54 protein-coding genes and 1 other RNA gene (2 of these 55 only partly in view) are annotated in these 55,000 nt (G+C 67.0%); 22 read left to right on the top strand and 33 right to left on the bottom strand.

Going from position 1 to position 55,000, the window contains the following annotated elements; translation table 11 throughout:
• The 8 genes in view from murD to mraZ are tightly spaced (at most 22 nt apart) and all read right to left on the bottom strand, a layout consistent with a single transcriptional unit that may run on beyond the window.
• Positions 1-1,468 carry the 5' portion of a UDP-N-acetylmuramoyl-L-alanine--D-glutamate ligase gene (murD, locus tag AC1DOQ_RS00815; RefSeq protein WP_477359156.1) on the bottom strand. It extends 29 nt beyond the left edge of the window, so only the first 1,468 of its 1,497 coding nucleotides appear in the window; its start codon is at positions 1,466-1,468; its stop codon lies beyond the left edge, outside the window.
• Between the two features lie 22 nt (positions 1,469-1,490).
• Entirely contained in the window at positions 1,491-2,660 is a 1,170-nt protein-coding gene (mraY, locus tag AC1DOQ_RS00810) for a phospho-N-acetylmuramoyl-pentapeptide-transferase (RefSeq protein ID WP_477359153.1), read from the bottom strand.
• Positions 2,661-4,136 carry a UDP-N-acetylmuramoyl-tripeptide--D-alanyl-D-alanine ligase gene (locus AC1DOQ_RS00805; protein ID WP_477359150.1) on the bottom strand — a complete coding sequence of 492 codons (1,476 nt, stop codon included), beginning with the start codon at positions 4,134-4,136 and terminating at the stop codon, positions 2,661-2,663.
• Positions 4,137-5,696: a UDP-N-acetylmuramoyl-L-alanyl-D-glutamate--2,6-diaminopimelate ligase gene (locus AC1DOQ_RS00800; RefSeq protein ID WP_477359147.1), complete on the bottom strand. Its 1,560-nt coding sequence runs from the start codon at positions 5,694-5,696 to the stop codon at positions 4,137-4,139.
• Positions 5,696-7,483 (bottom strand): peptidoglycan D,D-transpeptidase FtsI family protein, encoded by a 1,788-nt coding sequence (locus AC1DOQ_RS00795; RefSeq protein ID WP_477359144.1) that lies wholly within the window; start codon positions 7,481-7,483, stop codon positions 5,696-5,698. The genes AC1DOQ_RS00800 and AC1DOQ_RS00795 overlap by 1 nt, the downstream gene beginning before the upstream one ends.
• A complete protein-coding gene (gene ftsL, locus AC1DOQ_RS00790; protein WP_442122209.1) occupies positions 7,480-7,752 on the bottom strand; it encodes a cell division protein FtsL in 273 nt (90 codons plus the stop codon). Before ftsL ends, AC1DOQ_RS00795 begins: the two co-directional genes overlap by 4 nt.
• The gene (gene rsmH, locus AC1DOQ_RS00785; RefSeq protein WP_477359141.1) at positions 7,749-8,705 is read right to left on the bottom strand and encodes a 16S rRNA (cytosine(1402)-N(4))-methyltransferase RsmH; all 957 of its coding nucleotides are present in this window, start codon (positions 8,703-8,705) and stop codon (positions 7,749-7,751) included. Before rsmH ends, ftsL begins: the two co-directional genes overlap by 4 nt.
• 9 nt (positions 8,706-8,714) lie before the next feature.
• Positions 8,715-9,143, bottom strand: coding sequence for a division/cell wall cluster transcriptional repressor MraZ (mraZ, locus tag AC1DOQ_RS00780; RefSeq protein WP_477359138.1), 429 nt, complete (start codon positions 9,141-9,143; stop codon positions 8,715-8,717).
• 479 nt (positions 9,144-9,622) lie between these two features.
• On the opposite strand from mraZ, the gene AC1DOQ_RS00775 reads away from it, so the two are divergent.
• Both AC1DOQ_RS00775 and AC1DOQ_RS00770 read left to right on the top strand, forming a co-directional pair.
• Complete coding sequence (locus tag AC1DOQ_RS00775) at positions 9,623-10,573, top strand: AAA family ATPase (RefSeq protein ID WP_477359135.1); 951 nt, start codon at positions 9,623-9,625, stop codon at positions 10,571-10,573.
• An 81-nt stretch (positions 10,574-10,654) separates the two neighbouring features.
• The gene (locus tag AC1DOQ_RS00770; protein ID WP_477359132.1) at positions 10,655-11,308 is read left to right on the top strand and encodes a YcxB family protein; all 654 of its coding nucleotides are present in this window, start codon (positions 10,655-10,657) and stop codon (positions 11,306-11,308) included.
• 6 nt (positions 11,309-11,314) lie between these two features.
• On the opposite strand, the gene AC1DOQ_RS00765 is transcribed toward AC1DOQ_RS00770, so the two are convergent.
• Together AC1DOQ_RS00765 and AC1DOQ_RS00760 are read right to left on the bottom strand one after the other, a co-directional pair.
• A complete protein-coding gene (locus AC1DOQ_RS00765) occupies positions 11,315-11,677 on the bottom strand; it encodes a hypothetical protein (RefSeq protein ID WP_477359129.1) in 363 nt (120 codons plus the stop codon).
• A gap of 31 nt (positions 11,678-11,708) precedes the next feature.
• Positions 11,709-12,176 (bottom strand): hypothetical protein, encoded by a 468-nt coding sequence (locus AC1DOQ_RS00760; RefSeq protein WP_477359818.1) that lies wholly within the window; start codon positions 12,174-12,176, stop codon positions 11,709-11,711.
• A 156-nt stretch (positions 12,177-12,332) separates the two neighbouring features.
• On the opposite strand from AC1DOQ_RS00760, the gene AC1DOQ_RS00755 reads away from it, so the two are divergent.
• Positions 12,333-12,872: a GNAT family N-acetyltransferase gene (locus AC1DOQ_RS00755; RefSeq protein ID WP_477359126.1), complete on the top strand. Its 540-nt coding sequence runs from the start codon at positions 12,333-12,335 to the stop codon at positions 12,870-12,872.
• Here AC1DOQ_RS00755 and glpK read toward each other — a convergent pair.
• Together glpK and rnpB are read right to left on the bottom strand one after the other, a co-directional pair.
• Positions 12,869-14,362, bottom strand: a complete 1,494-nt coding sequence (gene glpK, locus AC1DOQ_RS00750) for a glycerol kinase GlpK (RefSeq protein WP_477359123.1) — start codon at positions 14,360-14,362, stop codon at positions 12,869-12,871. The two genes, AC1DOQ_RS00755 and glpK, sit on opposite strands and share 4 nt — an antisense overlap.
• Positions 14,363-14,379: 17 nt before the next feature.
• Positions 14,380-14,724, bottom strand: an RNA gene (rnpB, locus tag AC1DOQ_RS00745) — RNase P RNA component class A.
• 142 nt (positions 14,725-14,866) lie between these two features.
• Here rnpB and AC1DOQ_RS00740 point away from each other — a divergent pair.
• Positions 14,867-16,564, top strand: a complete 1,698-nt coding sequence (locus AC1DOQ_RS00740) for a thiamine pyrophosphate-binding protein (RefSeq protein ID WP_477359120.1) — start codon at positions 14,867-14,869, stop codon at positions 16,562-16,564.
• 167 nt (positions 16,565-16,731) lie between these two features.
• Here the strand turns inward: AC1DOQ_RS00740 and AC1DOQ_RS00735 are convergent, their stop codons facing one another.
• Positions 16,732-16,938, bottom strand: a complete 207-nt coding sequence (locus AC1DOQ_RS00735; protein ID WP_477359117.1) for a hypothetical protein — start codon at positions 16,936-16,938, stop codon at positions 16,732-16,734.
• Between the two features lie 272 nt (positions 16,939-17,210).
• Between AC1DOQ_RS00735 and ftsY the strand changes: the two genes are divergently transcribed.
• The 4 genes from ftsY to rpoH all read left to right on the top strand — a co-directional run bounded on the left by ftsY (position 17,211) and on the right by rpoH (position 21,357).
• The gene (ftsY, locus tag AC1DOQ_RS00730; RefSeq protein WP_477359114.1) at positions 17,211-18,443 is read left to right on the top strand and encodes a signal recognition particle-docking protein FtsY; all 1,233 of its coding nucleotides are present in this window, start codon (positions 17,211-17,213) and stop codon (positions 18,441-18,443) included.
• Positions 18,444-18,449: 6 nt separating this feature from the next.
• Positions 18,450-19,109: a cell division ATP-binding protein FtsE gene (locus AC1DOQ_RS00725; protein ID WP_477359111.1), complete on the top strand. Its 660-nt coding sequence runs from the start codon at positions 18,450-18,452 to the stop codon at positions 19,107-19,109.
• Entirely contained in the window at positions 19,106-20,026 is a 921-nt protein-coding gene (gene ftsX, locus AC1DOQ_RS00720; protein WP_477359108.1) for a permease-like cell division protein FtsX, read from the top strand. Before AC1DOQ_RS00725 ends, ftsX begins: the two co-directional genes overlap by 4 nt.
• A 440-nt stretch (positions 20,027-20,466) precedes the next feature.
• Positions 20,467-21,357 (top strand): RNA polymerase sigma factor RpoH, encoded by an 891-nt coding sequence (gene rpoH / locus AC1DOQ_RS00715; RefSeq protein WP_442122194.1) that lies wholly within the window; start codon positions 20,467-20,469, stop codon positions 21,355-21,357.
• A 186-nt stretch (positions 21,358-21,543) separates the two neighbouring features.
• Here rpoH and AC1DOQ_RS00710 read toward each other — a convergent pair whose 3' ends face one another.
• Positions 21,544-22,428, bottom strand: coding sequence for a dienelactone hydrolase family protein (locus AC1DOQ_RS00710; protein WP_477359105.1), 885 nt, complete (start codon positions 22,426-22,428; stop codon positions 21,544-21,546).
• Positions 22,429-22,496: 68 nt separating this feature from the next.
• On the opposite strand from AC1DOQ_RS00710, the gene AC1DOQ_RS00705 reads away from it, so the two are divergent.
• Positions 22,497-23,156: a glutathione S-transferase family protein gene (locus AC1DOQ_RS00705; protein ID WP_477359102.1), complete on the top strand. Its 660-nt coding sequence runs from the start codon at positions 22,497-22,499 to the stop codon at positions 23,154-23,156.
• A gap of 81 nt (positions 23,157-23,237) precedes the next feature.
• Positions 23,238-25,157, top strand: coding sequence for a DUF4214 domain-containing protein (locus AC1DOQ_RS00700; protein ID WP_477359099.1), 1,920 nt, complete (start codon positions 23,238-23,240; stop codon positions 25,155-25,157).
• 32 nt (positions 25,158-25,189) lie between these two features.
• Here the strand turns inward: AC1DOQ_RS00700 and AC1DOQ_RS00695 are convergent, their stop codons facing one another.
• Positions 25,190-25,657 carry an MgtC/SapB family protein gene (locus AC1DOQ_RS00695; RefSeq protein WP_477359096.1) on the bottom strand — a complete coding sequence of 156 codons (468 nt, stop codon included), beginning with the start codon at positions 25,655-25,657 and terminating at the stop codon, positions 25,190-25,192.
• A 63-nt stretch (positions 25,658-25,720) separates the two neighbouring features.
• Complete coding sequence (locus AC1DOQ_RS00690; protein ID WP_477359093.1) at positions 25,721-26,476, bottom strand: SDR family NAD(P)-dependent oxidoreductase; 756 nt, start codon at positions 26,474-26,476, stop codon at positions 25,721-25,723.
• 120 nt (positions 26,477-26,596) lie between these two features.
• On the opposite strand from AC1DOQ_RS00690, the gene AC1DOQ_RS00685 reads away from it, so the two are divergent.
• Positions 26,597-27,517: a LysR family transcriptional regulator gene (locus AC1DOQ_RS00685; RefSeq protein ID WP_477359090.1), complete on the top strand. Its 921-nt coding sequence runs from the start codon at positions 26,597-26,599 to the stop codon at positions 27,515-27,517.
• Positions 27,518-27,523: 6 nt separating this feature from the next.
• On the opposite strand, the gene AC1DOQ_RS00680 is transcribed toward AC1DOQ_RS00685, so the two are convergent.
• On the bottom strand, positions 27,524-28,084 hold the full coding sequence (locus AC1DOQ_RS00680; RefSeq protein WP_477359088.1) for a hypothetical protein: 561 nt from the start codon (positions 28,082-28,084) through the stop codon (positions 27,524-27,526).
• A 71-nt stretch (positions 28,085-28,155) separates the two neighbouring features.
• Positions 28,156-28,572: a DUF2141 domain-containing protein gene (locus AC1DOQ_RS00675; protein WP_477359085.1), complete on the bottom strand. Its 417-nt coding sequence runs from the start codon at positions 28,570-28,572 to the stop codon at positions 28,156-28,158.
• 33 nt (positions 28,573-28,605) lie between these two features.
• Here AC1DOQ_RS00675 and AC1DOQ_RS00670 point away from each other — a divergent pair, with 33 nt between their 5' ends.
• Positions 28,606-29,154, top strand: coding sequence for a sterol desaturase family protein (locus AC1DOQ_RS00670; protein ID WP_477359082.1), 549 nt, complete (start codon positions 28,606-28,608; stop codon positions 29,152-29,154).
• Here the strand turns inward: AC1DOQ_RS00670 and crtB are convergent.
• The 5 genes from crtB to AC1DOQ_RS00645 are packed head-to-tail and all read right to left on the bottom strand — an operon-like array spanning position 29,039 to position 35,020.
• Positions 29,039-30,019: a 15-cis-phytoene synthase CrtB gene (gene crtB / locus AC1DOQ_RS00665; RefSeq protein ID WP_477359079.1), complete on the bottom strand. Its 981-nt coding sequence runs from the start codon at positions 30,017-30,019 to the stop codon at positions 29,039-29,041. The two genes, AC1DOQ_RS00670 and crtB, sit on opposite strands and share 116 nt — an antisense overlap.
• The gene (locus AC1DOQ_RS00660) at positions 30,016-31,530 is read right to left on the bottom strand and encodes a phytoene desaturase (RefSeq protein ID WP_477359076.1); all 1,515 of its coding nucleotides are present in this window, start codon (positions 31,528-31,530) and stop codon (positions 30,016-30,018) included. The genes crtB and AC1DOQ_RS00660 overlap by 4 nt, the downstream gene beginning before the upstream one ends.
• The gene (gene crtY, locus AC1DOQ_RS00655) at positions 31,527-32,702 is read right to left on the bottom strand and encodes a lycopene beta-cyclase CrtY (RefSeq protein ID WP_477359073.1); all 1,176 of its coding nucleotides are present in this window, start codon (positions 32,700-32,702) and stop codon (positions 31,527-31,529) included. The genes AC1DOQ_RS00660 and crtY overlap by 4 nt, the downstream gene beginning before the upstream one ends.
• Positions 32,699-34,006, bottom strand: a complete 1,308-nt coding sequence (locus AC1DOQ_RS00650; RefSeq protein WP_477359070.1) for a glycosyltransferase — start codon at positions 34,004-34,006, stop codon at positions 32,699-32,701. The genes crtY and AC1DOQ_RS00650 overlap by 4 nt, the downstream gene beginning before the upstream one ends.
• Before the next feature lie 18 nt (positions 34,007-34,024).
• Complete coding sequence (locus tag AC1DOQ_RS00645) at positions 34,025-35,020, bottom strand: polyprenyl synthetase family protein (RefSeq protein ID WP_477359067.1); 996 nt, start codon at positions 35,018-35,020, stop codon at positions 34,025-34,027.
• A 170-nt stretch (positions 35,021-35,190) separates the two neighbouring features.
• Between AC1DOQ_RS00645 and AC1DOQ_RS00640 the strand changes: the two genes are divergently transcribed.
• The 3 genes from AC1DOQ_RS00640 to AC1DOQ_RS00630 are packed head-to-tail and all read left to right on the top strand — an operon-like array spanning position 35,191 to position 38,941.
• Entirely contained in the window at positions 35,191-35,595 is a 405-nt protein-coding gene (locus AC1DOQ_RS00640; protein WP_477359064.1) for a hypothetical protein, read from the top strand.
• Entirely contained in the window at positions 35,592-37,349 is a 1,758-nt protein-coding gene (gene ggt, locus AC1DOQ_RS00635; protein WP_477359061.1) for a gamma-glutamyltransferase, read from the top strand. The genes AC1DOQ_RS00640 and ggt overlap by 4 nt, the downstream gene beginning before the upstream one ends.
• An 11-nt stretch (positions 37,350-37,360) precedes the next feature.
• Positions 37,361-38,941 carry a DUF4139 domain-containing protein gene (locus tag AC1DOQ_RS00630; protein ID WP_477359058.1) on the top strand — a complete coding sequence of 527 codons (1,581 nt, stop codon included), beginning with the start codon at positions 37,361-37,363 and terminating at the stop codon, positions 38,939-38,941.
• Positions 38,942-38,951: 10 nt separating this feature from the next.
• Here AC1DOQ_RS00630 and AC1DOQ_RS00625 read toward each other — a convergent pair whose 3' ends face one another.
• The 8 genes from AC1DOQ_RS00625 to AC1DOQ_RS00590 all read right to left on the bottom strand — a co-directional run bounded on the left by AC1DOQ_RS00625 (position 38,952) and on the right by AC1DOQ_RS00590 (position 46,159).
• Positions 38,952-40,391 carry a hypothetical protein gene (locus AC1DOQ_RS00625; RefSeq protein ID WP_477359055.1) on the bottom strand — a complete coding sequence of 480 codons (1,440 nt, stop codon included), beginning with the start codon at positions 40,389-40,391 and terminating at the stop codon, positions 38,952-38,954.
• A gap of 2 nt (positions 40,392-40,393) precedes the next feature.
• Positions 40,394-41,272: an ABC transporter ATP-binding protein gene (locus AC1DOQ_RS00620; protein ID WP_477359052.1), complete on the bottom strand. Its 879-nt coding sequence runs from the start codon at positions 41,270-41,272 to the stop codon at positions 40,394-40,396.
• A complete protein-coding gene (locus AC1DOQ_RS00615) occupies positions 41,269-41,661 on the bottom strand; it encodes a GntR family transcriptional regulator (protein ID WP_477359049.1) in 393 nt (130 codons plus the stop codon). The genes AC1DOQ_RS00620 and AC1DOQ_RS00615 overlap by 4 nt, the downstream gene beginning before the upstream one ends.
• Before the next feature lie 192 nt (positions 41,662-41,853).
• Positions 41,854-42,807 carry an IS1595 family transposase gene (locus tag AC1DOQ_RS00610; RefSeq protein ID WP_477359046.1) on the bottom strand — a complete coding sequence of 318 codons (954 nt, stop codon included), beginning with the start codon at positions 42,805-42,807 and terminating at the stop codon, positions 41,854-41,856.
• Between the two features lie 195 nt (positions 42,808-43,002).
• On the bottom strand, positions 43,003-43,587 hold the full coding sequence (locus AC1DOQ_RS00605; protein ID WP_477359043.1) for a TerD family protein: 585 nt from the start codon (positions 43,585-43,587) through the stop codon (positions 43,003-43,005).
• 34 nt (positions 43,588-43,621) lie between these two features.
• A complete protein-coding gene (locus tag AC1DOQ_RS00600) occupies positions 43,622-44,320 on the bottom strand; it encodes a TIGR00266 family protein (RefSeq protein ID WP_477359040.1) in 699 nt (232 codons plus the stop codon).
• A 72-nt stretch (positions 44,321-44,392) separates the two neighbouring features.
• Positions 44,393-44,968, bottom strand: coding sequence for a TerD family protein (locus tag AC1DOQ_RS00595; protein ID WP_477359037.1), 576 nt, complete (start codon positions 44,966-44,968; stop codon positions 44,393-44,395).
• Positions 44,969-45,088: 120 nt separating this feature from the next.
• Positions 45,089-46,159: a DUF475 domain-containing protein gene (locus tag AC1DOQ_RS00590; protein WP_477359034.1), complete on the bottom strand. Its 1,071-nt coding sequence runs from the start codon at positions 46,157-46,159 to the stop codon at positions 45,089-45,091.
• Between the two features lie 123 nt (positions 46,160-46,282).
• Here AC1DOQ_RS00590 and nhaR point away from each other — a divergent pair, with 123 nt between their 5' ends.
• The 7 genes from nhaR (at position 46,283) to AC1DOQ_RS00555 (ending at position 53,691) form a co-directional block, all read left to right on the top strand.
• Positions 46,283-47,188, top strand: coding sequence for a transcriptional activator NhaR (nhaR, locus tag AC1DOQ_RS00585; RefSeq protein ID WP_477359031.1), 906 nt, complete (start codon positions 46,283-46,285; stop codon positions 47,186-47,188).
• A 56-nt stretch (positions 47,189-47,244) separates the two neighbouring features.
• Positions 47,245-48,597, top strand: coding sequence for a hemolysin family protein (locus tag AC1DOQ_RS00580; protein ID WP_477359028.1), 1,353 nt, complete (start codon positions 47,245-47,247; stop codon positions 48,595-48,597).
• Between the two features lie 436 nt (positions 48,598-49,033).
• Positions 49,034-50,113: a DUF5694 domain-containing protein gene (locus tag AC1DOQ_RS00575; RefSeq protein ID WP_477359025.1), complete on the top strand. Its 1,080-nt coding sequence runs from the start codon at positions 49,034-49,036 to the stop codon at positions 50,111-50,113.
• A 100-nt stretch (positions 50,114-50,213) separates the two neighbouring features.
• The gene (locus AC1DOQ_RS00570) at positions 50,214-50,702 is read left to right on the top strand and encodes a nuclear transport factor 2 family protein (RefSeq protein ID WP_477359022.1); all 489 of its coding nucleotides are present in this window, start codon (positions 50,214-50,216) and stop codon (positions 50,700-50,702) included.
• Positions 50,703-50,744: 42 nt separating this feature from the next.
• A complete protein-coding gene (locus AC1DOQ_RS00565) occupies positions 50,745-51,779 on the top strand; it encodes a sensor histidine kinase (RefSeq protein ID WP_477359019.1) in 1,035 nt (344 codons plus the stop codon).
• Entirely contained in the window at positions 51,776-52,528 is a 753-nt protein-coding gene (locus tag AC1DOQ_RS00560) for a LytR/AlgR family response regulator transcription factor (RefSeq protein WP_477359016.1), read from the top strand. The genes AC1DOQ_RS00565 and AC1DOQ_RS00560 overlap by 4 nt, the downstream gene beginning before the upstream one ends.
• Entirely contained in the window at positions 52,525-53,691 is a 1,167-nt protein-coding gene (locus AC1DOQ_RS00555) for an acyltransferase family protein (protein ID WP_477359013.1), read from the top strand. The genes AC1DOQ_RS00560 and AC1DOQ_RS00555 overlap by 4 nt, the downstream gene beginning before the upstream one ends.
• Before the next feature lie 12 nt (positions 53,692-53,703).
• On the opposite strand, the gene AC1DOQ_RS00550 is transcribed toward AC1DOQ_RS00555, so the two are convergent.
• Complete coding sequence (locus AC1DOQ_RS00550) at positions 53,704-54,597, bottom strand: class I SAM-dependent methyltransferase (protein ID WP_477359010.1); 894 nt, start codon at positions 54,595-54,597, stop codon at positions 53,704-53,706.
• 192 nt (positions 54,598-54,789) lie between these two features.
• On the bottom strand, positions 54,790-55,000 hold the end of the coding sequence (locus AC1DOQ_RS00545) for an SCO family protein (RefSeq protein ID WP_477359007.1). 383 nt of this gene lie beyond the right edge of the window; 211 of the gene's 594 nt are visible here — the last part of the coding sequence; the start codon falls outside the window, past its right edge — the gene reads right to left on this strand; its stop codon occupies positions 54,790-54,792.

Here is a 55,000-nt window from a genome sequence, read left to right as displayed (position 1 = left end):
TCTCGCGCACGGTATCGACGAAGACCTGGGCGCGGTGCGCGTAATTGGTGAACATGTCCAGGCTGGCGCAGGCCGGCGACAGCAGCACGACGTCGCCCGGCCTGGCCAGGCCGCTGGCACGGCGCGTCGCTTCCGGCAGGCCCGGCAGGTCGAAGCACGGCACGCCGCTCGCTTCGACGGCGGCCTTGATCGCCGGCGCATCGCGGCCGATCAGCAGCACCGCCTTGACATAGCGCGAGCACGGCGCGGCCAGCGGTGCGAAGTCCTGGCCCTTGCCGTCGCCGCCGGCGATCAGGAGGATCTGGCGGCCGGTCTCGCCGAAGGTCTGGCCCAGGCCTTCCAGCGCGGCGACGGTGGCGCCGACATTGGTGCCCTTGCTGTCGTCGTAGTACTCGACGTCGTCGATGCTGGCGACCAGTTCGACGCGGTGCGGTTCGCCCTGGTATTCGCGCAGGCCGTGCAGCAGCGGCGCCAGCGGCAGGCCGCAGGCGCGGCACAGGGCCAGCGCGGCCAGCGCGTTGGAAGCGTTGTGGATGCCGCGGATGCGCAGCGCGTCGGCCGGCATCAGGCGGTTGATCACCACTTCCTGCGGCTCTTCCGGCTCATTTTTCTTGCGTTTCTTTTCCGGCTCCTCGGCCGGATTGGCATTGGCCAGCCACAGCACGCCGCGCTCGTTCACCAGGCCGAAGCTGCCCGGCGCGTCCGGTTCGCCCGTACCGAAGGTGGTAACCGCCGCATCCGGATTCGTCATCCGCATCACGGTGGCGTCGTCGCGGTTCAGCACGCGGACCGTGTCCTTGCCGAAGATGCGCGCCTTGTCGAAGGCGTAGGCGGTCATGCTGCCGTGCCAGTCCAGGTGGTCCTGGGTCACGTTCAGGACGGTGGCGGCGTCCGGGTTCAGGCTGAAGGTGGTGTGCAGCTGGAAGCTGGACAGTTCCAGCACCCAGGCCTGCGGCAGTTCATCCTTATCCAGCACTTCGCGCAGCACGTCCAGCGCGGCCGGGCTGATGTTGCCGGCCACGCGGGTGCTGAAGCCGGCGCGGCGGCACAGCAGGCCGGTCAGGCTCGTCACGGTGGTCTTGCCGTTGGTGCCGGTGATGGCGATGACTTTCGGCGCATAGCCGCGAGTGGTCTTCAGGTCGGACAGCGCCTGGGCGAACAGCTCGATCTCGCCCCACATGGGGATGTTGCGGGCGGCCGCAGCCGGCGCGATGTCTTCCAGCTCGCGCTCCGGCGCCAGTCCCGGGCTGACGGCGACGAAGTCGACGCCGTCCAGCAGCGCACCGGTAAAGGCGCCGCCGATGAAGTCCGCAGCCGGCACGGCCTGGCGCAGCGCGAACAGGCGCTGCGGCTCGGCGCGCGTATCGGCCACGCGCACCTGGGCGCCGCAACGCGCCAGCCATTGCGCCATCGCGAGGCCCGATTCGCCAAGTCCGAGTACCAGTGCGGTTTTGCCTTCGTAGTTCATCGTTCGGTCAACAATTCCCGGTTTAACGCAGTTTGAGGGTCGAGATGCCGATCAAGACCAGGATGATGGTCACGATCCAGAAACGCGCCACGACCTTGGTTTCCTTCCAGCCCTTCTGTTCGAAATGGTGGTGCAGCGGCGCCATCAGGAACACGCGGCGGCCGGCCCCGTAACGCTTCTTGGTGTACTTGAACCAGCTCACCTGGATGATCACCGACAGGGTCTCGGCCACGAACACGCCGCCCATGATGAACAGCACGATCTCCTGGCGCACGATGACGGCGATGGTGCCGAGCGCGCCGCCCAGCGCCAGCGCGCCGACGTCGCCCATGAACATCTGCGCCGGGTGCGCGTTATACCAGAGGAAGGCCAGGCCCGCGCCCGCCATCGCGCCGCAGAAGATCAGCAGTTCGCCGGCGCCCGGGATGTGCGGGATGAACAGGTATTTCGAATAGGTGGCGTTACCGGTCAGGTAGGCGAACAGGCCCAGGGCGCCGCCCACCATCACGGTCGGCATGATGGCCAGGCCGTCCAGGCCGTCGGTGAAGTTGACCGCGTTCGAAGCGCCCACGATCACGCAATAGGTCAGCGCGATGAAGCCCCACACGCCCAGCGGATAGCTGATGCTCTTGAAGAAGGGGACGATCAGGTCGGCCTTCGGCGGCAGGTCCATCGAGAAGCCCGACTGCACCCAGGCGAAGAACAGCTGCCACACTTCCCACGGGGTCGCGGCCGAGACCGAGAACGCCAGGTAGAGCGAGGACGTGATGCCGATCAGCGACATCCAGAAGTATTTTTCGCCCGAACGCATGCCTTCGGGGTCCTTGTAGACCACCTTGCGGTAGTCGTCGACCCAGCCGATCGCGCCGAAGCCGAGCGTGACCACCAGCACCGGCCAGATCAGGCGGTTCGACAGGTCGCACCACAGCAGGGTCGAGATGCCGATCGCGATCAGGACCAGCACGCCGCCCATGGTCGGGGTGCCGTGCTTGGCCAGGTGGGTCTGCGGACCGTAGGTGCGCACCGCCTGGCCGACCTTCATCTCGGTCAGCTTGCGGATCACCACCGGACCGCACAGCAGGCCGATGGCGATCGCGGTGATGGTCGCGAACACGGCGCGGAAGGTGATGTAGTTAAAAATCCGCATCGGACCGACATAGTCCTGGAAATATTGTGCGAGCCAGAGAAGCATTTAGTGAGAATCCTTGCCAGTGTTTTGTGATTGAACGAGATGTTGGACCACGCGTTCCATTTTCATGAAGCGCGAGCCCTTCACCAACACAGTTGCGTCGGATTTGCTGCCCAGTTGCTTGTCCAGTGCTGCCAATAAATCGTCGAACTGCTCAAAGTGTTGCGCGCCCGCACCCGTCATGTGGCGCGCCAATGCGCCGGTGACGAGGACGGACTCGATGCCGCGGCTTGCCGCGTAGGCACCGATCTCTTCATGGAACTGCGGTCCCTGCGTGCCGACTTCGCCCATATCGCCCAGCACCAGGATGCGCGGGGCGGCGGCCCCTGCGAGCACGTCGATGGCGGCGCGCACCGAATCCGGGTTGGCGTTATAGCTGTCGTCGATCACGGTTGCGCCGACCGCGGCCTGCTTGCGCTGCAGGCGGCCGCTGACGGGCGCGAAAGCTTCCAGGCCGCGCACGATGGCGTCGACCGGGATGCCGGCGGCCAGTGCGCAGGCGCAGGCGGCCAGGGCGTTGCGGACGTTGTGTTCGCCGGCGGCGGAGAGGTGGATGGTGAACGTCTCGTCGTTACCGCTCGCCTCGCCGTCGTTCCCGCGAAGGCGGGAATCCAGGTTTGCTTGCTCGTCTGCGGCGCCGAACCTGGATCCCCGCCTGCGCGGGGACGACGTAACTTCGAGGTCAGCGCCGAAGCTGTTCGGCGTGTACGTGGCGCGAACGTCGCAGCCTTCGGACAGACCGAAGGTCAGCACCTCACGCCCACCAGCCAGCCCACGCCACAAGCCCGTGTACTCATCATCCCCCGGAAACACGGCCACGCCGCCTTCCGGCAGGGCCGCCAGCACCGAGCCGTTCTCGCGCGCCACCGCTTCCACGGTGTGCATGAATTCCTGGTGCTCGCGCTGGGCGTTGTTGACCAGGGCGACGGTGGGCGCCGCGATGGCGGCCAGGCGGGCGATTTCGCCGGGGTGGTTCATGCCCAGTTCGACCACGGCGGCCTTGTGCGCGCCGGTCAGGCGCATCACCGTCAGCGGCACGCCGATCTCGTTGTTCAGGTTGCCCTGTGTGGCCAGGCGCGCTTCCTCGCCGAAGGCGGCGGCCAGGATGGAGGCGATCATCTCCTTGACCGTGGTCTTGCCGTTGCTGCCGGTGACGCCGATGACCGGGATGTCGAACTGGCTGCGCCACACATTGCCGATGCGGCCCAGGGCCGCCAGCGTGTCCGGCACCACCAGGGCCGGCAGCGGGAAATTCTCGGGCAGCTTCTCGACCACCACCGCCGCCACATTCCTTGCAGCGACCTGGTCGAGGAAGTCGTGGGCGTCGAAGGTTTCGCCGCGCAGCGCGACGAACAGCGCGCCGGCTTGTACCGTGCGGCTGTCGGTCGACACGCCTTCGAAAGCGGCGTCGCGCGTCATGCGCACTTCAGCCATCGAGGCGGCGAGCGCTTCATTCAGTTCTTCGAGCGTGCCGCGCATTTAACTTACCCTCATCATCGTCAACCGCGCGCTCAGGGCCAGCGCGGCGTGGTCGGCATCGGAAAAAGGAATCTTCCGGCCTTTGATTTCCTGGTAGGGCTCATGCCCCTTCCCGGCCAGCAGGATCACGTCCGGCTTGCCGGCATGCTTCACCGCCGACAGGATGGCGGCGGCGCGGTCCTCGATCGCCTGCCAGGTCGAGCCCGGATGGTGCGGGTCCATGCCGGCGACGATCTGTTCGATGATCGCGCGCGGCTCTTCGCTGCGCGGGTTATCGCTGGTCACCAGCACGTGGTCGGCCATCTGGGCGATCGCGCCCATCTGCGGGCGCTTGCCCGGATCGCGGTCGCCGCCGCAGCCGAACACGCACCACAGCTGGCCGCCGCGCTCGTGCGCCACCTGGCGCAGCGCGGCCAGCGCCTTTTCCAGCGCGTCCGGGGTGTGCGCGTAGTCGATCACGACCAGCGGTGCATCCGCGCCGCCGATCTGCTGCATGCGGCCCGGGGCCGGGGCCAGGCCTTCGATCGCGTCCAGCGCGGCGCGCAGCGGCGTGCCCTTGGCCAGCAGCACCCCCAGCACCGCCAGCGCATTGCTGACGTTGAAGTGGCCCACCAGGCGGGTGCGGGCCAGCGCGCCGCCTGCCGGCGTGTCGACGTGGAACTCGGTGCCGGCCGGACGCGAGCGCAGCTGCGAGGCGCGCAGCATGCTCACGCCGTCGATGGCCGGCTGCTCGTCCTCGCCGCGCACGGTGTAGCCGGTGACGGCCACTTGCGGGTAGTTGGCGCGCAGGTGGGCCGCGATGCGGCCGCCCGCCGCGTCGTCCAGGTTCAGCACGGCGTGCTTCAGGCCCGGCCATTCGAACAGCTTCAGCTTGGCCGCTTCGTAGCTGGCCATGTCGCCGTGGTAGTCGAGGTGGTCGCGGGTCAGGTTGGTGAACACGGCGACGTCGAAATGCATGCCGGCCGTGCGTTCCTCGACCAGGCCGATCGACGACACCTCGATCGCCAGCGCGCGCGCGCCGGCATCGCGCAGGCCGGCCAGGCGGGTCGCCAGCAGCACCGCGTCGGGCGTAGTGTAGCCGGTGGCGTCGAATTCGGCTTCCAAGCGTGCGCGCACCAGGCCGACGCCCAGCGTGCCGATCACGCCCACGCCTTCGTCGACGCTGCCCAGGCGGGCCAGCGCCTGCGCGGTCCACAGTGCGATCGAGGTCTTGCCGTTGGTGCCGGTCACGCCCACGGTGAACATGCCGGCGTCCGGCTGGCCATACCAGGCATGGGCGATGGCGCCGGCGTTCTTCTTCAGCCCGGGCACCGCCAGATGGGGTATCTCGTCCGACTCGGCCCAGGCGAAATCGCGCGCTTCAAACACCACCGCGGCCGCGCCCTTCTCGAGCGCCGAACGGATGTAGTTGCGGCCATCGGCGGCGCCCTCGCCCGGATAGGCGAAAAAGACGTCGCCGCGGCCCACGCGGCGGGAGTCGGAAACGAGACGGCCGCCTGGTGCGGCGGCGCGGATCCATTGGCAGATGTCGTTCAGATTCATCTTCAACTGAGGCGTCATCAATTGCTCTCCTCGAGAGGATGGTCCGGAATGATGATGTCGGTGACCGTCGAATCCGGTGGAACGTTGGCCGCCCTCAGCGCATTCGCCGCGAGTGTCGCGAAGGTCGGCGCCGCCACTGCGCCACCGGTGTGGAAGGGGCCGCGCGGGTCGTCGATCATGACCGCGATGATGAAGCGCGGGTTCGACATCGGCGCGATGCCGACGAAGTTGCCGACGTAGCGGGTCTGCGAATAGCGGCCGTCGATGACCTTCTGCGCCGTGCCGGTCTTGCCGCCGATGCGGTAGCCGGCCACCTGGGCCTGCGAGGCCGTGCCTTCCGGGCTCACCACGGATTCGAGCATGACGCGCATCTGGCTCGCGGTCTTCGGCGAAATGATCTGCTGGCCGACCGGCTTCTCGGTCACCTTCTGGAACGACAGCGGGATCAGGTCGCCGTCGCGCGCGAAGATCATGTAGGCGCGCGCCAGCTGCAGCAGCGACATCGAGATGCCCTGGCCGAAGGACATGTTGGCCTGCTCCACCGGACGCCAGGATTTATAGGGACGCACGCGGCCGGCCACCGCGCCCGGGAAGCCGAAGCGCGGCGCCTGGCCCAGGCCGACCTTGGTGAACATCTCCCACATGTCCTGGGCCGACATCATCTGCGAGATCTTCGAGGTGCCGATGTTGGACGACTTCTGGATGATGGTGCCGATGTCGATGACGCCGTGCGGATGGGTATCGCGGATCGGCTTCCCGCTCACGATGTAGCGGCCGTTGCCGGTGTCGATCATGGTGTTCGGCGTGATCAGGCCCTTGTCGAGCGCCAGCGACACCGTGAAGGGCTTGAAGGTCGAACCCGGCTCGAAGGTGTCGGTGATGACGCGGTTGCGCAGCTGCTCGCCGGTCAGGTGGGCGCGGTTGTTCGGATCGTAGGTCGGCCAGTTGGCCAGCGCCAGCACCTCGCCGGTGTGCACGTCCAGCACCACGGCGGCGCCGGCCTTGGCCTGGAATTTCTCGACCGCGTTCTTGATGCTGTTGAAGGCGATGTACTGCAGCTTGCTGTCGACCGACAGGGTCAGGTCCTTGCCGTCGTGCGGCTCGCGCGACATGCCGACGTCCTCGACGATGCGGCCGAGGCGGTCCTTGATCACGCGGCGGCTGCCCGGCTGGCCGGCCAGCGACTTCTGCTGCGCCAGCTCCATCGCTTCCTGGCCCACGTCCTCGACGTTGGTGAAGCCGACCATGTGGGTCATCACCTCGCCCTGCGGGTAGTAGCGCTTGTATTCCTTGCGGGTGTCGAGGCCGTCGATGCCGAGCGCCTCGATCTTGGCGACGACGTCCATCTCGACCTGGCGCTTCAGGTAGACGTAGCTGCGCTGGGAGTTCAGCTTCTTCTGCAGTTCCGCTTCCGGCATCTCGAGCAGGCGCGCCAGTTCGCGCACCGTTTGCGGCGAGGCCGGATTGGCCTTGTAGTCTTCGGTGAAGACCGAGACCGACTTTACTGGCAGCGAAGACGCCAGCACCATGCCGTTGCGGTCGAAGATCTTGCCGCGCGTGGCCGGCAGCTCCTGGGTGCGCATGTAGCGGTTGGCGCCCTGCTCCTGCAGGAATTTATTGTCGGCGACCTGGACCCACAGCGCGCGGCCGGCCAGGGCCGCGAAGGCGGCGAACAGCACGAACAGCACGACGCGCGAGCGCCAGTCGGGCAGGCGCACGGCGAGCACCGGGCTCTTCGAGAATGCCACGCCCTTGGAGGCGGCGACGCGGGAATTGGAGCGGGAATTGCCGGCGCTCGACTTCATTTGCCGCCTTCCGTCAGGTACTGCGTGCGCGCCGGGCTCAGGGGCGCCATGTTCAGGTTGACGCGCGCGATCTGCTCGATGCGCTCGTTCTTGCCGAGGGTGGACTGGTCGAGCTGGAGCTGGGACCAGTCGATGTCGAGCTGGCGCTGCTGGGTCGCCAGTTTTTCGATGTCGTTGACGAGGTGGTTGCGCTGGTAGCGGGCGTTCACGACCGACAGCGCGCAGCCGACCAGCACCGTGGTCAGCACGACGTTGATCTTGCCGATCATGCCGGACCTCCCAGCCGCTCGGCCACGCGCAGCACCGCCGAGCGGGCGCGCGGGTTGGCCTCGACCTCGGGGCCGGACGGCTTGGTCTTCTTGACCAGCTTCATCAAGGGCTGAGGCAGATCGACGGCGCGGATCGGCAGCCGGCGGTCCGGCTGCTCGACCTTGGCCTTCGATGCCAGGAACTGCTTGACCATGCGGTCTTCCAGCGAATGGAAGCTGATGACCGACATGCGCGCCGCGGGCGCGAGCAGCTCGTAGGCAGCGTTCAGACCTGCTTCAAGGTCCTCAAGCTCTTGATTGATGAAAATCCGGACAGCCTGAAAGGTGCGGGTTGCCGGATCCTTGCCTTTCTCCCGGGTTTTGACCGCGTTTGCCACGATTGCGGCAAGCTGTCGTGTGCTTGAAATTGGCTCGACTGCCCGGCGAGCAACAATCGCCTTTGCAATCTGAAAAGCAAACCGTTCTTCCCCATAATCCCGAATCACCTTTTCCAGTTGTCTTTCGTCCACCACGGCCAGCCATTCGGCGGCCGAGATGCCCCGTGTCGTATCCATCCGCATGTCCAGTGGACCGTCGTTGCGGAAGCTGAAACCGCGGCTGGCGTCGTCCACCTGGGGCGACGAGATGCCGAGGTCCAGCAGAATGCCGTCGACCCGGGCGATTCCGCGTGCCGCCAGTGCGTCAACCATCGTCGCAAAGCTGTCGTGCACGATCGAGAAACGCGGGTCGGTAATCTGTTCGGCAGTGGCGATCGCCTGCAGGTCCTTGTCGAAGGCGATCAGGCGCCCGTCCGGGGCCAGCTTCGACAGGATCAGCCGGCTGTGACCGCCGCGGCCGAACGTGCCATCTATATAAGTACCGGATGCGCGCTCACCTTCGAGGTTCAGCGCATCGACTGCTTCGTCAAGCAGCACCGTACGATGCTGCAGCTCAGGCACCGGAATAGCGTTCATGGCGGTGCCTTAAAAGGAGAAATTGGAAAGGACATCGGGCATGCCGCCGGCGACGGCCATGGCCTCGTCTGCGGCCAGTTTTGCGGCGTCCCAGATCTCGAAATGGGTCCCCATCCCGAGCATCATGACTTCCTTCTCCAATCCAACTGCGCTGCGCAGTTCGGGCGAAATCAGCACCCGGCCCGACGCGTCCAGCTCGACATCGCAGGCGTTACCCAGGAAAATGCGTTGCCACGCCCTGGCGGACATCGGCCAGGAGGCGATCTGTTCGCGATGTTCTTCCCACACCGGGCGCGGGAAGAACAACAGGCAACCATGCGGGTGTTTCGTGAGCGTCATACGGCCTTCACACTGCTGCAACAAGGCGTCACGGTGCTTGGACGGTATGGACATCCGCCCCTTCGCATCGAGATTGATCGCTGACGCGCCCTGAAACACGTATTTACCTAGTTTTGGAGAGTTATCAGTTTGTTAGTTTTAGGCGCCGGGAGATCCTGATTTCTCCCACAAAACTGCACTTTTTGCCACCGTTTCCCACTTTAGAGGAAGCGTTGACTGTGGTCAAGCGAATTCACGTTTGGAAAACAGCGAAATTGCCAATGAAACCAATGACTTAGCGAACTTCGCTGAAGCGACCTCAAGTAAAAATATCGAACAAAATTAGGCACTTAGCTAAGTATCTGCATGTGGCGGCTCACGTATACACATGGGTTTTACGTTTGATCAGTCGCAACTTTTTACTGACGGTAGGTCGCACAAGCGTGCTCGCCCCCTATGCAGCATGCATGACACAGTACGCTGGGAAATTGCAGATTGATGCAGAGCGGGTTAGGATAAAGACAAGCGGTCACCCAGCCGTTAGCGGGTGACAGTGAGCAAGTACTGACTCGCAGGCTCAGCCTGCGCCGGAGGATGCCGTGAGTATCACATTAGCCCGGACTCGCACCGTCTACGACCTCAACGAGGTCCAGGGTGCGCTCGACCGCAGCCGCGGACGTTCGCCCGAGCTCGAAGCGTTCTACGAACGCATGCTGGAGACGGGCGCCGAACGTTTCGTCACCACCCCCTCTTCCATCGAGGCCCTCGACCCGCTGTTCGAGGAATGCCCCAACTTCGACGAAGTGCTGGACGACCTGGCGCGCTACCTGCGCCTGGCCCATGCGGGAGACAAAGGATTCAACGTCATGCCGATCCTGCTGCTGGGCGGTCCCGGCGTCGGCAAGACCCACTTCGCCAAGCGGCTGGCGAAGGTCATGCAGACCGACTGCGAGCTGATCAGCATGAACGCGCTGTCGGCCGGCTTCGTCATCACCGGCAGTTCGGCCAGCTGGCGCGGCGCCAAATGCGGCAAGGTGGCCGAGCGCCTGGTGCGCGGGAAGTATGCCAATCCCGTGATCGTGCTGGACGAAGTCGAAAAAGCCTCGGGTTCTTCCCAGTCGGATCCGCTGGCCGCTCTGTATCAGTTGCTGGAGCCGGAAACGGCCTGCGCCTTCCGCGACGAGTTCATCGACGTCGACATCGACGCCTCCCAGATCTTCTGGGTGCTGACCGCGAATTCCACCGAGGGCATCCCGCATCCGCTGCTGAACCGCATGGCGGTGTACGAGGTGCCGGCGCCCACGCCCGAGCAGGCGGCGGGGATTGCCCAGCGCATGTATGCGGGCCTGCTGCGCGAGTTGAACCTCGGCGCCTTCGATCCGCGGCTGGGGGATGTGGTGCTGGACAAGCTGGCCGGGGTGTCGCCGCGGGATTTGCGCAAGACCTTGCTGGATGGGCTTGGGTATGCGGTGGCGGATGGGCGGGAGCATGTGGTGGCGGGGGATATCCGGCTCAAGCCTACGCCGGGCAAGGGGCGGATCGGGTTCTGAGGATGCAAAAGCTCTAATTACACTCTTGCAATAACAAAGACGGCCTCCACTTGCCGGACACCCCCATCAAGTGGAGTCACCATGTTCGGCACCGGCCATCCCCACCCTCCCCACCGCAAGGAGGTCGCCATGCAGATCGTCCGGCAGCAACAGAAAAGCTTCGCCGCTACCGAACTGACCGTCGATCCGCCTTCCGGCGAGGTCGCGCCGCCGCCGGACGCGCCGCCGATCCGCTTCAGCGTCTCCTATACCCTGGCCGAATACATGAGCATCCTGCGCGGGCACATCGGCTTCATCCTGCGCCACATGCCGGAGGAAAAAAGGCGGCGCCAGACCTGGATGCCGCTCGCGATCGGGGCAGTAGCCGGCCTGCTTGCCTGGGCCGCCGGCCCCGGCTGGATCGGGTATGCATTCGCGGCGGGCAGCGCGCTGGCGTTCCTGTCGCTGCCCTTCACGCTGGACCTGTGGATCGCCCTGTTTGCGCCGCCGGTTTTCCTGCTGAAAAAGCGCCGCATGCCGGTCTGCGAATTCCGCATCGACGGCCACGGCATCGAGCGCAGCTCGCGGCTCGGGACGCTGTCGAAGAGCTGGGATGAGGTGAAGATGGTGCGCCGCTACGAGCGCGGCTATCTGCTGATGTTCGCCAAGGGCGGGATGCCGATTCCCTTCCGTTGCCTGGACCAGCATCAGCAAGAGCAGTTGCGTGCCTATGCAACCAGGCGCGGCATGGCCTGAATAGGTTTATTTTTTCGGCTGCTTGGGCACATGGACCCAGCGCCCTTCTACCCGCCGGAAGTCGAGCGTATCGAAGTAATGGGCGATGCCGCCGCGCTCGATCGTGACCTGGGCCGTGTCGGCGTTCATGCGGGCGCTGGCGAAGCGGCTGTGCGGCTCGCCGTTGCTGCTGACGCAGCCGGCGGCGAAGGGACCGCCGCGGTCGGAGACGTCGGGGCCGATCACCAGGCGAATGTCGGAAGGAAGGTCGGCCAGCGAGGCGATATCGCCCGGCTGCGGCGCAGCCGCCTGCTGGGCGGAGGCCGCCGGGTGGCCGGCGGCAGCGGCAATGGCGAAGATGAGCGGCATGATCGTGGTCCGGTAGCGCATTGCATTTCCTTCGGAAGTCATAGCGAACATTCTACCCCTTGTCTTCCAGTTTTTTGTCCTCGCTTTTCGCCTCTTTCATTGCCTCCGGCTCCAGCACCTCGGCTTCCTTGTTGAAGCGGATGAACAGCCCCCAGCCCGACAGCAGGATGCCGGCCGCGACCAGCACCGAGGCCGCGTGCGGCAGCAGTTCCGGCTCCTCGTGCAGGGCCTTGAAGGTGCCGACCAGGCCCTCGATCGACAGCGCCACCACCACCACGACCATGAAGCGCGACAGGTAGCGGCGCACCCGCGTCGGTGCGCTGATGTGGGCGTCGCGGATCACCTCCTCTTCGGCGATGGTCTGCGAGATCTGCAGCGACACCACCGCGATCGCCAGCAGGCCGATCGCCTCGATCGCACTCTCGGCGCCTTCGGCCAGTTCGGCGCCGACCGCCTTCCAGCCCGTCATTACGGCCAGCACCATCAGCAACAGCGAGATGGCAATGAACAGCACGGCCATGACCGCGTGGACGGTGGAAAAGAAGGCTTTCAAAGAAACTCCGGAGAAATTGGACTGTCCAGATTGTGCCCCATCCTCAGTCGGCGGCTCGCACGACAGTTCGGCCATCCAGGCGAGATGCTATGATGAAATTATTTCAACTCATCAACCCCTGTCATGAATATGCTGCATGCCGGCCGTTTCCTGTTCCGTCCCTTCACCGCAGCGGACGCATCGAGCTTCGCCGCAGCCGTGCGCGAGTCGATGGCGAGCCTCGGCCAGTGGATGGGTTGGGCCCATGGCGGGTACACGGAAGACGAAGCGCTGTCCTGGTTCGCTTTCTGCGATGCCTCCCGTGCCGCCGGCAGCGCCCATGAATTCGGTATCTTCCTGGAGGACGGCAAGACCCTCGTCGGCGGCGCCGGCCTGAACCAGTTCAACACCCAGCACGGCTTCTGCAACCTGGGCTACTGGGTGCGCGCCTCGCAGCAGCGCCAGGGCGCGGCGCTGGCCGCCGTCCAGGTACTGGCGCGCCATGCCTTCGAAGCCTTGCAACTGTCGCGCGTCGAGATCGTCGTCGCGGACGGCAACCTGCCCAGCCTGGCGGTGGCGCGTAAAGCAGGTGCTGTCCACGAATGCCTGGCCCGCAACCGCCTGCAGCTGCATGGTGGGCCGGTCGCCGCGCACGTGCTGTCGCTGGTGCCCGAACCGGATTAATGCTGCGCGGGCTCGGCCCAGCTCTTCGCATGCGCCACCGCCCGCGCCCAGCGCGCCATCAGCTCGTCGCGGCGCGCGGCCGGCATATGCGGCTCGAAACGGCGGTCGGCCTGCCACTGCGCCGCGATCTCCTCGCGTGAAGACCAGAAGCCGACCGCCAGCCCGGCCAGGCAGGCCGCGCCCAGGGCCGTGGTCTCGGTGACACGCGGACGGATCACCGGCACGCCCAGCAGGTCGGCCTGGAATTGCATCAGCATGTCGTTGCGGGCCGCGCCGCCGTCGGCGCGCACCTCATATACGGCGCAGGCGGCATCCTTCTGCATCGCGGCGAGCAGCTCGGCGCTCTGGTAGGCGATGGCTTCCACCGCGGCGCGCGCGATGTGGGCGGCCGTGGTCCCGCGCGTCATGCCGACGATGGTGCCGCGCGCATAGGCGTCCCAGTGCGGCGCGCCGAGGCCGACGAAGGCCGGCACCAGCATCGTGCCGCCGCTGTCGGGCACGGACAGGGCCAGGGCTTCGACGTCGCTGGACTGCTTGATGATGCCGAGGCCGTCGCGCAGCCACTGCACGGTGGCGCCGCCCATGAAGACGCTGCCTTCGAGCAGATAATCAGTGCGGCCGCCGACGGTCCAGCCGACCGTCGACAGCAGGCGGTTGTGCGACACCGGCGGCACGTCGCCCGCGTGCATCAGCATGAAGCAGCCGGTGCCATAGGTATTCTTGACCATGCCGCGGCGGTGGCAGGCCTGGCCGAAGGTGGCGGCCTGCTGGTCGCCGGCGATGCCCGCCAGCGGGATCGCGCGGCCGAACCAGGCTTCGTTCGTCAGCCCGACCTGCTCCGAACTGGACACCACTTCCGGCAGCATCGAGGCCGGCACGCCGAACAGGTCGAGCAGTTCCGGATCCCAGCGCAGGCTGTTGATATTGAAGAGCATGGTGCGCGAGGCGTTGCTCACGTCCGTCACGTGGCGCCCGGTCAGCCTGAAGGCGAGCCAGCTGTCGATGGTGCCGAAGGCCAGTTCGCCGCGCTCGGCGCGGGCGCGCGCGCCCGGCACGTGGGTCAATAGCCATTGCAGCTTGGTGGCGGAAAAATAGGCGTCGACCTCGAGGCCGGTCTTGCGCTGGATGAGGGCGGCGTGGCCGGCCGCGCGCAGGGCGTCGCAGCGTTCCGCCGTGCGGCGGTCCTGCCAGACGATGGCATGGCACAGCGGCTCACCGGTCCGGCGGTCCCAGACCACCGTGGTTTCCCGCTGGTTGGCGATGCCGATCGCGGCCACCTGGGCGGCATCGATGCCGCTCTCCTTCAGCACCTCGCGCGCGCAGGCGATCTGGCTGTGCCAGATGTCGAGCGGATCGTGCTCGACCCAGCCGGGCCGGGGGAAATGCTGGGGATATTCGTGCTGGGCGCTGGCGGCCACCTGTCCCTGGCGGTCGAACAGGATGGCGCGCGAACTGGTGGTGCCCTGGTCGAGGGCGAGGATGTAGTCCATCGTCATGACCGAATTATGTGTAAAGCAGGCCGATAGGCCGGATTCTGTGTAGTGGTCTCCCTTGCGGGACGCCCCTATGACAGCCATTCCTCTAGGCGCCGAATTACTCCGGCGCTCAAGCTTCCTACCCGCACGCTCCGCGAGCAACCTCAACGCGTGCCTATTTGGAATTGCTCCAGGTGGAGGTTACCGCGTTTCACCGTAACTTAATACGCTCGTCTCTGTGGCCCTATTCCTCGCCTTATACCGGCTTGCACCGGCTTTCGACGGACGGCCGTTAACCGTCACCCTGCTCTATGGAGTCCGGACCTTCCTCCCGCCAGCACCTTGCGGTACCGGCCAGCGGCTGTCTGGCCTGCTTCACGGCGGGCATTGTAACCGATGCGCGTTCCTGCCGGCTGCAATCGCTGCGATTTCTGTAATTTTGTGTCGCCATTTCAAAAGCCGCCCCCGAAACGCTCGCATAGAATGTCCGGATAGCAAAATCTATAAGGATGACGCACCATGACCCACCCCTCCCGCAGCGGCGGCCAGATCCTGGTCGATGCACTTCAGGTCCACGGCGTGGACACCGCCTTCGGCGTTCCCGGTGAAAGCTACCTCGACGTGCTCGACGCCCTGCACGATTCGAACATCCGCTTCGTGATCAACCGCCAGGAGGGCGGCGCGGCGTTCATGGCCGAGGCCTACGGCAAGCTGACCGGCAAGCCCGGCATCTGCTTTGTCACCCGCGGCCCGGGCGCGACCAATGCATCGATCGGCGTTCATACCGCCTACCAGGATTCGACGCCGATGATCCTCTTCATCGGCCAGGTCGGCACCGACTTCATGGACCGCGAAGCCTTCCAGGAAATCGACTACCGCCGCATGTACGGCCAGATGGCCAAGTGGGTGGCGCAGATCGACCGCGCCGACCGCATCCCCGAATACATCGCGCGCGCCTTCCAGGTCGCGACCAGCGGCCGTCCGGGCCCGGTGGTGCTGGCGCTGCCGGAAGACATGCTGGTCGCGCAGGCGGAAGTGGCGGACACCCGCCGCTACCAGCCGGTGCAGGCCTCGCCCTCCGCGGCCCAGATCGACACCCTGCGCGGCATGCTGAAGGAAGCGAAGAAGCCGCTGCTGCTGCTGGGCGGCGGCACCTGGAACGAACAGGCCTGCGCCGACGTCCGGACATTCGCCGAAGCCAACGGCCTGCCGGTGGCCTGCGCCTTCCGCTTCCAGGACTTGCTCGACAACGAGCACCCGCACTACGTCGGCGACGTCGGCATCGGCATCAATCCGAAGCTGGCCGCGCGCGTGAAGGAGGCCGACGTCCTGATCGCCTTCGGCCCGCGCCTGGGCGAGATGACGACTAGCGGCTATTCGCTGCTGGCGTCGCCGGTGCCGAAGCAGCGCCTGGTGCACATCCACCCGGACCCTCAGGAGCTGGGCAGCGTCTACCAGGCCGAGCTGATGATCGCCGGCGGCGCCCCGGAAACCGCGCGCATGCTGGCGGCGATGGCGCCGGTGGATTCGTCCGCCTGGCGCCACACGATCGAGGAAGCCAGGGCCGAGCTGCGCGCCTGGCAGCAGCAGCCTGCGATCTTCCAGGACGGCAAGGCGCCGCTCGACCTCTGGCAGCTGGTGCAGGACCTGCAGGCCAGCCTGCCCCACGACACCATCATCACCAACGGCGCCGGCAACTACGCGACCTGGGCGCACCGCTTCTGGCGCTACGGCGCGATGCGCACCCAGCTGGCGCCGACCAGCGGCGCGATGGGCTATGGCGTGCCGGCCGGCGTCGCGGCGAAGATCGTCGACCCGCAGCGCACCGTCGTCACCTTTGCCGGTGACGGCGAATTCATGATGACCGGCCAGGAACTGGCGACCGCCGTGCAGTACCGCGCCGGCCTGATCCTGATCGTCTTCAACAACAATATGTTCGGCACCATCCGCATGCACCAGGAACGCGAGTATCCGGGCCGCGTGTCAGGCACCGAGCTGCACAATCCGGACTTCGCGGCGCTGGCCGAGGCCTATGGCGGCCAGGGCGAGGTGGTGGAAAAGACGGCCGACTTCGCACCGGCTTTACAGCGCGCGGTGGCGTTCACGAACGAGAAGAAGCTGCCGGCGGTGATCGAGCTGCGTTATGACGGCAATCTGATTACGCCGGGGGCTACGCTGGAGACGATTCGGAAGAATGCCGAGGCGGGGAAGAAGTAAGGATCGTTGACTTGTGCCCGTCATTCCCGCGCAGGCGGGAATCCAGGTTCGTCGAATACCCGACACAGTAAAACTTGGATTCCCGCCTTCGCGGGAACGACGTTGTTGGTTCGCGGGAACGACGTTGTTGGTTCGCGGGAACGACGATGTTGGTTCGCCGGAACCAGTCAAATACCCGGATTATCCAATCCCAACTCCGCCGGCCAGGGCACCGGCGTATCCAGCGCGCTGCGCGGACCCGAAGGATGGGTCAGGAAAGCGGCCACCAGCGCAATGAATACCCAGACGACGATATTGCGCAGCGAAGCTGCGTTACCGCCACTTACTTCGTCTCCGGAAATGAGCCGCTTGAGGTACCTGGACAGGATCTTCACGATGAGCCCTTGAGAAGGATTCTTTTATAGACATTCGCAATCTATATGATTCGCCGCCGATTTTCCAGCAAACGTATTGATATACGAACTGATGAGCGGCATTCTAGCGACAATATAGATGAGCCGTCGCACATCTGTCGTCCATGTTTCGAGTTAGGCGGACGGCCGGTATGGAAGAGGCTTCGCCGCAACGCTCTGGTAGAATACCGTGATCGTTGACATGCCCGGAATTATCGGGCATATGCATGCAGTTCCCCTCCCCGACTACATCCATGTTTAGTTTCTTCAAAAAGAAAAAGCCTGAAGCCGAGACGCCTGTCCAGGCAGAGTCCGCCGCTGCCGAAACCTCCCCGGCCGCCGAAGCGCCTGCGGAAGCGCCCGCCCAGCCGGGCTTCCTGCGCCGCCTGTTCGGCGCCAGCGACGACACCTTCGTTCCCGAGACCGCGGCGCCAGCCGAGCCCGAGCCGGAAGAGCCGGCCGCGCGCGAGGCCGAGGTTCCCGATCCCGTCGCCACCCAGATTGCCGAGCAGGCCGCCGTCATGTCGAGCGGCTACGAAGGCCAGCTCTTCCCCGAGACCGCCGAGCGGCCCGGCAACGAAGCCGAGAAGAAGAAATCCTGGATGGCGCGCCTGAAGGCCGGCCTGTCCAAGACCTCGAGCAACCTGTCCCTGCTGTTCGTCGGCGCGCGCATCGACGAAGACCTGTACGAAGAGCTGGAATCGGCCCTGCTGATGTCGGACGCCGGCATGGACGCTACCCAATATCTGCTGGACAACCTGCGCCGCAAGGTCAAGGAAGACAAGCTGCTCGACGCCGCCGCCGTCAAGGCCGCGCTGAAGGAGCTGATGGTCGACCTCCTGCGTCCGCTGGAAAAGCCGCTCGAACTCGGCCGCCACGAGCCGCTGGTGATGATGATCGCCGGCGTCAACGGCGCCGGCAAGACCACCACCATCGGCAAGCTGGCCAAGCACATGCAGCGCTTCGAACAGTCGGTGCTGCTGGCCGCCGGCGACACCTTCCGCGCCGCCGCCCGCGAGCAGCTGATGGTCTGGGGCCAGCGCAACAACGTCACCGTGATCTCGCAAGCGTCGGGCGACCCGGCCGCGGTCGCCTTCGACGCGGTGCAGTCGGGCCGCGCGCGCGGCGTCGACGTGGTCATGGTCGACACCGCCGGCCGCCTGCCGACCCAGCTGCACCTGATGGAAGAACTCAAGAAGATCAAGCGCGTGATCGGCAAGGGCATGGAAGACGCGCCGCACGAAGTCCTGCTGGTTATCGACGGCAATACCGGCCAGAACGCGCTGGCCCAGGTGAAGGCCTTCGACGACGCCCTGAACCTGACCGGCCTGGTGATCACCAAGCTGGACGGCACGGCCAAGGGCGGCATCCTGGCCGCCATCGCGCGCACCCGCCCGGTGCCGGTGTACTTCATCGGCGTGGGCGAAAAGCTGGAGGACTTGCAGCCCTTCAGCGCCGACGAGTTCGCCGAGGCGCTGCTGGGGTAAGGCCAGATGATCGAATTCCAGTCTGTCTCGAAAAAATATTCCGCCGACGCACTTGCCCTGAACGATGTCTCGTTCAGCATCGGCAAGGGCGAACTGGTCTACCTCGCCGGCCCGTCCGGCGCCGGCAAGTCGACCCTGCTCAAGATGATCGCCGCCGTCGAGCGTCCGACCAGCGGCAGCGTGGTCGTCAACGGCCAGGACATCGGCAAGCTCAAGAAGGCCGGCGTGCCCTTCCTGCGGCGTAACCTGGGCGTGATCTTCCAGCAGCAGCGCCTGCTGAACGACCGCAGCATCCTTGCCAACACGATGCTGCCGCTGATCGTCACCGGCGCCTCGACCGCGCAGGCCGAGCAGCGTGCCCGCGCCGCGCTCGACAAGGTCGGCCTGCTCGACCGCGCCAGGGCGATGCCGCTGGAACTGTCCGGCGGCGAGCAACAGCGCGTGGCGATCGCCCGCGCCATCGTCAACCGTCCGCAGATCATCCTGGCCGACGAGCCGACCGCGAACCTCGACCGCGCCGCGGCCGACCGCGTGATCGATGCCCTGCGCGCCTTCAATTCCGTCGGCGTGACCTGCATGATCTCGACCCACGACGAACAGATCCTGGACGCCGCCGCGCGCGTGATCCGCCTCGAGCATGGCCAGCTGGTGGGAGGTGCGGCATGAATATCTGGTTCCGCCAACACCGCTTCGCCCTCGGCGCCGCTTTTGCCCAGGTGCGCAAGTCGCCCGGCAGCTTCCTGTTCAACGTGCTGGTGGTATCGCTGGCGCTGACCCTGCCCTTCGCCGGCCTGACCCTGCTCGACAACGTGCGCCCGATGTCGGAACAGCTCTCGGTCGATCCCGAGATCAGCCTGTTCATGAAGACGGACGCCACCCGCGAGCAGGCGCAGGCGCTGGCGCCGCAGCTGCAGCGCATCCTGGCCGGCAGCCACGCGAAGATCAGCTTCACGCCCCGCGAGCAGGCGCTCGACAACCTGAAGGCCAAGAGCGGCCTCGCCGACGTGATCGAGACCCTGGGCGACAATCCCCTGCCCGACAGCTACGTGATGAAGCTGCAAGGCTTCACCAGCAGCACCGACGCCGCCCGCATCGACGGCATCGCCGACCAGCTGCAGGCGCTGCCGGGCGTGGACTCGGTGCAGGTCGACTCGGCCTGGGTGAAGCGCCTGGCCGCACTGCTGGGCGTGCTGCGCCTGGTGCTGCTGCTGCTGGCGATCACCCTCGGCGTGGTCGTGATCGCGGTGGTGTTCAACACCATCCGCCTGCAGGTGCTGACCCAGCGCGACGAGATCGCCGTCTCCAAGCTGCTGGGCGCGACCGACAACTTCATCCACCGCCCCTTCTACTACACGGGCGCCCTGCTCGGCCTGTGCGCCGGCGCGGTGGCGCTGGGTGCGGTGGCGCTGGCCCTGCGTCCGCTGAACGCATCCATCGCCGAGTTCGCCCGCCTGTACGCTTCCGAGTTCCAGCTCGCGCCGCTGTCGCCGCTGGGCCTGGCGGGCCTGCTGGCCATCAGCGCCGGGCTTGGCCTGGTGGGCGCGATGCTGTCGGTGCAGCGGCATCTGGCGCGCATGAATTAATTATTCTTTCGCTAACTCGGCTGCTGTTCGCCAGAAAAAACCGCAGCCGAGGCGGGAAATACGCCTACAAACGTAAGTGCGCCACTTCACAGACCCCATATCATGTGGGGTCTAACCTGTCTTCTACCAGTTCAAATCATAAGAGCGTCACGTTTGACCCCTGTCAACCGGAGCGCTCTCACCTGCTCTACAGTTGAAACAAAGCCAAAAAATCAATTCTTTAGAGCAATACTTTAGCAGGACTTAAGGACGTCGTCGGGGATATGGTGGCGGCTAGCACTCACCTCAAGAGAGTGCTAATATTACGTCAGTACTAAACGGAAGTGGCTCAAGAGCACACCGTTCGCATCCCGTAACAAACCGTAAAACTTGCGCCTCCGGGGCGGTTTTGCGGTCAAATTGACGATGCAGCACAGATTATTCTACGAGGGAAAATGACTATGTCCGCACAATCCGCATTGGTTCCCGCTGGCACCCGTGCTCTGGGACTGGGTTTCACTGGCAATCTCGGCAACATCGACGCCTATATCTCGGCCGTCAACCGTCTGCCGATGCTGTCCCACGAGGAAGAGGTCTCGCTGGCAAAGAGCTTGCGGGACAAGAATGACCTGGACGCCGCGCAGAAGCTGGTGATGTCGCACCTGCGCCTGGTGGTCTCGATCGCACGCGGCTACCTCGGCTATGGCCTCCCGCACGCCGACCTGATCCAGGAAGGCAATATCGGCCTGATGAAGGCAGTGAAGCGCTTCGACCCGAACCAGGGCGTGCGCCTGGTGTCGTACGCCATGCACTGGATCAAGGCCGAGATGCACGAATACATCCTGAAGAACTGGCGTCTGGTGAAGGTCGCGACGACCAAGGCCCAGCGCAAGCTGTTCTTCAACCTGCGCAGCAACAAAGTGGGCCTGGATGCCATGTCGCCGCAACAGGTGGCCGACATGGCGCAGATGCTGGGCGTCAAGCGCGAAGAAGTGGTCGAGATGGAAACCCGCCTGTCGGGCCGCGACATCGCGCTCGAAGCGCCGACCGACGACGAAGACGACAAGTTCTCGCCGATCGCCTACCTGTCCTCGGACCAGCAGGAACCGACCAAGGTGCTGGAAGCCAACGACACGGTGCGCCTGCAGTCGGAAGGCCTGGAAACGGCCCTGGGCAAGCTGGACCCGCGTTCGCGCCGCATCGTGGAAGCACGCTGGCTGGCCAACGACGACGGCTCGGGCGCGACCCTGCACACGCTGGCCGAAGAGTTCGGCGTGTCGGCCGAGCGCATCCGCCAGATCGAAACGGCTGCGCTGAAGAAGATGAAAACGGCGCTGGCGGCTTATGTGTAAGCCATCACCGCGGCAAGGAAAAAGGCACCTTCGGGTGCCTTTTCGTTTTGGGCGGCGCCGTCAGCGAACCCGCCTGAGGATGCGAAGTGTCATGAGAAGTCCGATCAAAGCGAGAGTTGAAAGGCTTCGATTGAAACAAATTGCACCCCGAAAAGCTTCCCCCTGACAAAGGGAATCTCTACCGCTTCAGTCCAGCTTTTCCTTGAAGAAGGCGACCGTCCTGCCCCACGCCAGCTTGGCCGCCGCCTCGTCGTAGCGTGGCGTGGTGTCGTTGTTGAAGCCGTGCTCGGCGCCGGCATAGACGAAGTGCTGGTAGTGCACCTTGTTGGCCTGCAGCGCGGCCTCGTAGGCCGGCCAGCCGGCCAGGATGCGCTCGTCCTTGCCGGCATCGTGGATCATCATCGGTGCGCGGATGCGGGCGACGTCGGCGGCTTGCGGCTGCGAGCCGTAGAAGGGCACGACGGCCGCCAGGTCCGGGATCTGGGTGGCCAGGTAATTCGCGATGCCGCCGCCATAGCAGAAGCCGACCACGCCGACCTTGCCGCTCCCCTGCGGCAGCGTGGCCAGCGCATGCGCGGCGGCGACGAAATCGGCGCGGGTCTTGGCCTGGTCCAGCTTGGGGAAAAGTTCCCTGGCCTTGTCCTCGTCGCCGGGATAGCCGCCCAGCGGGAACAGGGCATCGGGGGCATAGGCGATGAAGCCCTCGAGCGCCAGGCGGCGCGCGATGTCTTCGATGTGCGGATTCAGGCCGCGGTTTTCATGCACCACCAGGATCGCAGGCAGCTTGCCCTTGGCGTTCGCCGGCATCGCCAGGTAGCCGCGCACCTTGCCGTAGCCCTGCGGCGACGGGAATTCCTGGTAGCTGGTCTTGACACGCGCATCGCCGGCGGCAACCAGCGGCGCCGCGAACGAAGGAGACAGCTGCGCCAGCAGGGTGGTGGCGGTCACGCCGCCCACCGCATAGCGGCCTGCCCGCGCGAGGAAATCGCGGCGCGACAGGCGGCCGTGCACATAGCCGTCGAACAGCTTCAGTACTTCGGGGTCGAAATCCGCCGCGGTCAAACGCTTCATCTTTATCTCCTTGGTTGAGCACCGAATCCGGATTAGTATATTGCTTATTTTGAAAGAGGAGCAAACCCATGCCGCTCGCGCTCTACGGTCATCCCTTTTCCTCCTACACGCAGAAAGTGCTGATTGCGCTGTACGAGAACGCCCTGCCCTTCGAATTCCGCAGCATCGGGCCGGACACGCCGCAGCATGTGGGCGAGTGGCTGCGCCGCTGGCCGCTGCGCAAGTTCCCGCTGCTGGTGGATGGCGAGCGCGACGTCGCCGAGACCAGCATCATCATCGAGTACCTGCAGCTGGCCCATCCGGGACCGGTGCGCCTGCTGCCGGCCGATGCGATGGCGGCGCTGGACGTGCGCTTCCTCGACCGCTTCTTCGACCTGCACGTGATGTCGCCGGTCCAGCACGCGGTGGGCGGCGCCCTGAGCGGCGATCCGGACAAGCGCCGCGAGGGACTGGCGCATGCGGCCGAGAAGCTGGAGTGGGCCTACGCCTGGCTGGAGCAGCGGCTCGAAGGCCGGACCTGGGCCGCGGGCGACGGGTTCAGCCTGGCCGACTGCGCCGCCGCGCCCTCGCTGTTCTACGCCGACTGGGTCCACCCCATCTCCGCCGACTATCCGGTGCTGCGCGCCTACCGTTCGCGCCTGCTCGGCCGGCCCTCCTTCGCCCGCGCGGTGGAAGAAGCGCGTCCCTACCGTCCGCTGTTCCCGCTGGGCGCGCCGGATCGCGACTGATCGCCTGCGCGTGGTGAGAATGCGCGGATTTTCCGCCGGGACCGATACGGTATCGTGTCGGTTTCCCAGCAAGGAGACGCCGTGCCCATATCCGCCAACCTCACCGGGTCGATCCGCATCGACGGCACGCCCGCCAACGACACCCTGAAGGGCACGCTGTCCGACGAGGACATCCACGGCGGCGCCGGCGACGATGACCTCATCGGCAACGGCGGCAGCGACCTGCTCGACGGCGGCCCCGGCGACGACTACCTGGTCGGCGGCAGCGGCAACGACACCCTGCTGGGCGGCGACGGCGACGACCTGCTGTTCGGCCAGGGCGGCAACGACTTCTTCGACGGCGGCAGCGGCCTGAACATCATGGTCGGCGGCAAGGGCGACGACCACTACGAGATCCACGACCGCCGCGACCTGGTGCTCGACCCCGGCGGCCACGACAGCGGCACCATCCACGCCGACTGGTACAAGACCAATCCCGACATCGAGGACTGGACCTGGGCCCCGGGCGTGCAGAAGCTGCCCTACTGGATCGATGCCCTCGTCTTCGACGGCGCCCCCTTCCTCGACGGCGCCGTCGGCGACGATCGCGTCATCGGCTATGCCTTCGCGCAGACCTCGCCGAGCTTCTTCGACGCCGACGACAAGAAGGGTTTCAAGCCCTTCAACGCCGACCAGATCAGGTACACCAAGGCGGTGCTGGCCTACATCGAGACCTTGATCGACGTGCACTTCGTCGAGACCACCGACACCGAAGCGCTCGGCACCATCGTCTTCGCCAACAACCAGCAGGAGGATTCGGCCGGCTACGGTTATACGCTGCAGCCGACCCGCGCGGGATCGCGGGTGATGGTCGACGCCACCCAGCTGGCGCTGTCGCCGAATCTCGACAACGGCGCCGAATTCATGCGGGTGGTCACCCACGAGATCGGCCACGCACTGGGCCTCAAGCATCCCTTCGCCGACGCCGACGCGACCGGCAACAGCGGTCCCGGCCCCTACCTGCCGCAGTCGGAAGACCACGTGCTGTACACGGTGATGAGCTACACCGGCACCGAGCGCAATCCCGGCCAGTTCAGCCCCCTCGACGTCGCGTCCCTGCAGTACCTGTACGGTCCGTCCGCCAGCTTCCACGGCGGCGATACCCGCTACATCATCGGCGGCGCCTACCTGATGATCGGCGACGGCGGCGGCAACGACACCATCGACGGTTCGGACCAGACCCAGGACCTGAGCCTGTCGCTGGAAGCGGGCTACTGGAGCCATGTCGGCGCCAAGGCCTCGACCATCACCGCGCGCGGCCAGATCACGATCGACATCGGCTCGGTGATCGAGAACGCGATCGGCGGCGCGGGCAACGACAAAATCACCGGCAACGCGGTGGCCAACAGCATCGCCGGCGGTACCGGCAACGACACGCTGAGCGGCGGCGGCGGCGATGACCGCCTCGACGGCGGCGCGGGCCTCGACACGGCGGTATATGCGGGCGCACGCGACGGCTTCACGATCGCGCGCAACGGTGCCGGCATGACGGTCACCGACAACGGCGGCGCCGAGGGCAGCGACACCCTGACCGGCATCGAGCGCCTGCTGTTCGCCGACGGCGCGCTGGCCTTCGACACCGACGGCGTGGCTGGCAAGGCCTACCAGCTGTACGCGGCCGCCTTCGACCGCGTGCCCGACCTGGCGGGCCTGGGCTACTGGCTCGGCGTGATGGACCGCGGGGCCTCGCTGGTGGACGTGGCGACGGCGTTCACGAAGGACACCGAATTCACCGGGATGTACGGCGCCACCCGTAGCGCCGAGGACTTTCTCACCAAGGTCTACGAGCACATGCTGCACCGGGCGCCGGATCCGGCCGGCTACGCCTACTGGCTGCAGGTGCTGAAGAACGGCGCGACCGAGGGCCAGGTGCTGGCCGGCGTCAGCGAGGGCAGCGAACTGCACGCCCTGCTGGTCGGCCAGATGCAGGACGGGATCGCCTACCAGCCTTACCTTGCCTGAGCGGCGCCTGAGAGCCGCCTGAGCGTCGCCGCCTACTCCTTGTCCTTGCGCCGCAGCAGGGACAGGATCACGAAGGCGAACACCGCGCTGACCACCGCCGTGGTCTCGCGGCCCATCCCGGCCGCCACCCCGATGGCGGCGGTCAGCCACACGCTGGCGGCCGTGGTCAGGCCCTTGATGTCGTTCCGTTCGCGCAGCTTGAGGATGGCGCCGGCGCCGAGGAAGCCGATGCCCGCCGTCACGCCCTGCAGCACCCGCGACAGGTCGTCGATCCGCATGCCGGCCTGCAGCGGGATCAGGATGAACAGCGCCGAGCCGAGCGCCACCAGCATGTGGGTGCGCTGCCCGGCCGAGGCGCCGACCGATTCGCGCTCGTAGCCGAGCAGGCCGCCGAGTCCCACCGCGACGATCAGGCGCACGACCACGCGGGTGACGTCATCGGCGTTGCCGAGGTCCGAGAATTCCTCCTGTATCGTGCGCCAGCTCTGCTCCCACCACATGCGGTCCTCCCCGAGAAGTTTCGCACATGATGACAGCCGGGCCGTTTCGGTGACGCACGCGGCTCAGATCTGGGCCTGGCCGCCGTCGACAAAGAGTTCGGCGCCGTTGACGAAGCTGGCATCGCTTGATGCCAGGAACACCGCGGCCTTCGCGATCTCGTCCGGTTCGCCGACGCGGCCCAGCGGGATCTGCGAAGCCATGTAGTCGAGCAGGCCTTGCTGCTGCCGGGCGTCGTCGCCGGCCAGTTCGACCAGGCCGGGGGTGCGGGTAGCGCCCGGGCTGATGGTGTTGATGCGAATGCCGCGGTCCTTCAGGTCGAGGATCCAGTTGCGGGCGAAGGCGCGCACCGCGGCCTTGCTGGCGGCGTAGACGCTGAAGGCCGGGGTCCCGCTGCTGCCGGCGGTGGAACCGGTCATGATCACCGAGGCGCCTTTCGACAGCAGCGGCAGCGCTTTCTGCACGGTGAACAAGGTACCTTTGACGTTGCGCCCGAAGGTGTCGTCGAACTGCTCTTCGGTGATCTCGCCGATCGGCAGCATCGAACCGCCGCCGGCATTCGCGTACAGGACGTCGATGCGGCCGTAGCGTTCGCGGATCTCGTCGTACAGCCTGTCGAGGTCACCGAGCTTGCTGGAATCGACGCGCAGGCCCAGGGCGTTGTGGCCGATGGCATCGACCGCGGCGTCGAGTTCGGCCTGGCGGCGGCCGGTGACGATCACTTGCGCGCCTTCGAGGGCGAAGCGCTTGGCGGCGGCCAGGCCGATGCCGCTGGTGGCGCCGGTGATCAGGGCGATTTTGTTGTCGAGTTTGCGAGTCATGATGTTCTCCTTTGGTCGATGGGTCGGTTGGGTCAGCCGATGTGAAACATGGTACCGACGACCGGGACCATTTAAAATAGCAATCATCGCAAACCATCGTTGCAAATTTGGAGTATGCAGATGTCGACCCTGCCCGATTTCGAAGGCCTGGCGATGTTCGCCAGGGTCGCCGAGGAGCGTTCCTTCGCCGGTGCCGCGCGCGCCCTGAACGTGTCGGTGGCGACCGTGTCGCGCGCCGTCGCCCGGCTCGAGGAGCGGCTCGGCGCGCGCCTCCTGAACCGCACCTCGCGCCAGCTGGCGCTGACCGAGTTCGGCAACATGATCGCGGAGAGCGCGATGAAGGTGGTCCGCGAAGCCGAAGCGGCGGAAGCGGCCGCGCGCGAGACCTCGGCGCGGCCGCGCGGGCTGGTGCGGCTGTCGGTGCCGATGTCCTTCGGCCTGCGCTGGGTGGCGCCGCTGATGCCGGCCTTCTTCAGGGAGTATCCGGAAGTCTCGGTCGACCTCCACCTGAGCGACGCCCAGGTCGACCTGGTCGGGCAAGGCTTCGACGCCGCCCTGCGCATCGCCGTGCTGGCCGATTCCTCGCTGGTGGCGCGGCGCCTGTGCCCGGTCGCGCCGCTGGTGCTCGCCTCCCCCGCCTACCTGCGGGAGCACGGCACGCCCCAGCATCCCGCGGACCTGGCCCGGCACGCCTGCCTGGGCTATGCCTACCGCGCGCGCAACGACGTCTGGCGCTTCACCAACGCCGCCGGCGAGGAAGTCAGCATCAGGCCCAACGGCCCGCTGAGGGTGACGAACGCCGACGCCCTGATGCCGACCGTGCTGGACGGCCTGGCGATCGCGGAATTCCCGGAATTCATCTGCGCCGACCAGGTGCGCGACGGCCGCCTGGTGCCGATCCTGAAGGACTGGACCCTGCCGCGCGGCGGGCTCTATTTCGTCACGCCCTCGGCGCGCACGCGGCCGGCCAAGGTCGAGGCGCTGTCCGGGTTTTTCGTGCGCCACCTGAGCAGGCCAAGCTGGCGGATCGTGGACTGGTAAGGGCGTTCAGATACCCGGCACCGTGGATTTCAGGTGCTCGACATCCTTGCCATCCCTGCCCTCGGCGAGCGTGTAGTGCCTGCCCTTGTAATCGACCAGGATGTCGCGGTAGGCACCGCCTTGCGGACTGTCGACGAAACGAATGCTGCTGTCGACATCCCAGCATTCCTCCATGCCCGGCACGCAGGCCCCGGCATTGCCGGATGCCTCGCTGTAGCCGCCCAGGTGACGGACCTCGTCGCCGAGTTCGAACACGCCGGCGCCGCTGATCATATTGCCCTGCCAGACGCCGCCCGACGACACGATGAATCCCGGCTTGCCGGGACCCAGGCTCACCCATTTCAGGCTGCCGAAATTGCCGAAGGAACCCATGCTGGCCACGTTCTCGTGGCGAGCCAGGACCTTCCACTGCCTGCCTTCGCGCCGCAGGGTGTAGATGTTCAGCATGCCCGCCGCCGCGTGGGCAGCGAAGTCGCTGCGGCCGCGGGCGCCGCCGGCGCGGATGCGGCGGCGGAGACCGTGGCGGGGACCGGGTGTGGCACGGGCGCCTTGCCGTTGCGCGAGCATGCAGCCAGGCCAAGCATCAGGAGGACGGCCGCGGCCGGGCGGGAGAAGCGAATCGAGGACATACGGGCACCTCAGTGCAGCCTGAGCGTGGCCGCCGTCACCTCGCCTTTTACTTCGATCGCCGCATCGTCGAAACCCGGCGGCCCGAACTTGCCGCGGGCATCGCGGCTGAAGCCGTAGTTCTCCTTCGGGATGCCGATCAGGTTGCGGTCCAGCTCCCCATTCTCGTTTTCGTCCTGGTAGGCCAGCACCGCCCAGCTCCCCTTCGGCACGCCCGGCACCGCGATCACGTTCTCGCCCTCGCGGGCCGGCATCGATGCGGAGTAGGCGCACTGCTTGAGGAAGCGTTCCCTGTCGCAGACGGCGACGTTGATCTTGCCCTTGCCGGCGGCGACGCCCGAGACGTGGACTTCGACCGTGGCCGCCGAGGCGCAGGCGGCAGCGCCCAGCAGCAGGCAGCCGGACAGCAACTGGATGAATCGGGTCATGCGTTTCCTTTCTTGTATGGTAGGCTGGTTTACATGCTGCTCAATGCCTTCATCCTCATCCTTACCGTGGTCCTGATGGAAGTGTTTTCCATCGTGGCGCACAAGTACGTGATGCACGGCTTCGGCTGGGCGTGGCACCGCTCGCACCACGAGCCGCGCAGCGGCTGGTTCGAGAAGAACGACTTGTACGCCGTCGTGTTCGCGGGCGCGGCGATCGCCCTCATTTACGCCGGCGCCACCCTGGGCCACCATCCGCTGGAATGGATCGGCGCCGGCATGACGGCCTATGGCCTGCTCTACTTCGTGGCCCACGACGGCCTGGTGCACCAGCGCTGGCCCTTCCGCTACGTGCCGCGCAGCGGCTACCTGAAGCGCCTCTACCAGGCCCACCGCATGCATCACGCGGTGTCGGGCAAGGACGGCGCGGTGTCCTTCGGCTTCCTGTATGCGCCGCCGGTCGAGGCCCTCAAACGGCGCTTGCATGCGCTGCACCAGGGGCCGCTTCGGCGGCGCCACCCGGACGCTGCCACAGGCCGGCCGGACGCGGCTGCAGCGCATTCGCGCCCGCCAGACGCGAACTGAGGGCCTGCCCGCCTCCCTCCGCCAGCAGGCGCAATTTGGTCGCCTTCGAGGTGCCCGCGCGCTCATCCCAGGCATGCGCGCCGCGGCGCCTCACCACGATGCCGATCTGCCGGTATACCTTGCGCGCGGTGGCGATCGCCCAGGCCGAGCGTAGCGGCAGCGGAGCGATGCCGCCGAGGGCCGAGGCGTAATACGGCTCGGCGTGATCGACCAGGCGCGCGGCCAGCTTCGCCAGCGCCGGACGGTGCCGCGGCAGCGCGAGTTCGTCGCGGGGGATGCCGGCTTCGCGCAGCCACTGGGCCGGCAGGTAGCAGCGCCCGATCTGCGCATCCTCGACGATGTCGCGGGCGATGTTCGTCAGCTGGAACGCCAGGCCGAGGTCGCAGGCGCGATCCAGTACGCGCGGCTCGCTCACGCCCATGATCGAGGCCATCATCAGGCCGACCACGCCGGCCACGTGGTAGCAGTAGCGCAGGGTGTCGTCGATGCTCTCGTAGCGCGCGCCCTCGACGTCCATTGCGAAGCCGGCCAGGTGGTCGAAGGCGAAGCGCTGCGGGATATGGTGGCGCAATGCCACTTCCTGGAAGGCGGCGAAGGCCGGGTCGCGCATCGTCTCGCCGGCATAGGCGCGGCGGGTCTGTTCGCGCAGGCCTTCCAGCTTGGCGGCGGCATCCGGCTGTTCGCTCGGCGCCGCATTGAAGCCCAGCTCCTGGCCGTCGACCACGTCGTCGCAATGGCGGCACCAGGCGTACAGCATCAGCACGCCGCGCCGGGTGGCCGGGTCGAACAGCCTGGCGGCGGCGGCGAAGCTCTTCGAGCCGACTTCGATGGCCTGGGTGGCGTGGTTCAGCAGCCCGTCGTTCATGCCCGCACTCCTTCCTGCATCTCCTTCAGCATCAGGCCGGCCGTGGCCTTGGCCGAACCGATCACGCCCGGCACGCCGGCGCCGGGATGGGTACCGGCGCCGACCAGGTAGAGGTTCGCCAGCTCGGCATCGCGGTTGTGCGGACGGAACCAGGCGCTCTGGGTCAGCAGCGGTTCGAGCGAGAACGCCGATCCATGATGGGCGTTGAGCTGGTCGCGGAAATCCAGCGGCGTGAAGATGCGGCTGGTGACGAGCTGGCTGCGCAGGCCCGGCATGTAGCGCCGCTCGAGGTAGTCGAAGATGCGCTCGCGGTACTTCGGTCCCTCGGCTTCCCAGTCGATCGGCGCATTGCCGAGGTGGGGCACCGGGGCCAGCACGTAGTGGCTGCCGCAGCCGGGCGGCGCCAGCGAGGGATCGGTCACGCAGGGGGCGTGCAGGTAGAGCGAGAAGTCCTCGGACAGGGTCTCGCCGTGGAAGATATCCTTGATCAGCTCGCGGTAGCGCGGCCCGAAGCACACCGTGTGGTGGCGCAGCTGGCTGTGGTGATGGTCGAGGCCGAAGTACAGCACGAACAGCGAATTGCTGAAGCGCTTCTTGCGCAAGGCTTCGCCCTGGGCCGCGCCGCGCGGGTGCGCGCCCAGCAGCTTTGCATAGGTATGGACCACGTCGGCATTCGAGGCCACGGCATCGGCGTCGAACCGGCGGCCGTCTTCCAGCCGCACGCCGCTCACGCGTCCGGCGCCGGTCTCGATTTGCGCCACCGGGGCGTTCAGCTCGATGCGTCCGCCGATGTCCTCGAACAGGCGCACCAGGCCACGCACCAGGGCGCCGGTGCCGCCGCGCGGGAACCACACGCCCCACTCGCGTTCCAGCGCATGGATCAAGGTGTAGATCGAGGAGGTGGCGAAGGGATTGCCGCCCACCAGCAGCGAGTGGAAGGAGAAGGCCTGGCGCAGCTGCTCGTCCTGGATGAAGCGCGACACGATGCCATACACGCTGCGCCAGGCCTGCAGGCGCGCCAGCTGGGGACCGGCGGCCACCATGTCGCGGAAGGACAGGAAGGGCACGGCGCCCAGCTTCAGGTAGCCTTCCGCGAACACCGCCTTCGAATAGGCCAGGAAGCGCCGGTAGCCGGCCACGTCCCGCGGGTTGCGCGCGTGGATCTGGCGGTCCAGGGCTTCCTGGTCGTTGGCGTAGTCGAAGTGGCTGCCGTCTTCCCAGCACAGGCGGTAGAAGGGCGACACCGGCAGCATCTCGACATAGTGTTCCATGCGCTTGCCGGCCAGCGCGAACAGCTCCTCGATGCACGAGGGGTCGGTGATGACGGTGGGGCCGGCGTCGAAGGTAAATCCCTGGTCCTCGTACACATAGGCGCGGCCGCCCGGCTTGTCGCGCTTTTCCAGCAGCGTGGTCTGGATGCCGCGCGCCTGCAGGCGGATGGCCAGGGCCAGGCCGCCGAAACCGGCGCCGATGACCACCGCGCGGCGCGGCTCGATATTCCGTGCGTTCATTCTGCTCTTCCGATCTGGTGAGGGTGGATCTTGCAGGCCGCAACGAAGGCCTGCTTCAGCGGCACCGGCGGCTTGCCGGACAGGAGACGCGCCTTGTCCCGCAAACTCAGGCGGCCGGCGTAGAAATGCGCGATCAGCGGGGCCGGCAGGCGGTAGAAACGCTGCATCACGCGCCAGCGGTGGTCCGGACTGCCGGCCAGGAACAGCATGCGGTTGAGCAGCCGGAAGAAGCGCTGGCGCCGCCATTCCATCTGCGCTTCGTCGCGGATCGCGGCGAACAGGGAGGGCGCGCGCAGGTCACCCAGGCCGGCGATACGCTCGCTGAGCCGCACCGCATGCGGCAGCGAATAGCCGGTGGTCGAGTGGAACAGCCCGGCGCGCAGGCCCACGCTGGGCTGGCCGGCTAGGTCGTCCCAGTAGGCGTCGAAGTCGCCGGCCAGCACGATCGGCAGCCTGCCCTCCTCCTCGCGCAGCACTTCCGCGATCCGCCAGCCGCGCGCCCGCGCATAGGCGCCGATGTTGGCGCGCAGGCGCCCGGGTTCCCAGGCGGCGCTGTCGACGTAATGCGTGTCCTCGATCAGCAGGCGCTGCGCATCGAAGGGCAGCACGTAGACGAAGCGGTAGCCGCCCTGCTGCCCGACGCTCGCATCCATGATGATGGGCGCAGACAAGCCGTGCGCTTGTTCCAGGCGCACTTCCTGGCCGAGGAAGGTCTGCCAGCCCAGCGCCAGGCGCGGGCTGCCGCGCATGCCGCGGCCGTCGATGACGGCGCGCGCTTCCAGCACCTCGCCGTCTTCCAGCCTGACCCGGCTCGGACCGACGCTGGCGATGCGCGCGCGCAGCCGCAGGCCTGGTCCCAGCGCGGGCTCGATCGTGCGGGCAAAATCTTCGGAGGCAATGCTGGCGTAGCCGCCTTCGAGCGTGCGGTTGAATTCCGGGAACACGACCTCGTAGCGCGGCCAGCGGCGCGACACCAGCGGCGCGATCCAGGCCCGCTGCGCGGCGTCGAGGTCGCCGTCGTGGAAGGACCAGGTGTGGTTGCCGCCCAGGTGGTCTCCCTGCTCCAGCAGCAGGATGCGCAGTTCCGGCCTGTGCCGGGCCAGGCGCCAGGCGATCAGGCCGTTGGCCAGGCCGCCGCCGGCCAGGATCAGGTCCCACGGCGCGGCCTTCATGCCGGGGTGCCCGCCTGCGCCATCCTGTCCTCGCGGCGGCGCAGGCGCACGGCCGCCTCGACGATGTCGGCGGCGCGCGGCGTGCCGCCGGCCCGGGCCAGGCTGGCCTTCTGCTCGTCGAGCCGCGCGCCGAACTGCGGCTCCTCGAACAGGCGCCGCAACTGGCGGGCGATGGTGGCGGGGCCGGCCAGGCTCGGCAAGGCGCGCAGGCCGATCCCGGCGTGCAGGACGCGGGCGGCGGTGCCCGGCTGGTCGAAGGTCACCGGCATCGCCAGCATCGGCGTGCGCGCCTCGACCGCATCCATTACGGTATTGATGCCCGCGTGCGAGACCACCGCGTCGGCGCGCGCCAGCGCTTCCCGCTGCGGCGCGAAGGCACAGACCGCGGTGGCGCCGGCACGCAGCAGCGCTGCTTCCCGGCTTGGGTCGAGGCCGCCGCAATGCGCGACCAGCAGCTGGGCGTCGAGCCGGCGGCAGGCCCTGGCGACACGCTTGAAGATGCCGAAGCGGTGGCCCTGCAGGGTGCCGAGCGAGGCGAACACGAAGGGCCGGCCGCTGTCCAGTTCCGGCAGGGGCGTCGGCGCCGCCGCGCCGGCGTCGCTGGGCGCGCGCAGCGGCCCCACGTGGTGGAAATGCGGCGGCAGCGCGCGGCGCGGGAAATCGAAGGCCACGGTGGTCTGGCTGATCTGCGCCAGCGGCGACAGGCACTCATGCAGGCCGTCGCGCGCGGCGATGCCCAGCCGGCGCGATTCGGCGGCGATGACTTTCCGGTGCGGGCCCATCATCCAGTCGTAGACGCGGGTGCTGCCTTCCACCACCTGGTAGCCCCGTTCGCTGCCGTCGTAGGCGAACGGCATCACCGCCAGCGGAATGCCGGGTTCGCGGTTGACCGGCATGGCGCAAGCCACCGAGACGAACGGCAGGCCGAGCGCTTCGGCCACCATGCCGCCGGCCGCCTCCATCTGGTCGGCGATCACGGCGTCGATGTCCAGCGCGGCCAGCGCGGCCGGTAATTCGCGGCACAGCATTTGCGTACCGCGCCCCATGTCGAGGATCACCTGGCGCAAGCCCAGCGGACCGCCGGGGCTGGCGGCGCGCCGCAGCGAAGCCGCCAGCGAACCGGGCGGATGGGTAGCATGGCCGACCGCGTGGAAGCCGAGGCGGCGGTCCTTCAGGTAGATGGCCGCGTCCGGCCGCTGCAGGAAAGTCACGCGGTGGCCGCGCCCGACCAGCTCGAGGCCGAGCGCCGCCAGCGCGCTGAAGTGGCTGTAGAACGCCGGTGCGACCACGCCGAAGTGGGCCATGCGCCGTCCCGTCCGCGCTCAGTGACGCGCCAGGCTCACCCTGGCGCCGGCCGCATGCGGGTGCGTGCCGGCGCCGGGGAAGCGGACACCTTCGTGGGCCTGCGCGAACAGGCCGGCGACGAAGCGGCGGGTGTGGCCCTGCTCGCCCAGCGCCGCGCTCAGGTGGCGCTCGGCGTCGAACAGGTGGCCGTTCAGGCGGCGCCGCGCTTCCTCGTTGCCCAGGGTGTTGATGAGGGTGGCCTTGCCGATGTCCTGGCCGACGTCCTTGCCGGTGACGGCGCTGTCGTTGCCGGGGCCGTCCTGGAAATCGTCGCGGATCTGGAAAGCGTGGCCGGCCGCCAGCGCGAAGGCGCGCAGCGAGGCCGCCACGCAGTCGTCGGTCTCGGCGATGATGGCGGCCATGTCGACCGCCACGCCCAGCAGTACGCCGGTCTTGAGCTCATTGGTGACGGCGATGTCGGCCGGCGTATGCCGGCTGCCGCGCAGGTCGAGGAACTGGCCCTTCACCAGGCCCTGGTCGCCGATGGTCTCCGACAGCCTGGCGACCAGGCGGGCGCGGATCGCGGCCGGGATCTCGCGCGCCGAGGCGACGATGCCGAAGGCGCGGCTGAGCAGGCCGATGGCGGCCAGGATGGCGACGTCTTCGCCGAACTGCACGTGGATGGTGGGCCTGCCGCGGCGGAGCATGGCATTGTCCATGCACGGCATGTCGTCGAGGATCAGCGAGGCGGCATGCACCATCTCGACCGCGCAGGCGACGTCGGCCAGGGCCCGCGACTCGCAGCCGAGGTCGCGCGCGACCAGCATCAGCAGCAGTGGCCGCATGCGCTTGCCGGCGCCGAGCGCGCCCGCGCGCATCGCCTGGGTGAGCAGGTCGGCCTGGTCCGGGCTCTGCGACAGGTGGTGGCCGAGGCGTTCTTCCAGCTGCCGGCGCAGCAGCGCGAGTTCGTCCGGCGGGGCCTCGTCCAGTTCATTCATGCCGAGCCCGCCGAATCGCCGTGCCTGTGTCTTCATGCGCGTCCCTCTGCTCGATTTGATGAAATTGAGTCCCATGATACCGGAAACGTATTAAAAAATGACTAACGGAATCCAAGCGTGCGCGACCTGCGCGCAACACGGCCGCGCCCTGCCCAGGCTGGCAACTTTGCTATGATTGGCTTTCCGCAATTAACCGGAAGGTCCCGATGAAGTGGTTGAAGTGGCCGACGTCTCTCGCTGCGCTCGTTCTCCTTGGCCTGACCGGCTGCGCCGGCGCGCCGCTCAAGGACGGCACCTATCCGCTGCAGCCGCACCAGCGCGTGGCCCTGTCCGGCGACACCACCCTCACCTATGACAGCTTCAGCGACAGCCGCTGCCCGGCCAACGCGCGCTGCATCTGGGCCGGCCGGCTGAGCTTCCAGTTCGTGCTGGAAAGCCCGGGCGGCCGCGAAGAATTCTCCCTCGGTCCGGACCAGCCGAGCGCCACGCCGACATCACTGCACGGCGCACGCGTGACGCTCGATCCGGCCAGCATCCCGCCCGTGCGCAACGCCGCCGCGACGCGCCCCGGCTACGTCATCCCCGTCACGCTCAAGGTAAGCACGCCATGACCACTTCCGCGAAAGCGCTCGCCAGCGCACTGATCCTGTCCATCATCCTCGCGCCGCCGCTCGCGCTGGCCAAGACGCCGGTCGCTACCGGCACCGGGGGCGCGGTCGCCACCATCAGCGAAAAGGCCTCGGCATCGGCGCTCGCCATCCTGAACAAGGGCGGCAACGCGATCGACGCCGCCGTCGCCGCCGCCGCCACGCTGGGTGTGACCGACCCGTTCAGCTGCGGCATCGGCGGCGGCGGTTTCATGGTCATCTACCTGGCCCGGGACAAGCGCGTGATCACCATCGACCACCGCGAGACCGCTCCCGCCGCCTTCGGCCCGGGCGTGTTCCAGGAAAACGGCAAGCCCATCGATTTCGACACGGCGGTCGCCAGCGGTGCCGCGGTCGGCGTGCCGGGCACGGTGCGCGGCTGGCACGAAGCCCTGCAGCGCTACGGCACCATGTCCTTCAAACAGGTGCTGGCGCCGGCCATCGAGGTGGCCACCAGGGGCTTTCCCGTCAGTGAAACTTTTCATAAATTAACGGCCGAAAATGAAAGAAAATTTCAGCTATTTACGCCCACCAGCCGGCTCTACCTGAGGGACGGCAAGGCGGTCCCCACCGGCACCATCCTGAAGAACCCTGACATGGCCAAGGCTTACCGCGAGATCGCCGCGCGCGGCTACAAGGCCTTCTACGAGGGGCCGATGGCGAAGGCGATCGTCGACGCCGTGAACCGCCCGCCGCTGGCCCAGGGCGCCTCCGTCCGTCCCGGCACGATGTCGCTGGCCGACCTGGCCAACTACGAGGCGCGCATCCGCCAGCCGATCCGCTCGACCTATCGCGGCTACGACGTCTACGGCATGCCGCCGCCCAGCAGCGGCGGAATCGCGGTGGCCGAGGCCCTCAACATCCTCGAGGGCTACGACCTGAAGAGCATGCCGCGCCCGAACGTCGAGCACCTGTACCTGGAAGCCAGCCGCATGGCCTTCGCCGACCGCAACGCCTACCTGGCCGATCCGGAATACGTCGACGCCCCGACGGAAGGCCTGCTGTCCAAGCAGTTCGCGGCCCAGCGCCGCTCGCTGATCCGTCCCGACAAGGCGGCCGGCGTGGTCCCGGCCGGCGACGCCTTCCTGTACGAGAACGACCAGAGCTTCCCGCTGCGCCCGCAGCAGAAGCTGATCCAGGAAGGCACGCACACGACCCACCTGACGGTGTCGGACAAGGAAGGCAATGTGGTCGCCTACACCTTCACCATCGAATCCTGGGGCGGCAGCGGCATCGTGGTGCCGGGCTACGGCTTCCTGCTGAATAACGAGATGACGGACTTCGATTTCACCGGCCCCGCGCCGAACGTCCCTGAAGCCGGCAAGCGCCCGCGCAGCAGCATGGCGCCGACCATCGTCATGAAGGACGGCAGGCCGGCCTTCACCATCGGCAGCCCGGGCGGCGCGACCATCATCACCACCGTGCTGCAGACCATGGTCAACTACATCGACCTCGGCATGCCGATGGACCAGGCGATCGACGCGCCGCGCCTGTCGCAGCGCAACTCCAGGGAGACCTCGGTGGAGCCGGGCTTCATCGGCACGCCGCAGGCGAAGGCGCTGGAAAGCTTCGGCCACAAATGGGAGACCAGCCCGCCCCCGGAAGAGATCGGCGCGGCGAATGCGATCGTGTTCAATCCCGACGGGACGGTGACGGCGGTGAGCGAAGGCCGTCGGCATGGGGTCGGTACGGCGCTGGTGCAGAAGCGCGGGCATTGAAAGGAAAGCACATGACAAGCAAACCAGGATGGACGATCGCGCTCGCGCTGTGCGCCGCGTCCGCATCGGCCACCGAAGCCCCGATCCAGAACGTGACCCTGTATCCCGGCAGCGCGACGGTCGAACGCGCCGTCGAGGTGGCGCCGGGCATGACCCAGGTCGAGATCACCGGCCTGCTGGCCAACTTCGATACCGGCAGCATGCGCCTGCAGGCCAGTCCCGGCATCCAGGTCGGCCAGGTGCTCACCCGCGACCGCTCCAGCGCCGACAGTCCGAGCCCGCGCCAGGCCGATCTCGAAGCGAAGATCCTGGCCCTGCAGGACCAGATCGCCGCCATCGACGTCGATACCAAGGCGTCGCAGACGGCCCAGAATTATCTCGAGCACCTGGGCGGCGGCGGCGAAGGAGCGGCCCGCACGCCGGCCGATCCGAAGACCCTGCTGGCCACCGTCGACGCCATCCGCAAGGGCAGCGGCGAGGCGCTCGAGCGCGTGCGCAGCGGCGAGATCAAGAAGCGCGCCCTGGCCAGGCAGCTCGACGCCCTCAAGCGCGAACTCGACACGCTGCAGGCCGGCACGCGGGCCGGCCGTACCATCACGGTCCACCTGGCGGCCCGGCAGGCCGGCAAGCTGCTGCTGTCCTACCAGGTGAACCGCGCGGGCTGGAAGCCGGCCTACCGCGCCTCGCTGGATTCGAACGCGTCCACGGTCGAACTGGAGCGGATGGCGACGATCTCGCAGAAGACCGGCGAAGACTGGAGCAAGGTCAAGTTGCGCCTGTCGACCGGACAGCCGAACCTGTCGGTGCTCGCGCCGAATCCCTCCTCGTGGCTGCTGACATTCCAGCCGCCGGTGGATCGCGCCGCCGTGTTCTACCGGGCGGCGCCTGCTCCCTCTGCTGCGCCGGCGCCGATGGCACTGGCAAGCCGCGCGGAAGCCGACGATTACGTCGCGCCGGTGCTGGAAACCCAGGGCAGCTTCAGCACCGAGTACGAGGTGCCGGCACGGGTCGACCTGGCCGCCGACGGCCGCGAGATCTCGGTGGGCCTGACGAAACAGTCGCTGCAGGTCAGGCAACGCGTGATGGTGGCGCCGCGCAGCAGCACGACCGCGGTGGTCAGCGCCGAGGCGGCAAGGCCGGAGGGCGTGTGGCTGGCCGGCCAGGTGCAGCTGCAGCGCGACGGTTCCTACGTCGGCGCGACGCGCTGGGACCCGCAGTCCGGCGAGCGCTTCCAGTTCGGCTTCGGCCCCGATCCGCTGGTGCGGGTCGCGGTCGAGAACCGCAACCAGAAATCGGGCCAGGCCGGCTTCTTCAAGCGCGACAACCAGCGGCGCATCGACGACAGCTTCGTGGTGACCAGCTTCCACCGCCAGCCGATCGACATCCTGGTGCTCGAAGCGACGCCGGTCAGCGAATCGGACAAGGTGGCCGTGAAGGTCGCGCTGAATCCCGAGCCGGGCATCAAGGAGTGGGAGCACCGGCGCGGCCTGGTCGGCTGGGAAAAGACCCTGAAGCCGAACGAGACCGCGCGCTTCGACGTCGACTACGTCATCGACTATCCGCAGGAAGGCTACGTGCAGGGCTTGCGCTAGCCCTGCCGGCTCAGCCGATCCGGCCAGCCGGGAAGGCCGGCGGCGCGGCCAGCATCCTGCGCCAGCCGCGGCGCAGCTGCCAGGCGCTGGCGGCGGCGGCGATCGCCGCGACCCAGGCCCAGATAGCGGTGCCGCTGGCCTTCGCCAGGCCCAGCGCGACGGCCAGTTCGAGCACCGCCAGCAGGCCTGCCTGCAGGGCCAGCGGCACGTGCCAGCCGCCCTCGCCCGCGAAATCGCCCAACAGCCCCGTCACCGCCACCTGGCCGGCGAGCACGCACAGCGCGGCCTGGCGCAGCACGGTCTCGTCATCGCCGCCGACCATGAGCGTGACCAGCAGGACCACCGCCGACAGCATGAGCCAGTTGCGCAGCGCAGTCCGGAGCAGCTGGACGGCCAGGCGGCGGTTCAGCAGCGCGGCATTGCCGGCCAGCGGAGAAAGGCGCAGCAGCGACTGCTCGCCGGTGGTCTTGCGGATCTGCTGGCTGAATGCGGCGGTGCTGAACACGATCACTATCGTCAGCGCCGCCAGTCCCGCACCCATCGGGCCGCCGATGAACTCGCGCAGCGCATCCCCGCCCCGCCATCCCAGCAGCAGGCGCACCCCGGCGCCGACCAGCAGCATGCCGCCGATGCCGGCGATCCAGGCGCTCCAGTGCGCCAGCGGTCCCAGCGCATGCATCAGCAGCACGCCCGGCTGCGGCCGGCGCAGGGCGCGGCGCAGCATGAGCGGATAGATGCGGGCAGTGGTCCAGCGGCTCAGGCGGCCGCCTTCACCAGGGTTCGTCAGGCCGCGCCGCTCCAGGCGCTGGGCGCTCCTGACCTGCTCGCCGCGGCGCGCCAGGTGGCGGTCGCCGGCGGCCGGATACAGGGTGCGCAGCGCCCACACACCCATCGGCAGCAGCAGCACACTCAAGGTCACCAGCCCGGCCTTGCTGCCGGCGGCGTCCACCACCGCAGGCGGCAGCACATGGCGCGACAAGGTCTGCCAGTTGATCCCGACGAGGAACAACGGCGCCGCCTCGGTCCGGCCGGCGCGCGTGAGCGCAAGCCCGATCAGGCTGATGCCGACCACCGGCAGCGCCGCCCACTGGCCCATCGCCCCAGCTACGCCGGCGGTGACCAGGACCCAGCTGCCGACCGCCATCTGTTGCAGGCGGCGGCGCTGGCGCGGCAGCAGCCGGGCATTCGCGGGGGAATTCAACAGGATGGAGCCGGGCACGAACAGCATCATCCAGATCATCCCCAGCCAGAACCCGGCCACCCCGAGCAGTACGCGCAGCAGTTCCAGCGGTCCCGCCTTGTTCGACAGCATGGCCAATCCGGCGCCGATCAGGCCGAGGCTTGCGCCGGCCAGCGCCAGCCAGTTCATGAGCATCATGGTCCGCTCGTCGCGCTGGATGGTGGTCACGCGCCAGATGCGGCGGAAATCCTGGATGACGGTGGCGTTCATGCTCAGCCCTCGCGCGTCATTTCGATGAACAGGTCTTCCAGGCTGAGCGTCTCGATGCGCACGCCCGGCTTGCCGGCCAGCTGGGCGAGCTGCTCGTCGTCCGCCTGCACGATCACGCTGGTCAGCGCGCCTTCGTAGCTGCGCCGCAGCTCCCCTTGCAGGCGGCCCGCCGGCAGCGCATGCGGCGCCGCGACCACCCGGCGCGCGCCTTCCAGCAAGGCGTCCGTCTGGCCCTGCAGGGCGATCCGTCCATCCTTCAGGAAGGCCAGGTCGAAGGCCACGCGTTCGAGGTCGGACAGGATATGGGTCGAGAACACCACCGTGGTGCCGCGCTCGATCACCTGGTCGACCAGTTCGCGCAGGAAGTCGCGCCGGCCGACCGGGTCGAGGGCCGATACCGGCTCGTCGAGGATCAGCAGGTCCGGGTCGTGGGCCAGTGCGCGGATGATGGACAGGCGCTGCTGCTCGCCGCCCGAGAGCTTCTTGATCGGGCTGTTGCGCTTGTACGGGTCGAAGCCCCAGCGCGACAGCAGGCCCTCGACCTTGCCCTTGTTCCAGCGCGGGTACATGGCCTCGAAATACTCCAGCATCTGCAGCGGCGTGAGCCAGTCGAACAGGTCGGACTTCTGCGGCACGTAGCCGATGCGGGCGCGGGCGCCGTCGGACAGCGCCGCCGCATCCTCGCCGAACATGTTCACGGTGCCGCCCTCGACTTCGCGCAGGCCGAGCATGCACTCGAGCAGGGTCGACTTGCCGGCGCCGTTGCGGCCCAGCAGGCCGATCACCTGGCCGGGCGCGACCTGCCAGTCGAGGCGGTCGAGCACCTGGCGGGCGCCGAAATGTTTGGTGACGGAGGACATCTGGACCAGCGGCGCGTTCATTTTGCTTCCTTCAGGATGGTTTCGAACAAAGTCAGGACGGTGTCGGGGTCGAGCTCGAGCTGGCGTGCCTCGAGGGCGGCGCGCTCGAGCGCGGGGCGCAGCAGTTCGGCGCGGTCGGCGGGCCTGGCGGGCGCGAAGTCGGCGACCACCATGCCGAGCCCGCGCCGGCGCGTCAGTATCCCGTCCATCTCCAGCAGGCCGTAAGCCTTGGAGACGGTCATGGGATTCAGGGCCAGGCTCGATGCGATCTCGCGGACCGAGGGCATGCCGTCGCCCGGCTTGAGCTGGCCGGCGGCGGCCAGGCGGCGCACCTGCTCGACGAGCTGGCGGTAGATCGGTTCGGTCGAGCCGGTCGCGATCGAGAACAGGTTGGCGGTATGGTCGGTCATGCTGTCTAGTGTATTAATTGGCTAATACAGTAATACCGAGCTATTTATGCCGTCAAGCAAAATGTTGTAATGTTAGAAAGTGTGAGTATTGCCTTGGATTAGCCAGGCACGGATCCAGCCCCTGCCCGGGGGCCCGGGGACGGCGTCACAGCAGGCACGGCAGGCACGGCAAAAAAAGAGGCGCTGTTCGCGCTAAGTGTTGAACCTGCCCAGCGCCGCTCTCAAAAACGCGTCGGGGCTGGCAATGCGCTGTCCATCCAGCGCCCAGCGCCAGCCGAAGTAATGGCCCAGATAACGGCTGGCAACGCCGCGGAAAGGCACCAGCCAGGCGCGCATCCTGCTGTGATACGCGTTCACGTTCTGGATGTGCAGCGCACCGCGCCTTCGTTCGCCGGCGCTCGCGTTAATGGCCTCATGTGAGATCCCGAGCTCCCGCGCGAATGCCGGATAGGCCGCATGGCTATCGGTCACCAGCAGCACGTCGCGCTCCAGCCTTGGCCCCAGGTGTTCCACTAGCTGCCGCTTGCTCACGCCGCCCTTGCCGGTCACGGCATCGATGGTCTGGCCGCTGCGATCGCGCGCGACCAGGATGCACACCTGCTCGTTCGAGATCCCACGCTTCGTCGCCTTGCCGCCACGCTTTCGTGGTGGACGGTCGAGGCTTCTGGAACCCTTGTGCGATTCGAGCACATACATCTCATCGGCTTCGGCGATACCGCTCAAGCGCTGCGGGCGGTCATCCTTGCTCAAGGCCAGGAAGCGGTGACGCCATCGAAAACTGGTCGCACTGGCCACGCCGATCTCGCGCGCCGCGCGGCGCACGCTGCGGGAGTCGAGCATGCTGCCGAGGTAGTCGAGCCAATGCGCCTTGTAGCGCAGCCGGGCCAGCGGCGTGCCGCTGAGCAGGTTGAAAGTGCGGCGGCAACTGCGGCAGCGGTAGCGCTGCAGTCCGTGCGCATGGCCGTGACGATAGGGTTTGCTGGCCTGGCAATGCGGGCAAAAGGGTGGTGCAGCGGGCTGTTCGACGATCTCAAGTACGCGGTCGAGGCCGGCCACCGATTGCAGCAGTTCGAGCAGGCGGGCGCGTTGCCGCCGGGTCAGGCTGGACAGGCGTTGCAGGAACTGTTCGAACTGCCGTGCTTGCATGGAGCCTCCGTCAACGGTTCAGGTCGACATTGGACCGCAGGCTTACGGAAAAGATTCCACACTTGGCGCGAACAGCGCCAAAAAAGACGGCTCCACGAAGGAGCCGTAAAAGAACCCGGACGCCAAGCCGTCCGGGCCGGGATCGCGCAGACGGAGACAAAATCCGCGCGGGGAACTACTGGAAACGTGTTGCGCTTACAGGTGAGGCGTCATCAGCGGCATCAGGTCGTCGAAGGTGCGGCCAGTGCCGTTCTCGCCGATCGCGTGCATCTTCCACTCGCCGTTGTGGCGGTACAGCTTGGCCATGATCTGGGCCGTGTGCGAGCCCTGCACCGACAGGTCGTAGCGCGCGATTTCCTTGCCGCTGTTGGTGTCGAAGATGCGGCAGAACGCGTTCTCGACGGTCGAGAAGTTCTGGCCGGTGAAGCTGTTCACCGTGAACATCAGCGACTTCACCTGCGGCGGTACGCTGCGCAGGTCGACGATGATCTGCTCGTCGTCGCCGTCGCCGGCGCCGGTGCGGTTGTCGCCGGTGTGGACGATGCTGCCATCCTTGCTCTTGAGCTGGCGGAACCAGACCACGTCGACCGGGCGGTTATTCTCGTCGAACATCACGACCGAGGCGTCGAGGTCGATCGCCTCGCCCTTGCCGCCGCCGAAGCCGAAGAAGCCCTTGCTCTTGGCGACGTCCCAGCCCAGGCCCATCGTCACGCGCGACAGCGCGCCGCCGGCTTCCTTCTCCAGCGAGATCTTCTGCCCTTTTTGCAGGTTGACTGCCATGTCGATACTCCTTTTGTTGAGTGAGTGAGTCCGCTCAGCGCGCCGGTGCCTGCATCCAGGCCTTGAAGGCGGCGCGGTTGCGCGAACAGACGTAAATCTTGCCGCGACCGGAGAAGCGCAGGACGATGCCTTCGCCGCTGGTCTGGCTGTTGATCAGGTTGCCCAGGAAGCCACCGCTGGTACCGGTCGTGATCGAGACTTCGTAGCGCAGGGTGGAATCCCAGGCGACGACGTGCGAGTTGTCGATGATCGCGTCCTTGCCCGGCTCGACCTCCAGCATGCTCATCGAACCGAAGCCCGACACCACCACCTGGCCGCTGCCCGTCGTCTCGGTGACGAAGAAGCCGCCGCTCTGCGCGAACAGTGCGTTGCCCAGGCTCTGGGTGCGCACCTTCAGGTCCACGCCCGAACTGGCGGCGACGAAGGCGCCGTCGCTGACGATGTACTGGCTGCCCGGGGCGCAATCGACGATCTGCATCGCGCCCGGCAGGGTCGGCGACAGCAGGCAATCGCCGTTGCCGCGCGCCGCTTCGATGTGCTGCTGGAAGAAGGACTCGCCGTTGGCGAAGGTGCGCATCAGCGCCGCGCCCAGGCCGCCCTTCATCTTGCCCTTCAGGTCGAGCGTCGATTCCATCATCACCATCGCGTCGGATTCGCAGTAGATGGTTTCGCCGTGGCGCATCGACACGTGCAGGAAGGGATCGACGTCACCGGTAACAGTAAATTTTGGCATGCTTGGCTTCCTTTTATTGTGGGTGGCAACCGCCCCGCCCGCGGACTCGGGAGGGGCGGCGATACTGCTTGCTTAGACAGCGACGCCGTAGTTCTTGGCGAGGGGGCCGAGGCCGCCGTTGAAGCCCTGGCCGACCGCGCGGAACTTCCAGTCCGCGCCGTTACGATACACCTCGCCGAAAATCATGGCCGTCTCGGTCGAGCTGTCCTCGGACAGGTCGTAGCGGGCGATCTCGCTGTTGTTGCCTGCATTGACGCAGCGGACGAACGCCTTGCCGACCATGCCGAAGTTCTGGCGGCGCGCTTCGCCGTCGTGGATGGTCACGGCCACCACGACGCGGTCGACGTCGGCCGGCACCTTGGACAGGTCGAGGCTGACGGATTCGTCGTCGCCTTCGCCTTCGCCGGTACGGTTGTCGCCGGAGTGCACGACCGAGCCGTCGGCCGACTTCAGGTTGTTGTAGAAGATGAAGTCGGCATCCGAGCGCACCTTGCCCGACTGGTTCAGCAGGAACACGACGCCGTCCAGGTCGAACGCGGCGCCATCGGTGGTGCGCACGTCCCAGCCCAGGCCGACCTTCAGGTTGACCAGGCCCGGCGCTTCTTTCGACAGGTTGACGTTACCGCCTTTTTGCAGACTGATTGCCATGTTGACTCTCCTTGTTTTGGTTGAACACCCTTGGTACTACCGTGACGAACTGGTGTTCTGCCGTTCGCCGCGGATTCTTTGCTTGCCGCGCTCACGTGGGCACGGTGTGCCCACCCTACGTTACTCCGCGGTCACCAACTCCTTCTTGCCCACGCCCATCGCTTCCATCCGCTTGCGGTAGCGGATCGAACTCCACACCGAGGCGCCGATGAAGGCCACGCCGGCCAGGCCGGTCACCAGCTCGGGCACATGGAACTTCATGCTTGCGAGCATGATCAGCGCCAGGATGCCGATCGCGTAGTGGGCGCCGTGCTCCAGGAAGACGAACTGGTCGAGCGTGCCCTTGTCCACCAGGTAGACCGTCAGCGAACGCACGAACATCGCACCGATCGCCAGGCCCAGCATGATGATCACGACGTCGTTGGTGATCGCGAAGGCGCCGATCACGCCGTCGAAACTGAACGATGCATCCAGCACTTCCAGGTACAGGAAGCCGCCGATACCGCCGCGCTTGACCATGTCGCCGACCTCGCCGCCGCCCTCTTCCGACTTCTCCAGCAGGTTGCTGAGCACGTCGACGCCGACGTAGATCAGGATGCCCCACAGGCCCGATACCAGCACCACCAGCTTCTGGCCTTCCGCCACGAAGGACAGGCTGGCCATCAGGGCGCCGATCGCCACCATCACCGAGATCGACGACACCTTGCCGAGCGCGCCGAGCTTCTCTTCGAAGTGGCCCAGCCAGTGGTGTTCCTTCTCGTCGTCGAACAGGAAGTTCAGGAAGACCAGCAGCAGGAACATGCCGCCGAAGGCCGCCACTTCCGCGTGGTGGTTAGTCAGGTGCATCGAGTACTCTTTCGGGTTCTCCAGCGCCATCTTCCAGACCTCGCCCATGCCGAGGTCGGCCGCCACCGCCACGATTACCAGCGGGAACAGCAGGCGCATGCCGAACACGGCGATGATGATGCCGACGCCCAGGAACAGCTTCTTCCAGAACTCGTCCCAGGTCTTCAGGACGGACGCATTCACCACTGCGTTGTCGAAGGACAGCGAGACTTCCATCACGGCAAGGATCGCGGCGATGCCCACCGCGGTCAGCGCCGCCGGCCAGCCGCCATGCGTGTAGCCCCACCACCCCGACGCCGCCAGACAGAGCGCGGTGACGATGAATGACACCCTGAAATGCTTCATGTTGATCTACCCCTTGGCTTGTATTGTTGTTGACAAGGCGCAGTGTAGAGGGGTGCAACGAAAGGAAAAAGCGAAGATAATGGGAGAGTTACTTCGGTAAAACCTGATCATTAAGCCCATACCATGAAAAATGACCTGAATTTCCGCCACCTGTACTACTTCTGGGTGGTCGCCAAGGAAGGCGGCATCACGCGCGCCGCCGAGCGCCTCGGCCTGGCGGTGCAGACCGTCAGTTCCCAGCTGACCCTGCTGGAGCAATCGATGGGCAAGGCCCTGTTCTCGCAGCAGGGGCGGCGCCTGGTGCTGACCGAGGCAGGCCGCGTGGCGATGAACTATGCGGACCAGATCTTCCTGCTCGGCACCCAGATGCAGGAAGCCGTGAACGAGGCCGACAGCGGCCGCATCCGCTTGTCGGTCGGCATCTCGGATTCGCTGCCCAAGCTGTCCGCCTACCGCATGCTGGAAAACGCGATGCGCATCGACAAGAAGGTGCGGGTGGTCTGCTACGAAGACCAGTTCGAGGCCCTGCTGGCCGAACTCGCCCTGCACAAGCTGGACGTGGTGCTGACCGACCGCGAAGTGCAGCCGGGCAGCGCATTGAAGGTGTTCAGCCACCAGCTGTTCGAGAGCGAGATGCTGGTGGTGGGCACGCCGGAGCTGGCCGCCAAGTATGGCAAGGATTTCCCGGGGAACCTGAATGGCGCGCCCTTCCTGCTGCCGACGCGTAATAATGCCCTGCGCAGCAAGATCGACGAATGGCTGCTGCAGGTCAATGTGAAACCGGACGTGGTCGGCGAGTTCGAAGACAACGCCCTGCTCAACACCTTCGGGCGGCGCGGCCTGGGCCTGTTCTTCGCACCAGCGGCGCTGGCGGCCGAAATCGAAGAACAGTTCGGCGCGGTGCAGGTGGGCGCCGTGCCCGGCGTGCGCGAGCAGTTCTACGTGATTTCGAACGAACGCAAGATCAAGCACCCGGCGGTCGAGGCCATCCTGGCCGCCGCGCAAAAAGCCCTGCCGGCCGCCGCCTGAATCCGGAACTGGGCTGTACAATGCATCGGCTTGCTTCTTGATCAACTTACATTTGTATGGAAAATATTCTATTGGTCGTTCTGGCGTTGCTGCTGGTGGCGCTGAACGGCTTCTTCGTGGCGGCCGAGTTCGGCATCGTCACCCTTCGCAAGACCCGCGTGCGGGCAATCGCGAAAACCACCGGCCTGCGCGGCCGCATCCTCTACAAGGTCCATAGCCAGCTCGACGCCTACCTGTCGGCCTGCCAGCTGGGCATCACCCTCGCCTCGCTGGGCCTGGGCTGGGTCGGCGAACCCGCTTTCGCGCGCCTGCTGGAGCCGGCCTTCGCCTTCCTCGGCGTCACCAGCCCGCAAGTGATCCACGGCGTGTCCTTCGTGATCGCCTTCGGCGTGATCTCCTTCCTGCACATCGTGGTCGGCGAGCTGGCGCCGAAGTCGCTGGCGATCCGCATTCCGGAAGTGGTCGGCCTGTGGAGCGCGATCCCGCTGTACGGCTTCTACTGGGCGATGTACCCGGCGATCTGGGTGCTCAACGCCAGCGCCAACATGGTGCTGCGCGTCGCCGGCCTGTCCGGCGCCGGCGGCCACGAGACCCATTACTCGAACGAAGAACTGAAGATGATCCTGCGTACCAATACCAGTACGACGGGAGAAAAGGAAAAGTTCACCCACGACGAGCGCCACATCCTGGCGCAGTCGCTGGAATTCGGCGAGCACTCGGTGTCCGACCTGATGCGCCCGATTAACGAAGTCAGCGCCCTCTACGCCAGCCGCTCGCTCGAACAGAACCTCGACACGATGCGCCGCAACCGCTTCTCGCGCTACCCCTGGTTCGACAAGGACGGCGAGGAAGTGCTGGGCGTGATCCACCTGAAGGACCTGTTCTTCGCCGAACAGGCCGGCAAGGACGTCACCGACCTGACGGAGTACCTGCGTCCGGTCGAGACGTTCTCGGCGCGCACCCCGGCCATCGAACTGTTCCGGCGCTTCCGCACCGGCGCGCCCCACTTCGCCCTGATCGGCGAAAAGGGCAAGCGCCCGGTCGGCTTCATCACGCTGGACAACCTGCTGGGCGCCATCGTCGGCGAGATCCGCGACGAGTTCCGCCTCAACGAGAACGACTGGATCCGCCAGGCCGACGGCACCTTCATCGGCAAGGCCAGCCTGCCGATCGTCTCGCTCGAGCGCGTCCTCGGCATCGACATCGACAACGAAGCCATGGGCCTGGACGAGGTGGAATCGGTGGGCGGCCTCTTGATGGCCAAGCTGGGCGACATTCCCAAGCAGGGCCAGCGCATCGAGTTCCCGCGCTTCGACGTGGTGGTCAAGAAGACCGTCGGCCCGCGCATCCTGCTGGTCAAGGTCATCCCGCGCCTCGAGCGGGGGATGGACGAGGACGAGCTGGACTGAAGCTATGCAAAGACAGCGAAAGGCAAGAGCGAGGTCGCGCAGCGCTGCCTGGGCCTGAACAGCAGGCAGCGAACCGTGCTGATCATGCTCGACGGCCGCAAACCCTGCGCTTCCCTCACCTGCCTGATCCCCGCCCGGCAACTCGACACCATCGTCGGCGAGCTGCTGGCGATGGAGCTGATGAAGACCGAGATGGTGAAGACGGCCGAAGCCTGTCTCGGCCTGATGGCGGCCGAAGTCGTGCGGCGCATCGAACGGGCCGGAGACCGCACTCGAACATGTCGAGCGCGTCAGGGCCAGCCTGGCCGGCATGTAGGGGAAGCGATTACAGGGCGTCCGCACCGTTCATGCCACCGAATGTGCGGCCCGTCGCATGGAGGACGCCCGGGACGCCGCGCCGGCCTAGAGTGGCACATCGGATCAAAGGAGAGATCGTATGCTGCCACGAATCACCGGCCTGCTGGCCGCCGCCATGCTGTGCGCCGCCGGTGCGCAAGCCCAGGAACCGTCCAGGATCTTCGACCCGGGCGCACTGAAGGGCCCGGCCAGGGGCAAGCCGAACGAAGTGCTGGTGCTGGGCACGCCCCACCTGGCGGGCCTGAAGGATCCATTCAAGCCCGCCGGCCTCGCGCTGGTGAACGGGCGGCTGGCAGCCTGGAAGCCGCAGATCATCGCGATCGAGGCGCTGTCCGGCATGCAGTGCGATCAGGCGCGCCGCTTCCCGCACCGCTACAAGGAGATGGTGGAAGAATACTGCTGGGATCCGGCGCCGGCGCGCGCCGCAACCGGCCTCGACGTCCCGGCCGCGACGGCCGAAGCCGAACGGCTGCTGGCGCAATGGCCGGCCACGCCGACCCCGGCGCAGCGGCGCCATCTGGCCGCCGTGTTCCTGGCCGGCGGCGAGCGCGCCTCGGCGCTGGTACAGTGGCTGCGCCTGCCGGAAGCCGAGCGCCACGCCGGCGACGGCCTCGATGCGGCACTGGCTGCCATCCTCGACGAGCAGCGCCTGAAGCGCAACGAGGACACCCTGGTCGCCGCGCCGGTGGCGGCCGCGCTGGGTCTCGAACGCGTGGTCGCGATGGACGACCATACCGCGGACGCGGCGTTCGGGGACGAGAAAGCCTACGAAGCGGCCATCCGCAAGGCCTGGGACAATCCCGCCACCGCCCGGCGCCGCAAGATGGACGAGGCCGACCAGCCGAGGCTCGGCGAGCCCGAAGGCGTGCTGGCGCTGTACCGCTCGCGCAACGATCCGGCCCAGGCCCGGCTGGCCTTCGACAGCGACTTCGGCGCCGCGCTCGAGGAAGGCTCGCCGCAGCAGTTCGGCCGCAACTACGTCGGTTCCTGGGAGACCCGCAACCTGCGCATGGCTTCGAACATCCGCGAGGCCATCGCGGCGCGGCCTGGCAGCCGCACCCTGGTCATCGTCGGCGCCTCGCACAAAGGCTACCTGGAGGCTTACCTGAACCAGATGCACGACGTACGGATCGTCGACGCGCTGCAGGTGCTGCGCTAGCGCCCACCGTTCACCGCAAGCCATGCACGGGTCGGCGCATTGCGCTGGACCGCCGGCCCGGCAATCTCCAGCATGGGAACTTTCCAACTCAGGAGTTCCCATGCGCGCCTTCCTCTTCCCCCTCCTCATCGTCCTGTCCTGCCTGGCCGGTCCGGCCCGCGCGGCGGAGCAGTCGCACGAAGCCGACGTCGCCGCCATCAACAAGGTCGTCGAGCAGTTCAAGGCCGCCATCATCGCCCACGACGGCAAGACCCTCGGTTCCCTGTTCCTGCAGGACCACGACAGCTGGCTGTCGGTCGCCGACGAGCAGACCTGGGCCGCGGTCAAGGCGCGCCACCCGGACGCGCGCAAGGTCGTTCCCGACAGCTGGAAGAAGTTCGCCGAGTTCGTGCAGACTTCGCCCAAACCAGTCGAGGAGCGCTTCTACAACGTGCGCATCGATACCAACGGCGCGGTGGCGTCGGTCTGGTTCGATTTCGACTTCCTGGTCGACGGCAAAGTGACCAACCGCGGCAGCGAGAGCTGGCAGATGGTGCGCGCCGAAGACGGCTGGAAGATCAGCTCGATGCTGTTCTCGATGGGCCGTTAAGACGCTAGAATTGCCGGATTGTCATCTGCCCGAAGGCCGCCCGTGAAAGTAGAAACGCCGCTGCTCGTTCCCGTGCTTGCCGCCCTGCCGGTGTGCGCCTGCATGGCCATCCTCGGGCTGCCGTCCTTCGGCCACGGCTATTCCGCCGCCTTCCGCACGCTGTTCTTCGTCGCCTGCCTGGGATGGCTGATGCCGCTGGCGCTGCTGCAGCGCGCCTTGTGGCGCCGCGACTGGCGCTGGCTGCCGACGGCGCTGGTACTGCTGGGCGCCAGCTATGCGATGTCGATCGTGAACGCCCTGCTCGGCCAGCGCCTCGCGATCGGCCTGGGACTGGAGACCGCCTACCAGTGGCGCGAGCTGGCCCGGGGCCTGGATGGCTGCTGGCTGGCCCTGATCGCCTTCTGCGCGGTGCACGCGGTGGCGGTGTACTACCTGTCGCTGCAGCGCGCCGAGCTGCACCTGGCGCAGGCCCGGGCGGCCGCGCGCGACGCCGAGCTGCGCGCGCTGCGCCTGCAGGTCAATCCCCACTTCCTGTTCAACTCCCTGAACGCGATCTCCGCGCTGGTCTCGAACCAGTCCAACCGCGAAGCCAACCGCATGCTCGCCTGCGTCTCCGACTTCCTGCGCGCCACGCTGGCCCACGACGGCCGCCACGAGCATTCGCTGGCCGAGGAGCTGGCGCTGCTCGACGCCTATCTCGAAATCGAAAAGGCCCGCCTCGGCGAGCGCCTGTGCCTGACCATGAAGGCCGGGCCGGACCTGCTGGACAGCGCCGTGCCCTACCTGATGCTGCAGCCGCTGGTGGAGAACGCGATCCGCCACGGCATCGCCCCTCTCAACACGCCCGGCCGCCTCGACGTCCGCGTCGAGCGCGAAGGCGCGCGCCTGCTGGTCGAGGTGCACAACGACGGATGCAAGCCGGCGCAGGCAGGCAGCGGCGGGATCGGCCTGGCGAACGTGGCGCAGCGCCTGCGCCACCTGTACGGCGACGCCCAGCGGGTCGATGCCGGCTGGGGCGAGGATGGCCGTTTCGGCGTGCGCATCGCCATTCCCCTGCGTGCGGTGGCGGCGGCATGAGCGCGCCGATGCGGGTCGTGATCGTCGACGACGAGCCGCTCGCGCGGCTGGCGGTCAAGGTGCGGCTGGCGCGCCGCGGCGAGTTCGAGCTGGCCGCGGAATACGGCGACGGCGACAGCGCCGCTGCCGGCATCGCGGCGCTGCGGCCGGACCTGGTGTTCATGGACGTGCAGATGCCCGGCAGGAGCGGCATCGAGGTGCTGGCCTCGCTGCCGCCGCAGCAACGTCCGATGGCGATCCTGCTGACCGCCTGGGACAGCTTCGCCGTGCAGGCCTTCGAGCTGGCGGCCATTGACTACCTGCTGAAACCCGTCGACGACGATCGCCTCGACGAAGCCCTGGACCGTGCCCTGCGCGCCTGGCCCTACCGCCGCCACGACGCCGCCGCGCCGGCGGCGCAATGGCTGCGCAGCTTCACGGTGCGCAGCGGCACGCGCACCGTGCTGGTCCCGGTCCGCGACGTCGAACGCATCGAAGCCGACGGCGACTACGCCACCCTGCATGCGGACGGCAAGACCTGGCTGGTGCGCGAGCGCCTGCACGGCCTGGCGATGCAGCTCGATCCGCGCGTCTTCCAGCGCATCCACCGCTCGACCATCGTGCGGCTCGACATGATCGCCGAGCTGCGCGCCCTTACCAACCGCGACGCCCTGCTGCGCCTGCGCGACGGCAGCCTGTTGCGCGCCAGCCGCACCTATATGCCGGCGCTCGCGGATGCACTCGACCACCTCAACAAGAAAACCGCATGATGCACACCCCTGCCGGAACATCCCGCCTCGCAGGCCTGGATACCTTGCGCGCGCTCGCCATCGCCATGGTATTGATGTCCCACTATAACGGCTTCGTCGCCCGCGGCTCCATCTTCGGCTTCATCGGTGAAGTCGGCTGGGCCGGCGTCGACCTCTTCTTCGTCCTGAGCGGCTACCTGATCGGCAACCAGTTGCTGGCGCCGGCCGCGCGCGGCGACAGCGTGCAGCTGAAGACCTTCTTCGCGCGCCGCCTGCTGCGCACCCTGCCGAACTACTACGTGGTGCTGGCCGTTTACCTGCTGCTGCCGCACAGCCCGATCTGGGGCAAGACCATGGCGCCGGTCTGGCACTTCCTCAGCTTCACGCAAAACTTCGGCCTGCGCTACGGCGAGACCTTCACCCACTCCTGGTCGCTGTGCATCGAGGAGCAGTTCTACCTGGTGCTGCCGCTGGTGGTGATGGCGCTGGTGGGCACGCGGCGCTCGCCGCGCCTGATGTGGTGCGCGCTGGCCGTCGCCATCGGCGCCGGCATCGCCACGCGCGGCATCAACTTCCTGAACGGCCAGGAAGCGTTCTCGGCACCGGCCTACTACTCGACCTTCGCCCGCTTCGACGAACTGCTGCCCGGCGTGGCCATCGCCATGCTGAAGAATTTCCACCCGCGGCTATTCGAGCGCCTCCTGAAGCATGGGAATGTCCTGCTGGCGGCCGGCATCGGCATGGCGGCGGCGGTGCTGTACGGCGTGCGCTACGACGCGCCGAACCCGGGCCTGACATCGACCTTCGGCTTCTCGCTGGTGGCCTTCAGCTTCGCCCTGCTGACCTGCGCGGCGCTCAGCCCGCGCGGCATCCTGAACCGCCTGCGCATTCCCGGCGCCGGCAGCCTGGCGCTGTGGTCCTACGCGGTCTACCTGGTGCACAAGCCGGTGTTCATGGCGCTGCGGCCGGAACTGGAAAGCCGCGGCATCGATGCTGCCGCGCCGCTGACCGTGGCGGCGGTGATGGCGGCCGGGGTATTCGGCGGCTGGGTCCTGTACCGGCTGGTCGAGACGCCCTGCATGCGGCTGCGGGCGCGCTGGTATCCGGGCCAGTCCCTTCGCGCCCCCGTGAACGGCGCGAACGGCACGGCGGACGCGCCCCATCCCGGTGCCGTCACGCGCTAGGCAGGGCTGCCCTCAATGCAGGGCCTGTCCAGCCATTCCCTGGCCCTGCCTGGCCGCCAGCACCACGGTATGGCCATGCCCGAGGGCCGGCTGTTCGCGCGCGACGCGCTGGGCCAGGAAGTCGCGCAGCTGCGTATTTTGCAGCAGCTTGCCGATGATGCGGTAGCGCAGGCTGCTGTCGATCAGGCGGGTGGAGGCCATGCCGTGCCGGACAAAATAATGGTAGGCCAGGGTATGGCTCTGCCAGTCGCGGTGGAAGGAGGCGACCGGCTCGTGCCAGAGCGCCGCCACTTCCAGGCCTTCCCGCTTCGCCAGGCTGACCAGGGCGCGGTCGGTCCAGCGCAGCACGTGGTGGGGCGGCATGTTCAGCGGCGCGTTCGCCGCCAGCGCAAGGAAGCTGTCTTCGGCCGGGACGGCCAGGATCAGCATGCCGCCCGGCGCCAGGGACTCGACGCAGGCATGCACGAAGGTGTCCGGACTGGGCACGTGTTCCAGCACCTGGAAGCTGCACACGACATCGTAGGCACGCGGATGCTCGGCCGCGTGCCGTTCGACCGACTGCTTGCGGACGTCGAGGCCGGCCTCGGTGGCCTTGCGCACCGCCTCGTCATTGAATTCCAGGCCAACGTAGCGCGTCGACGCCGGCAGGAAGGCATGGAAAGCTCCCTTCCCGCAACCGACTTCGAGCACGCGCTGGTGTTCGCCCACGAACTGGCGGGCGTAGTCGTACTCGGGTTTCTCGTCCTGGTAATACCAGTCGTGTCGTTGTAGTTGCTCGTAGAAGCTGTCGTCGCCGGCGCAGGAGGGAGAAAAGAAAACCAGGTCGCAGGCCGCGCATTTCAATCGCGAGATTTCCGGCGTGGTCTCGACATAGGCGCCGACCTCGATGCCGCGACTGCGGTACAAGCGCGCCAGCTCGGCGGTCGCTATGCTGTCAACAAGGCAAACGTCTGGTGCGCCACAACCAGGGCAGTGCGGGTTTTCCATTGCCATCGCAGCCTCCCACGGGAGAATTTCGATGGATATTACATGATCTGAATTTCGCTTCGGTTCTGATTGAATCGGGCGTCGCTTTTTCGCGGCAGCCCATGTTCTCAGTCAGCTCAGCAGCTGGCGGACGTCGTGGACGATCGAATCAGCGGTGACGCCGTGGCGGATGAAGAGGCGCAGCCTGCCGTCCTTGTCGAACACATAGCTGCCGGCCATGTGGTCGATGGTGTAGCTGCCGGGGCTTGAACCCGGCACCTTCGAGTAGAACACCTTGAAGTCCTTGGCCGTCTTCGCGGTCTGTTCAAGGGTGCCGTACAGG

The organism is Massilia sp. 01N417 (genome assembly GCF_056399645.1).
This window is presented reverse-complemented; position numbering and strand designations above follow the sequence as displayed.

Excerpts from the sequence above, each read along its gene's own strand:
- AC1DOQ_RS00640 (WP_477359064.1), top strand. The coding sequence starts at position 35,191 with ATGAAGTGGTTGAAGTGGCCGACGTCTCTCGCTGCGCTCGTTCTCCTT.
- AC1DOQ_RS00705 (WP_477359102.1), top strand. The coding sequence starts at position 22,497 with ATGCCGCTCGCGCTCTACGGTCATCCCTTTTCCTCCTACACGCAGAAA.
- AC1DOQ_RS00625 (WP_477359055.1), bottom strand. The coding sequence starts at position 40,391 with ATGAACGCCACCGTCATCCAGGATTTCCGCCGCATCTGGCGCGTGACC.
- ftsL (WP_442122209.1), bottom strand. The coding sequence starts at position 7,752 with ATGATCGGCAAGATCAACGTCGTGCTGACCACGGTGCTGGTCGGCTGC.
- AC1DOQ_RS00605 (WP_477359043.1), bottom strand. The coding sequence starts at position 43,587 with ATGGCAGTCAACCTGCAAAAAGGGCAGAAGATCTCGCTGGAGAAGGAA.
- AC1DOQ_RS00645 (WP_477359067.1), bottom strand. The coding sequence starts at position 35,020 with ATGAAGACACAGGCACGGCGATTCGGCGGGCTCGGCATGAATGAACTG.
- ftsY (WP_477359114.1), top strand. The coding sequence starts at position 17,211 with ATGTTTAGTTTCTTCAAAAAGAAAAAGCCTGAAGCCGAGACGCCTGTC.
- AC1DOQ_RS00805 (WP_477359150.1), bottom strand. The coding sequence starts at position 4,136 with ATGCGCGGCACGCTCGAAGAACTGAATGAAGCGCTCGCCGCCTCGATG.
- AC1DOQ_RS00770 (WP_477359132.1), top strand. The coding sequence starts at position 10,655 with ATGTTCGGCACCGGCCATCCCCACCCTCCCCACCGCAAGGAGGTCGCC.
- AC1DOQ_RS00600 (WP_477359040.1), bottom strand. The coding sequence starts at position 44,320 with ATGCCAAAATTTACTGTTACCGGTGACGTCGATCCCTTCCTGCACGTG.
- AC1DOQ_RS00690 (WP_477359093.1), bottom strand. The coding sequence starts at position 26,476 with ATGACTCGCAAACTCGACAACAAAATCGCCCTGATCACCGGCGCCACC.
- AC1DOQ_RS00580 (WP_477359028.1), top strand. The coding sequence starts at position 47,245 with ATGGAAAATATTCTATTGGTCGTTCTGGCGTTGCTGCTGGTGGCGCTG.
- AC1DOQ_RS00740 (WP_477359120.1), top strand. The coding sequence starts at position 14,867 with ATGACCCACCCCTCCCGCAGCGGCGGCCAGATCCTGGTCGATGCACTT.
- AC1DOQ_RS00725 (WP_477359111.1), top strand. The coding sequence starts at position 18,450 with ATGATCGAATTCCAGTCTGTCTCGAAAAAATATTCCGCCGACGCACTT.
- AC1DOQ_RS00710 (WP_477359105.1), bottom strand. The coding sequence starts at position 22,428 with ATGAAGCGTTTGACCGCGGCGGATTTCGACCCCGAAGTACTGAAGCTG.
- ggt (WP_477359061.1), top strand. The coding sequence starts at position 35,592 with ATGACCACTTCCGCGAAAGCGCTCGCCAGCGCACTGATCCTGTCCATC.
- AC1DOQ_RS00760 (WP_477359818.1), bottom strand. The coding sequence starts at position 12,176 with ATGGCCGTGCTGTTCATTGCCATCTCGCTGTTGCTGATGGTGCTGGCC.
- AC1DOQ_RS00650 (WP_477359070.1), bottom strand. The coding sequence starts at position 34,006 with ATGGCCCACTTCGGCGTGGTCGCACCGGCGTTCTACAGCCACTTCAGC.
- AC1DOQ_RS00560 (WP_477359016.1), top strand. The coding sequence starts at position 51,776 with ATGAGCGCGCCGATGCGGGTCGTGATCGTCGACGACGAGCCGCTCGCG.
- crtB (WP_477359079.1), bottom strand. The coding sequence starts at position 30,019 with ATGAACGACGGGCTGCTGAACCACGCCACCCAGGCCATCGAAGTCGGC.
- glpK (WP_477359123.1), bottom strand. The coding sequence starts at position 14,362 with ATGGACTACATCCTCGCCCTCGACCAGGGCACCACCAGTTCGCGCGCC.
- AC1DOQ_RS00660 (WP_477359076.1), bottom strand. The coding sequence starts at position 31,530 with ATGAACGCACGGAATATCGAGCCGCGCCGCGCGGTGGTCATCGGCGCC.
- AC1DOQ_RS00795 (WP_477359144.1), bottom strand. The coding sequence starts at position 7,483 with ATGAAGTCGAGCGCCGGCAATTCCCGCTCCAATTCCCGCGTCGCCGCC.
- AC1DOQ_RS00570 (WP_477359022.1), top strand. The coding sequence starts at position 50,214 with ATGCGCGCCTTCCTCTTCCCCCTCCTCATCGTCCTGTCCTGCCTGGCC.
- AC1DOQ_RS00695 (WP_477359096.1), bottom strand. The coding sequence starts at position 25,657 with ATGTGGTGGGAGCAGAGCTGGCGCACGATACAGGAGGAATTCTCGGAC.
- AC1DOQ_RS00575 (WP_477359025.1), top strand. The coding sequence starts at position 49,034 with ATGCTGCCACGAATCACCGGCCTGCTGGCCGCCGCCATGCTGTGCGCC.
- ftsX (WP_477359108.1), top strand. The coding sequence starts at position 19,106 with ATGAATATCTGGTTCCGCCAACACCGCTTCGCCCTCGGCGCCGCTTTT.
- AC1DOQ_RS00680 (WP_477359088.1), bottom strand. The coding sequence starts at position 28,084 with ATGCTCGCGCAACGGCAAGGCGCCCGTGCCACACCCGGTCCCCGCCAC.
- AC1DOQ_RS00595 (WP_477359037.1), bottom strand. The coding sequence starts at position 44,968 with ATGGCAATCAGTCTGCAAAAAGGCGGTAACGTCAACCTGTCGAAAGAA.
- mraY (WP_477359153.1), bottom strand. The coding sequence starts at position 2,660 with ATGCTTCTCTGGCTCGCACAATATTTCCAGGACTATGTCGGTCCGATG.
- rpoH (WP_442122194.1), top strand. The coding sequence starts at position 20,467 with ATGTCCGCACAATCCGCATTGGTTCCCGCTGGCACCCGTGCTCTGGGA.
- AC1DOQ_RS00675 (WP_477359085.1), bottom strand. The coding sequence starts at position 28,572 with ATGACCCGATTCATCCAGTTGCTGTCCGGCTGCCTGCTGCTGGGCGCT.
- AC1DOQ_RS00755 (WP_477359126.1), top strand. The coding sequence starts at position 12,333 with ATGAATATGCTGCATGCCGGCCGTTTCCTGTTCCGTCCCTTCACCGCA.
- AC1DOQ_RS00765 (WP_477359129.1), bottom strand. The coding sequence starts at position 11,677 with ATGCGCTACCGGACCACGATCATGCCGCTCATCTTCGCCATTGCCGCT.
- AC1DOQ_RS00590 (WP_477359034.1), bottom strand. The coding sequence starts at position 46,159 with ATGAAGCATTTCAGGGTGTCATTCATCGTCACCGCGCTCTGTCTGGCG.
- AC1DOQ_RS00610 (WP_477359046.1), bottom strand. The coding sequence starts at position 42,807 with ATGCAAGCACGGCAGTTCGAACAGTTCCTGCAACGCCTGTCCAGCCTG.
- AC1DOQ_RS00630 (WP_477359058.1), top strand. The coding sequence starts at position 37,361 with ATGACAAGCAAACCAGGATGGACGATCGCGCTCGCGCTGTGCGCCGCG.
- rsmH (WP_477359141.1), bottom strand. The coding sequence starts at position 8,705 with ATGAACGCTATTCCGGTGCCTGAGCTGCAGCATCGTACGGTGCTGCTT.
- AC1DOQ_RS00685 (WP_477359090.1), top strand. The coding sequence starts at position 26,597 with ATGTCGACCCTGCCCGATTTCGAAGGCCTGGCGATGTTCGCCAGGGTC.
- nhaR (WP_477359031.1), top strand. The coding sequence starts at position 46,283 with ATGAAAAATGACCTGAATTTCCGCCACCTGTACTACTTCTGGGTGGTC.
- AC1DOQ_RS00670 (WP_477359082.1), top strand. The coding sequence starts at position 28,606 with ATGCTGCTCAATGCCTTCATCCTCATCCTTACCGTGGTCCTGATGGAA.
- AC1DOQ_RS00800 (WP_477359147.1), bottom strand. The coding sequence starts at position 5,696 with ATGACGCCTCAGTTGAAGATGAATCTGAACGACATCTGCCAATGGATC.
- AC1DOQ_RS00620 (WP_477359052.1), bottom strand. The coding sequence starts at position 41,272 with ATGAACGCGCCGCTGGTCCAGATGTCCTCCGTCACCAAACATTTCGGC.
- AC1DOQ_RS00555 (WP_477359013.1), top strand. The coding sequence starts at position 52,525 with ATGATGCACACCCCTGCCGGAACATCCCGCCTCGCAGGCCTGGATACC.
- crtY (WP_477359073.1), bottom strand. The coding sequence starts at position 32,702 with ATGAAGGCCGCGCCGTGGGACCTGATCCTGGCCGGCGGCGGCCTGGCC.
- AC1DOQ_RS00615 (WP_477359049.1), bottom strand. The coding sequence starts at position 41,661 with ATGACCGACCATACCGCCAACCTGTTCTCGATCGCGACCGGCTCGACC.